Source organism: Stenotrophomonas sp. UBA7606, from assembly GCF_002477705.1.
In the GTDB taxonomy this organism is placed as follows: Bacteria; Pseudomonadota; Gammaproteobacteria; order Xanthomonadales; family Xanthomonadaceae; genus Stenotrophomonas.
Map to the genome: position 1 here is coordinate 1 of NZ_DLJW01000002.1, position 57,671 is coordinate 57,671.

At 65.3% G+C, this 57,671-nt stretch carries 47 protein-coding genes and 1 tRNA gene; 24 read left to right on the forward strand and 24 right to left on the reverse strand.

Annotated elements, in window-relative coordinates:
- The first annotated feature begins 73 nt into the window (after window positions 1-73).
- Window positions 74-820: a C40 family peptidase gene (locus tag B2527_RS00130; RefSeq protein ID WP_293705355.1), complete on the forward strand. Its 747-nt coding sequence runs from the start codon at window positions 74-76 to the stop codon at window positions 818-820.
- Window positions 821-1,009: 189 nt separating this feature from the next.
- On the forward strand, window positions 1,010-2,344 hold the full coding sequence (locus tag B2527_RS00135; RefSeq protein ID WP_293705356.1) for a sigma-54 interaction domain-containing protein: 1,335 nt from the start codon (window positions 1,010-1,012) through the stop codon (window positions 2,342-2,344).
- 30 nt (window positions 2,345-2,374) lie between these two features.
- Here B2527_RS00135 and B2527_RS00140 read toward each other — a convergent pair whose 3' ends face one another.
- The 7 genes from B2527_RS00140 to B2527_RS00170 all read right to left on the reverse strand — a co-directional run bounded on the left by B2527_RS00140 (window position 2,375) and on the right by B2527_RS00170 (window position 9,642).
- Window positions 2,375-3,712: a transporter gene (locus tag B2527_RS00140; RefSeq protein WP_293705357.1), complete on the reverse strand. Its 1,338-nt coding sequence runs from the start codon at window positions 3,710-3,712 to the stop codon at window positions 2,375-2,377.
- A 50-nt stretch (window positions 3,713-3,762) separates the two neighbouring features.
- A complete protein-coding gene (locus B2527_RS00145; RefSeq protein ID WP_293705358.1) occupies window positions 3,763-4,524 on the reverse strand; it encodes a hypothetical protein in 762 nt (253 codons plus the stop codon).
- An 11-nt stretch (window positions 4,525-4,535) separates the two neighbouring features.
- Entirely contained in the window at window positions 4,536-5,237 is a 702-nt protein-coding gene (locus B2527_RS00150) for a C39 family peptidase (protein WP_293705359.1), read from the reverse strand.
- Between the two features lie 143 nt (window positions 5,238-5,380).
- The gene (locus B2527_RS00155) at window positions 5,381-6,820 is read right to left on the reverse strand and encodes an adhesin (RefSeq protein WP_293705360.1); all 1,440 of its coding nucleotides are present in this window, start codon (window positions 6,818-6,820) and stop codon (window positions 5,381-5,383) included.
- 48 nt (window positions 6,821-6,868) lie between these two features.
- On the reverse strand, window positions 6,869-7,504 hold the full coding sequence (locus tag B2527_RS00160) for a hypothetical protein (protein ID WP_414716942.1): 636 nt from the start codon (window positions 7,502-7,504) through the stop codon (window positions 6,869-6,871).
- Window positions 7,501-8,028: a hypothetical protein gene (locus B2527_RS00165; RefSeq protein ID WP_293705361.1), complete on the reverse strand. Its 528-nt coding sequence runs from the start codon at window positions 8,026-8,028 to the stop codon at window positions 7,501-7,503. The genes B2527_RS00160 and B2527_RS00165 overlap by 4 nt, the downstream gene beginning before the upstream one ends.
- 291 nt (window positions 8,029-8,319) lie before the next feature.
- Entirely contained in the window at window positions 8,320-9,642 is a 1,323-nt protein-coding gene (locus tag B2527_RS00170) for a dicarboxylate/amino acid:cation symporter (RefSeq protein WP_293705362.1), read from the reverse strand.
- Window positions 9,643-9,793: 151 nt separating this feature from the next.
- Here B2527_RS00170 and B2527_RS00175 point away from each other — a divergent pair, with 151 nt between their 5' ends.
- The 5 genes from B2527_RS00175 to B2527_RS00195 all read left to right on the forward strand — a co-directional run bounded on the left by B2527_RS00175 (window position 9,794) and on the right by B2527_RS00195 (window position 14,638).
- Complete coding sequence (locus B2527_RS00175; RefSeq protein WP_293705363.1) at window positions 9,794-11,494, forward strand: alkaline phosphatase; 1,701 nt, start codon at window positions 9,794-9,796, stop codon at window positions 11,492-11,494.
- On the forward strand, window positions 11,491-12,030 hold the full coding sequence (locus B2527_RS00180; RefSeq protein WP_293705364.1) for a WG repeat-containing protein: 540 nt from the start codon (window positions 11,491-11,493) through the stop codon (window positions 12,028-12,030). Before B2527_RS00175 ends, B2527_RS00180 begins: the two co-directional genes overlap by 4 nt.
- Window positions 12,031-12,179: 149 nt before the next feature.
- Window positions 12,180-13,478 (forward strand): tRNA lysidine(34) synthetase TilS, encoded by a 1,299-nt coding sequence (gene tilS, locus B2527_RS00185; RefSeq protein WP_293705365.1) that lies wholly within the window; start codon window positions 12,180-12,182, stop codon window positions 13,476-13,478.
- A 31-nt stretch (window positions 13,479-13,509) separates the two neighbouring features.
- Window positions 13,510-13,770, forward strand: a complete 261-nt coding sequence (locus B2527_RS00190; protein ID WP_293705366.1) for an exodeoxyribonuclease VII small subunit — start codon at window positions 13,510-13,512, stop codon at window positions 13,768-13,770.
- Entirely contained in the window at window positions 13,760-14,638 is an 879-nt protein-coding gene (locus tag B2527_RS00195) for a polyprenyl synthetase family protein (RefSeq protein ID WP_293705367.1), read from the forward strand. Before B2527_RS00190 ends, B2527_RS00195 begins: the two co-directional genes overlap by 11 nt.
- Before the next feature lie 125 nt (window positions 14,639-14,763).
- Here the strand turns inward: B2527_RS00195 and B2527_RS00200 are convergent, their stop codons facing one another.
- Both B2527_RS00200 and pmbA read right to left on the reverse strand, forming a co-directional pair.
- Window positions 14,764-15,138 carry a DUF4870 domain-containing protein gene (locus tag B2527_RS00200; RefSeq protein WP_293705368.1) on the reverse strand — a complete coding sequence of 125 codons (375 nt, stop codon included), beginning with the start codon at window positions 15,136-15,138 and terminating at the stop codon, window positions 14,764-14,766.
- 108 nt (window positions 15,139-15,246) lie between these two features.
- Window positions 15,247-16,614 (reverse strand): metalloprotease PmbA, encoded by a 1,368-nt coding sequence (gene pmbA / locus B2527_RS00205; RefSeq protein WP_293705369.1) that lies wholly within the window; start codon window positions 16,612-16,614, stop codon window positions 15,247-15,249.
- A gap of 138 nt (window positions 16,615-16,752) precedes the next feature.
- Between pmbA and yjgA the strand changes: the two genes are divergently transcribed.
- Window positions 16,753-17,349 (forward strand): ribosome biogenesis factor YjgA, encoded by a 597-nt coding sequence (gene yjgA, locus B2527_RS00210; protein ID WP_293705370.1) that lies wholly within the window; start codon window positions 16,753-16,755, stop codon window positions 17,347-17,349.
- Between the two features lie 325 nt (window positions 17,350-17,674).
- On the opposite strand, the gene tldD is transcribed toward yjgA, so the two are convergent.
- Genes tldD through B2527_RS00230 form a run of 4 tightly spaced genes read right to left on the reverse strand, consistent with a single transcriptional unit; the run spans window position 17,675 to window position 25,122 of the window.
- Window positions 17,675-19,120, reverse strand: coding sequence for a metalloprotease TldD (tldD, locus tag B2527_RS00215; RefSeq protein WP_293705371.1), 1,446 nt, complete (start codon window positions 19,118-19,120; stop codon window positions 17,675-17,677).
- 48 nt (window positions 19,121-19,168) lie between these two features.
- Window positions 19,169-22,990 carry a YhdP family protein gene (locus tag B2527_RS00220; protein WP_293705372.1) on the reverse strand — a complete coding sequence of 1,274 codons (3,822 nt, stop codon included), beginning with the start codon at window positions 22,988-22,990 and terminating at the stop codon, window positions 19,169-19,171.
- 39 nt (window positions 22,991-23,029) lie between these two features.
- Window positions 23,030-24,520, reverse strand: a complete 1,491-nt coding sequence (gene rng / locus B2527_RS00225) for a ribonuclease G (protein ID WP_293705373.1) — start codon at window positions 24,518-24,520, stop codon at window positions 23,030-23,032.
- A gap of 5 nt (window positions 24,521-24,525) precedes the next feature.
- On the reverse strand, window positions 24,526-25,122 hold the full coding sequence (locus B2527_RS00230; protein ID WP_293705374.1) for a Maf family nucleotide pyrophosphatase: 597 nt from the start codon (window positions 25,120-25,122) through the stop codon (window positions 24,526-24,528).
- 131 nt (window positions 25,123-25,253) lie between these two features.
- On the opposite strand from B2527_RS00230, the gene B2527_RS00235 reads away from it, so the two are divergent.
- The 4 genes from B2527_RS00235 to B2527_RS00250 all read left to right on the forward strand — a co-directional run bounded on the left by B2527_RS00235 (window position 25,254) and on the right by B2527_RS00250 (window position 31,044).
- On the forward strand, window positions 25,254-25,991 hold the full coding sequence (locus B2527_RS00235; protein ID WP_293705375.1) for an SIMPL domain-containing protein: 738 nt from the start codon (window positions 25,254-25,256) through the stop codon (window positions 25,989-25,991).
- Between the two features lie 225 nt (window positions 25,992-26,216).
- Entirely contained in the window at window positions 26,217-26,888 is a 672-nt protein-coding gene (locus B2527_RS00240) for an energy transducer TonB (RefSeq protein WP_293705376.1), read from the forward strand.
- A gap of 187 nt (window positions 26,889-27,075) precedes the next feature.
- Window positions 27,076-29,850 (forward strand): TonB-dependent receptor, encoded by a 2,775-nt coding sequence (locus B2527_RS00245; RefSeq protein ID WP_293705377.1) that lies wholly within the window; start codon window positions 27,076-27,078, stop codon window positions 29,848-29,850.
- A gap of 174 nt (window positions 29,851-30,024) precedes the next feature.
- The gene (locus B2527_RS00250) at window positions 30,025-31,044 is read left to right on the forward strand and encodes a hypothetical protein (RefSeq protein ID WP_293705378.1); all 1,020 of its coding nucleotides are present in this window, start codon (window positions 30,025-30,027) and stop codon (window positions 31,042-31,044) included.
- Between the two features lie 59 nt (window positions 31,045-31,103).
- Here the strand turns inward: B2527_RS00250 and B2527_RS00255 are convergent.
- The 11 genes from B2527_RS00255 to B2527_RS00305 all read right to left on the reverse strand — a co-directional run bounded on the left by B2527_RS00255 (window position 31,104) and on the right by B2527_RS00305 (window position 45,609).
- Window positions 31,104-31,180: transfer RNA gene (locus tag B2527_RS00255), tRNA-Asn, on the reverse strand.
- 24 nt (window positions 31,181-31,204) lie between these two features.
- Window positions 31,205-31,675 carry a 23S rRNA (pseudouridine(1915)-N(3))-methyltransferase RlmH gene (gene rlmH, locus B2527_RS00260; protein WP_293705379.1) on the reverse strand — a complete coding sequence of 157 codons (471 nt, stop codon included), beginning with the start codon at window positions 31,673-31,675 and terminating at the stop codon, window positions 31,205-31,207.
- 73 nt (window positions 31,676-31,748) lie between these two features.
- Window positions 31,749-32,162 (reverse strand): ribosome silencing factor, encoded by a 414-nt coding sequence (gene rsfS / locus B2527_RS00265; RefSeq protein WP_293705380.1) that lies wholly within the window; start codon window positions 32,160-32,162, stop codon window positions 31,749-31,751.
- A gap of 58 nt (window positions 32,163-32,220) precedes the next feature.
- A complete protein-coding gene (gene nadD, locus B2527_RS00270) occupies window positions 32,221-32,913 on the reverse strand; it encodes a nicotinate-nucleotide adenylyltransferase (protein WP_293705381.1) in 693 nt (230 codons plus the stop codon).
- Window positions 32,903-33,946 (reverse strand): DNA polymerase III subunit delta, encoded by a 1,044-nt coding sequence (holA, locus tag B2527_RS00275; protein WP_293705382.1) that lies wholly within the window; start codon window positions 33,944-33,946, stop codon window positions 32,903-32,905. Before holA ends, nadD begins: the two co-directional genes overlap by 11 nt.
- A 36-nt stretch (window positions 33,947-33,982) precedes the next feature.
- On the reverse strand, window positions 33,983-34,546 hold the full coding sequence (lptE, locus tag B2527_RS00280) for an LPS assembly lipoprotein LptE (RefSeq protein ID WP_312368313.1): 564 nt from the start codon (window positions 34,544-34,546) through the stop codon (window positions 33,983-33,985).
- Between the two features lie 212 nt (window positions 34,547-34,758).
- Window positions 34,759-37,401 (reverse strand): leucine--tRNA ligase, encoded by a 2,643-nt coding sequence (gene leuS / locus B2527_RS00285; RefSeq protein ID WP_293705383.1) that lies wholly within the window; start codon window positions 37,399-37,401, stop codon window positions 34,759-34,761.
- 180 nt (window positions 37,402-37,581) lie between these two features.
- Entirely contained in the window at window positions 37,582-38,181 is a 600-nt protein-coding gene (locus B2527_RS00290; protein WP_293705384.1) for a DUF998 domain-containing protein, read from the reverse strand.
- A 123-nt stretch (window positions 38,182-38,304) separates the two neighbouring features.
- Window positions 38,305-39,078 carry an OmpA family protein gene (locus B2527_RS00295; RefSeq protein ID WP_293705385.1) on the reverse strand — a complete coding sequence of 258 codons (774 nt, stop codon included), beginning with the start codon at window positions 39,076-39,078 and terminating at the stop codon, window positions 38,305-38,307.
- A gap of 50 nt (window positions 39,079-39,128) precedes the next feature.
- A complete protein-coding gene (locus B2527_RS00300; RefSeq protein WP_293705386.1) occupies window positions 39,129-44,450 on the reverse strand; it encodes an ESPR-type extended signal peptide-containing protein in 5,322 nt (1,773 codons plus the stop codon).
- 205 nt (window positions 44,451-44,655) lie between these two features.
- A complete protein-coding gene (locus tag B2527_RS00305; protein WP_293705387.1) occupies window positions 44,656-45,609 on the reverse strand; it encodes an AraC family transcriptional regulator in 954 nt (317 codons plus the stop codon).
- A gap of 484 nt (window positions 45,610-46,093) precedes the next feature.
- Here B2527_RS00305 and B2527_RS00310 point away from each other — a divergent pair, with 484 nt between their 5' ends.
- Genes B2527_RS00310 through B2527_RS00365 form a run of 12 tightly spaced genes read left to right on the forward strand, consistent with a single transcriptional unit; the run spans window position 46,094 to window position 57,646 of the window.
- Complete coding sequence (locus B2527_RS00310) at window positions 46,094-46,285, forward strand: Flp family type IVb pilin (protein ID WP_293705388.1); 192 nt, start codon at window positions 46,094-46,096, stop codon at window positions 46,283-46,285.
- Between the two features lie 24 nt (window positions 46,286-46,309).
- Window positions 46,310-46,843, forward strand: a complete 534-nt coding sequence (locus B2527_RS00315; protein ID WP_293705389.1) for an A24 family peptidase — start codon at window positions 46,310-46,312, stop codon at window positions 46,841-46,843.
- Complete coding sequence (locus B2527_RS00320) at window positions 46,836-47,318, forward strand: TadE/TadG family type IV pilus assembly protein (protein ID WP_293705390.1); 483 nt, start codon at window positions 46,836-46,838, stop codon at window positions 47,316-47,318. Before B2527_RS00315 ends, B2527_RS00320 begins: the two co-directional genes overlap by 8 nt.
- A gap of 50 nt (window positions 47,319-47,368) precedes the next feature.
- Window positions 47,369-48,412, forward strand: a complete 1,044-nt coding sequence (gene cpaB / locus B2527_RS00325) for a Flp pilus assembly protein CpaB (protein WP_293705391.1) — start codon at window positions 47,369-47,371, stop codon at window positions 48,410-48,412.
- A 44-nt stretch (window positions 48,413-48,456) separates the two neighbouring features.
- Window positions 48,457-49,746: a type II and III secretion system protein family protein gene (locus B2527_RS00330; RefSeq protein WP_293705472.1), complete on the forward strand. Its 1,290-nt coding sequence runs from the start codon at window positions 48,457-48,459 to the stop codon at window positions 49,744-49,746.
- A 27-nt stretch (window positions 49,747-49,773) separates the two neighbouring features.
- Entirely contained in the window at window positions 49,774-51,018 is a 1,245-nt protein-coding gene (locus tag B2527_RS00335; protein ID WP_293705392.1) for an AAA family ATPase, read from the forward strand.
- Window positions 51,019-51,020: 2 nt separating this feature from the next.
- Complete coding sequence (locus tag B2527_RS00340; protein WP_293705393.1) at window positions 51,021-52,373, forward strand: CpaF family protein; 1,353 nt, start codon at window positions 51,021-51,023, stop codon at window positions 52,371-52,373.
- A complete protein-coding gene (locus tag B2527_RS00345) occupies window positions 52,370-53,281 on the forward strand; it encodes a type II secretion system F family protein (protein ID WP_293705394.1) in 912 nt (303 codons plus the stop codon). Before B2527_RS00340 ends, B2527_RS00345 begins: the two co-directional genes overlap by 4 nt.
- 25 nt (window positions 53,282-53,306) lie before the next feature.
- Window positions 53,307-54,239, forward strand: a complete 933-nt coding sequence (locus B2527_RS00350) for a type II secretion system F family protein (RefSeq protein ID WP_293705395.1) — start codon at window positions 53,307-53,309, stop codon at window positions 54,237-54,239.
- A gap of 1 nt (window position 54,240) precedes the next feature.
- Window positions 54,241-55,077, forward strand: coding sequence for a tetratricopeptide repeat protein (locus B2527_RS00355; RefSeq protein WP_293705396.1), 837 nt, complete (start codon window positions 54,241-54,243; stop codon window positions 55,075-55,077).
- Entirely contained in the window at window positions 55,074-55,475 is a 402-nt protein-coding gene (locus B2527_RS00360; RefSeq protein ID WP_293705397.1) for a DUF3613 domain-containing protein, read from the forward strand. The genes B2527_RS00355 and B2527_RS00360 overlap by 4 nt, the downstream gene beginning before the upstream one ends.
- An 8-nt stretch (window positions 55,476-55,483) precedes the next feature.
- On the forward strand, window positions 55,484-57,646 hold the full coding sequence (locus B2527_RS00365; protein WP_293705398.1) for a TadG family pilus assembly protein: 2,163 nt from the start codon (window positions 55,484-55,486) through the stop codon (window positions 57,644-57,646).
- Window positions 57,647-57,671 lie beyond the last annotated feature (25 nt).

Genomic DNA, 57,671 nt, shown 5'->3' on the forward strand with positions numbered 1-57,671 from the left:
TTTAACGAAATTTGTACCTACTCACACGTTTCACAAGGCATGATCGCCCATCGAATTTTTTCGTGACTGCCGCGTGACGACTGAAAACACGTCCCAACCGGGCCAGCCCAAGCTCAACAACCTGCCGTTCCGTCGTCTCCTGTGCGCCGCTGCACTAGCTGTTGCCAGTCTGCCGGCCTTTGCCCAGAGCGCAGCCGACGCCGAACCCGCCGCCCGTCAGGCCGTTGCCAAGGTCGAACCGACACGCAGCAAGACCGACGCCGCCGCAACCGCCACGCTGGCCGCCCTGCTGCCGCACCTGGCCGCAAGCGACACCATTCCACTGATGGACCGCTCGGCGATGTTTGCCGGCGACCTGGGCCGCCTGATTTCCGCATATGACGCCTCCAAGGGCGTGTCTGCTGCCACCGAGGCGGCACTGGCCAATGATTCCGATGGCAAGGTGCAGTCCATCCTGCGCCGTGCGATGACCCTGCTGGGCACCCCGTACCGCTGGGGTGGCAGTTCGCCGGATGCAGGCTTCGACTGCAGCGGCCTGGTGGGTTACGTCTTCCGTACCGCGCTGGGCGTGGAACTGCCGCGTGTCTCGCGAGAGATGGCCAACCAGGCCAACGCCGAACTGATCCGTGACCGCTCGGCGCTTGCCGCTGGCGACCTGGTGTTCTTTGGCCGCCGCGGCCGCGTTGACCATGTCGGCATCTATGTCGGTGAGGGTCGCTTCCTGCACGCACCCAGCACCGGCAAGGATGTCCGCACCGATACCCTGCTTACCGGGTACTGGGGCGACAAGTTCATGCAGGCACGGCGCATGGCGCTGTAAGCGCTGAGCCACCCCGCAAGCTGAAAGGCCGCGATCACTGATCGCGGCCTTTTTCATTCCCGGAACTTACGCGGATTGCACAAATGTTAATTGGCGGCAATGACTTGAGCCGCCAATTCAGGAGCTTATCGCGATTGCACCTTTCCGAACGGGGGGTATATGGTGGCGCCGGATGGAGAGGTGACCAGCATGGCAGCCGTATCCGAGTCAAGCCGACGATGTGTGATCTGGTTTGGAAAACCGGGGGAAAGAGAGAAAGTGATGCTGGCTGCGGATGGCTGGCAGATACGCGCGGTGTTGCCCCAGCAGTCCGCCGACATTGGCATGCGCGGCGGCGACACGGTGGTTGGCCTGATCGACTTCCGCACCAGTTCGGAGAGCGAACTGGAGCGTATCGGCAGGTTCACCGCCGAGCACCAGCATATGCCGCTGTTTGCCATCACCCCGGCGATCTCGACCGCCCCCCTGCCCTGCCATCCTCTGCTGGCCGCCTGCCGCCAACAGTTCCCGCACCCACCTGACCTCAACGGCCTGCTACGCGAGCTGCAGGCGCTGGATGCCGTCCCTTCACCGGCCGCCAGCGAGGTGCTGCAGACCCTGCTGGGGCAAAGCGACGTGATGCTGAACATGCGCGCGACGCTGCGCAAGTACGCCCCGGTGGACCTGCCGGTGTTGATCACCGGCGAGACCGGCACCGGCAAGGAGGTTGCCGCGCACGCCCTGCACCAGCTTTCGACCCGCGCGGACAGGCCCTTCCAGGCCATCAACTGCGGCGCGATTCCTTCCACCCTTGTGCAATCGGAGCTGTTTGGCCACGAGCGTGGGGCTTTCACCGGTGCCACCAGCCGCCGCCAGGGCCTGTTTGAAACCGCACACACCGGCACGGTCTTTCTCGATGAAGTGGGCGACCTGCCGCTGGATGCACAGACCAGCCTGCTGCGGGTACTGCAGGAAGGCACCATCGAACGCGTGGGCAGCAACCAGGCATTGCGGGTGAACGTGCGCATCCTGGCGGCCACCCACGTGGACCTGGAACAGGCGGTGGAACAAGGCCGCTTCCGTCGCGACCTGTATTACCGCCTCAACGTGCTGCGCCTGTCGATGCCGCCACTGCGCAAGCGCGGTGGTGATGTCGATCTGCTGGCACATCACTTCCTGCGCAGTTTCCGCGGGCACCACCAGATCCGCGCACGCGGCTACAGCAGTGCCGCCAGGCAGGCCATGGAACGCTTCAACTGGCCCGGCAACGTGCGCGAACTGCTCAACCGGGTGCAACGCGCTGCCATCACAGCCGAAGGCGAGCTGATCAGCTGCGCCGATCTTGAGCTGAGCCCCGCCGGCACAGCCCTGGAGGGTAGCCAGCTGGACAGCGCACGCATCCACGCCGAGCGCGAAACCCTGCTGTCCTGCCTGCAGCAGAGCCAATTCAACGTCAGCGCCTGTGCCCGACTGATGCGGGTATCACGGGTGACCATCTACCGGCTTTGCCGCAAGCACCAGCTGACCCTGGACAGCCTGCGCTGAAGCCATTGCATACCAGCGTGCTGCTGCACGTCACAGCATGTACGGCACCTTGAACGCCAGGCTGAAGTCTGGCGCATCAGGAGTAAGCCCGACGCCCAGCATGCTGACGAAGGTCGCCTTGGATGTCAGCGCGTAGGTAACCCCCAGGTTCAAGGTGCCCGCGTTGGCATCACTGCCGATCATCTTCACCCACTTCCCCCCCTTGTAGCGGGTGGAAGCGCGCGCGCTGAGTTTGTCGCTGAAGGAAATGCTCAGGCTGGTGCGTTCGTTGAAGGCAAAGGCAATGCCTGCGCCAAAGTAGAACGACTTGCCCAACCTGACGTCCCCCGGATTGACCGTATCGGGATTGGAATCAAGGTCGTCAAAGCTGCGCGCGAAGGAATGGATGTAGCCGACATTGGCGAACAGGATGGCCGGGTCTGCAGTCTTGACCGCCGACAAGCCAACGTTGGCCTGCCATACCCCGTTGCCGGTGGGCTGTTCCGCGGGCACCGCGAAACGGATGAAATCATCATCGTCGCGCTCGATGATCTTCCAATCCATGCCATAGGGCTCGCGCCCGGTTGGCGCGGTGATGCCACCGGTCAACACCGTCTCCGGGCGCCAGCCGCGTTCGCCGAACAACTTGTAGTTGGCACTGACGGTGACATCGCCAATGCCGGTACCGTTGGTTTCTTCCTGTGCGATGGCTGCCGCCGAACCACCGGCGCCGCCTTTCTGGTAGATCGTCTTGCGCGCGATGTAAGGTACGTCCAGATTCAGGGTCAACCGTGGATTGACGCCCCAGCGCGCGGCAAAGTTGTAAGTCAGCGAATCGGATTCGACGTTCTCGATGGCGATGTTGCCCAGGAAGATCGCATCCAGCGCCAGGAAGCCGTTGAGGGTGAGTTGCTTGCGGTCGTAGCGCGCGTAGGTGAGGCTGTTTTCCAACGTCAAACGGCGATTGAACAAGGCCGATTGCTGCTGTTTGGCATCATCCACGCTGCGCCGGACGGCCTCCTTGGCCTGCTGGGCCTCGGCTGCGGAGCTGGCATAACCTTCACCACCAGAAGCCGCCGTTTGTTGCGCCGGTGGTGCGGGCACTTCCGCTGCGGCATTTGCCGCTGCCGCCTGTGCCTGTGCCTGTGCTGTCGCTGGCAAGGGCTGCGCCGTCTTGCCACTGACCCGTGCCTGGATTGCCTGCACCTGCATGTCCAGCTCGCGCAGGCGCCTGACTTCCTGCGCATAGCTGGCCTTCAATGCCTCCAACTGCGCCACCAACGCCTTTACGTCTTCATCGCTGGGCGTGCCGCCCGCCGCGTCCTGTGCCGCAACCGCAGGCGAAACCACAGCCAGCCCCACCAGCGCCGCCATCGCCAGTCTGTTCATTGTCTCGATCCTCTGCATGATGTTCACCACCGGCACTGACCGGCCCGGCCTCATTGCCAGCCAATCCCGCCAATCCCCCGATTGAGCGTGATGGCCTGTGCCACGTTCTGCGACAACGGCAGGTTGCCGACCAGCGACTGCTTCACCAGGTCGATCTGCACCAGGTTCTGCGCCACCTGGCCGTCGCCCAGCAGTTGGATGCTCTGCCCCATGGCGCCATTGCGCAGCCACTGCTGCACCGCACCCTGGCCTTGGACCTGCAGTTGCAACCGCGCCGAGCTGCCGTCGAAGCTTGCGACCGCACTGGCTGCCCCCTGCTGCGCACTGCTGTTGCCGGCCACCCCGCCCTGCGATGGCACCACGCCATCATTGCGGACATTCAGTTGCAGCACGTTGCTGGCGCGATTGCCATCACCTGCGATCTGCACGCTCTGGCTGAGCCCGGCCACATTGTCCAGGCCCGCGCCATTGATGCTGCGCCCACTGACATCGGGCAGCGGCGCATTGGCGGCGGTTACGGTGACGCTGGGGGTAAAACTCACCTTGGGTGAGCCGCCGTTGCGGAAATCCATGCCAATCTGCAGCGCACCCTGCAGGCTCTGGCCATTGGCCGCCTGCCAGGTGGAAATCATGGTCACGCCGAACCAGGCCACTTCATTGCCACCCACGGTGTAACGACCCCGCATCTGACCCAGCTCTTCGTCAGGGATCTCGTGCAGGCCATTGCCCGGTGACGTTGCGGCGTCTTCAGCATGGGCGGGCAGCGCAAGCGCCATTGCCATGGCCAATACTGCGGGGGGGACGTAGTTCATTGCTGACTCCTTCAGAACAGGTCGGCATGGGTGAAGCCGAAGTCGACCAGCTCCGCATCTGTAATGGGCCCGTTGCCCTGGCGTGCTGCCAGGGCGCGAGCGCTGATTTGTTCACTGGGTTGCAGCAGCACGGTGTTGCGGTCGAAGTCGCTGCCTATCACCACGAATACCGCGCGCGAGGGCCAGGCATCGAGGAAATCACGCAACGGGATCACGCGATTGCCGAGGATGGGATCACCCAGCTCAACCCGGCCGTCACGCACCTGCTTGAGCACCACGAAGTGACGGAAACCGCGCACATCCATCAGCACCAGCCCCGGCACGCGCAGGCCCTTCAATCTGTCCTCGTCAATGCGGTAGCCGCGCCCGCGCATGCCCAGCGACTCGACGTAGCGTTTGATGTCCAACAGCGAGAAACCGCGCTGGCGGACCAGCTCGGGATCGGCGACGCCCATCATTCCTTCAATCACCGTCGCCTCGTCGGTGTTCAGGTGATAGGCGTGCTTGAGAATGGTGGCCAATGCGGCCGCGCCACAGCTGTAGTCGGTCTGCTGCCGCACCAGGTTGCGGAAACGACGTTCCTTGATGCTCTCCACCTGCCCGCTGTACAACGCGCCATTGGGCAGCACGCTGCTGAATGCCACGTCACCGGCCGTTGCCTTGACCGGCAGCAATGCGAGTACACAGGTGATCAGTAGCAGGCGGCATAGCATTGGGCGCGTACTCCGGTGAATCCGCAGGTGGGAGCCCCGGCTCCACGGGGGAGGGGAACCGGGACTCCCGGAACACCCGGCCATTGGCGGATGGCCGGGTCTTGCTCAGCACGATGTTGCTTCCTCAGGCAGCAACAACTGCCTTACGGAGTGGGCTCACCACCGCCACCACCACCGCCGGTGGACGGCTGCGCAACCGCCAATGCCAGGCTGTTGGCCTGCAGGTTGCCGGTGCCCGAGGACACGTTGACACCGATGTTGCCGGAGGCGTTGGAGAACGCACTGCCCGACAGGCTGGCGGTATTGGTCGCATCAACCGCGATCCAGTCCACACTGACCACGGTGCCGCTCAGGCTGGCGGTCAGATCGGCAGTACCCATTTCCGAGAAGCTCAGGTTGCCCTTCTCGTCGGTATCCCATGCCATGCCACCCACGCCCGGACGGTTGGGGTTGGCCACCGCCCCCTGGGTCTGGTTGTCCCAGTCGGTGTGGCCGGTCTGGTTGCCACCGGTATGTGTGTTGCCGGTCCAGTTGTCCGGATAGAAGTTGGTCTTCTGGTAGGAGTTGCCGGTACCCGCGTACTGGCCCGTGCCGCTACCCTGCGTCGTGCCAGTCACCTTGCCGCCCAGGTTCACGTTGATGCTGCTGACCATGCGGTCGTAGTAGCCGTTGTTGCTGACCTTGTTGCCTGAAGACACCTGGTTGGAGCTGATGCTCGAGGTGGCATAGGCACTGGTCGCCACCGAGGCCGCCAACGCGTTCTTCTGCTCGTTGTTGTTGCCCGAGGTAACGTTGACACCGATATTGCCTGACGCACCGGAGAACGCGTTGCCACCGATGGCGGCAGCGTTGGTCACGCCGTGGTTCATCGTGGTGTTGTTCATGCCGCTCTGGTTGACGAACACTTCCGCATCGGCCATGCCGAAGCTGAAGGATGCATCCGCCGCCGACAGTGCCGCGGCATTGTCCTGGGCGTTGTTGTCACCGGCTGCCACGTTGAAGCCCAGGTTGCCCGATGCATTGGAACCGACGTCATCAGCGATCGATGCATCGTTGCTGAGCAGACCGTTGTGGGCGGTATTACCCGAAACGGACTGGCGGTTGTCGATAATGGCAATCGCCGCCGAGTCCAGGTCGATGTTGCCGGTGATGGTCGGGTCGCCGGAGAAGTTGACGTCCGAAGACAGGTTCATCGCCTTCTTGAAGCTCACGTCGACAGCGTGATTGTTCTTTTCCTTGCGCTCATCCGAGCTGACATTCGAGGTCTTCTGGATGTTTTCATACACCTCGTTGGACGAGCTGCGGGTCGTCTCGGTGTTGCTGCGCGTATCGCTGTAGCGCAACGTGGCCGCTGCATCCAACTTCAGGTCAACATCGGTATCGATATTGGTGTTGACGTTGGTGTTGGTGTTGGTCGTCGTATTGGTGTTCGTGTTGGTATTGGTATTGGTGCGCGTCTCGTTCACGTTGTGCTGGTGATCGATGTTCGCACTCTTGTTCTGGTTATCCGCCGCATTGGCCGCCGCGCTGAGGGTCAGCGCGGAAACCGCCATGGCGAGTACAGTCCATTTGATCGCTTTCATGGTGCCCCTCATTCAGTCTGCTGGTGCATCGGGTGGATGGAACAGTTGTCACGGGTTGCCCTGTACGGAGATGCTCAACCTGTTCTCCGTTGCATTGCCTGATCCCGCGATTTGATTGAGTTGCAGCACGCCATCGAAACCGCGCAATGCGGATGCTTCCACGCCCACTCGTCGTGTGCCGCGTGGACCACTGATGGCAGGCTGCTCCCCCGCCGACGCAAGCGCTGCCGCCGAAGCCATGGCCTCGTCGTTTGCCTCGCGTATGCCCTGTGCGGCCAATGCCGCGGTAACGGAGTTCAGCTCCGTGTTGCCGCCACCACTGGCCTGATTGATTGATGCGATGCCGCTGGCACCGGCCAGCGCATTGCCGCCGATCGTGGCCGTGGCCAGGGTCGGGATATTGAAGAGGTCGCCTTGCTGCCGTTGTGCGGCGCTTACCTGCGCGCTGGCCCCGCTGCCACTGGCCATGCTGTGCAGATTGGCCTGCAGGTTCATGTCACCGGCAGCCTGGTTGAGCTTGATCGAGCCATTGCTGCCCGCCAATGCACCGCCATCCAAGCGGCTGTCGGCCGACAGGTAGGACAGCATTCCGGCATAGCCTTCAGCAGCCGACTGCGCATGCGCGGCGAACATGCAAAGACCAGACGACAGCAACAGGCCGGCGGCGGCTTGGAAGCGGCTCATTTGCCACCTGCCCCGGCTGGCTGCGACAACGGGAACTGGGCCAGCGCACCGCGCACCTGGTCACCGATACCCCGTGTGGCCCCACCCACCGCGCCCATCGGGCCACCTATGGCGCGAGAGAGTTGTGCGCCTGACAGTGCACCACCATCCCCGGTCACCCGCCCCATGGTGCCGCCCACGACACCTTGGGTAACCCGTTCCACGGTGGTCTGGCCGTGGCCGGAACCGGCCAGCCCGCCCAGACCGGAATCCATGCCGGCGTAGTCGTCGTCACTCAGCTCATCCATGCCAACCCCAAGGGCGGCACCGAGTTCCTTGCGCGGCGAAGGGTCGGCAATCAAGGCCATGCCTGGCGGTTGCATCCGATAGGCCGGCCGCGCGGAGACATCGCGCAGCAGAACGATTTCACCCGGCTGGGGTTTTACCCCCTGCCGCGCCCCCGAAGCCTGCACCTGGCCAGCCAGTGTGCAGGTAATCAGCAGCCCCGCCAGGGCGTAGATCCGATGAAGAGTCCAGCTGTCCATTGCTCCGTCCACTCGTGCCAACGCGTGATACAGGAGCAGCAACCGTGCCAGCTATATTTTTCACGTAAAAACAAATAGATAGCAATAAACCCAAGATGAGCCAGTTGTATCCATGTAACAACTGAACACGTAGCCCCTGCCATTACCGCTTCGCCATACGCCTGCGACACGGCGCATCCGGGCTGCATCTTCGCCGGGTGTAGCAGGGGTGATACAGGGGCCTGTTACAGCCTGCTACAGGCAAGAAAAAGGCCGGCTTGAGCCGGCCTTTCAACGTCGCGACCAGGGCACTCAGCCCAATCGGTCACCGCCTCCCATGGCCGGTGTACCGGCTGCGTCGTAGACCTGCTGGTCAAGCAGGCCGGTCTCCTTGGCCACGATCACCGGCACCACCATCTGCCCGGTGACATTGGTCATGGTGCGCATCATGTCGAGGATGCGGTCGATGGCGTACAGGTAGCCGATTGCCTCCAGCGGCAGGTTGGCGGCGCTCAGCACCACCGTGGCCATCACCACGGCCGTGCCCGGCACGCCCGCCGTGCCGAAGCTGCCCAGCACCGAAGCGATCAACACGATCACGTACTGTTCCGGCGTCAACGGCACGCCGGTGTATTGGGCGATGAACACCGCGCACAGCGCCGGGTAGATCGCACCGCAACCGTCCATCTTGATGCTGGCGCCCAGCGGCACCGCGAACGAGGCGTAGTCCTTGTTGACGCCGAGGTTGTCGCTGATCGAACGCATCGCCACCGGCATCGCCGCGAAACTCGACGAGGCCACGAACGCCACCTGCATGCCCGGCGCCGCACCACGGAAGAACTTCCACGGGTTCAGGCCATGGGCCAGCAACAGGCCGCTGTAGACGATGACGATGTGCAGCGCACAGGCCACGTACAGCGCCAGCACGAAGTTGCCCAGCGGCAGCAGCTTGTCGAACCCGTAGCTGCCGACCAGGCCGGCGATCAGGCCGAAGGTACCCAGCGGGGTCATCTCCAGCACGAAGCGGGTGACCTGGATCATGATCTCGCTCATCTGCCCGACCAGCTTGCGCGCCTCGTTGACCTTCTCGCCCAGCTTGACCATCGCAAAGCCAAGCAGGCCGGCAAAGAAGATCACCGGCAGGATCGAGCCACGTCCGGCCGCCAGCACCTGCTCACCGGCCGCATTGGCCTTGGTGCCGATACCGGCCAGCGCGTAGAACACATTGGACGGCACCACATCCATCAGCACCTTGGCGATGGAAGGCACATCGCGCGGCGTGTAGGTCGAATCCACCGCCAACTTCAGGCCACCGGTACCGGGTTGCATCACCGTACCCACCAGCAGACCGATGCCCACCGCGAATGCGGCAGTGATGACGAACCACAGGAAGGTGCGGCCACTGAGCGCTGCCACCGACTTCTGCCCATGCAGCGAGCCGATGGCGTTGATCACCGCGAAGAACACCAGCGGCACCGCGATCATCTTGATCAGGGTGACGTAGAGCTCGCCCAGCGGGCCAAAGAAGGTCTCAGCCGCCGGTCCCAGCGCCCAGCCGGCCAGCGCGCCGAGCACGAAGCCGCCGACCACCCGCTGCCAGAAGGGGATCCGCAGCCAGGCAGAAACCACATTCATATCGTCAATCCGGAGAACAAATCGAAGGTTGCCACGATAACGCAAGGCCCCCGCCAGCACGATGCCCACACAGAAAAGCTGCGTGTCATATGCATGCCTTCCACGCTTGACCATAATGGCGGCCTGCCTTCATCCAGCGGTAACAACCACGATGCACAAAGCCAGTTTCCTGTCCGCCGCCCTGTCCACCCTGTTGCTGGGCGCCTGTGCCAGCACCGGCACCCAGTCCGGCCCGGCCAACGCGGTCAGCGTTGACGTCCCCCAGATCACCCGTCCGGACGGTGAAACCCCGCAGTGGTGGTACCGCGATGGCGCCGCCCGTGCCGCCGGCAATGGCGCCATGGCCGGCAAGGCCAAGAACGTGATCCTGTTCCTGGGCGATGGCATGAGCCTGACCACCGTGGCCGCCGCGCGCATCCTGGAAGGCCAGCGCAAGGGCCAGCCGGGTGAAGAGAACCTGCTGTCCTGGGAGCGCTTCCCGGCCACTGCGTTCAGCAAGACCTATAACACCGACTCGCAGACCCCCGACTCGGCCGGCACCATGACCGCCATCACCACCGGCGTGAAGAGCCACATGGGCGCAATCGGGGTCAGCGCCGGCAGCCGCAGCAACTGTGCCGACAGCCTGCCCAAGGGCCTGCTGACCTGGCTGCAGCTGGCCGACAGCGCCGGGATGGCCACCGGCATCGTCTCCACCGCGCGCCTGACCCATGCCACCCCGGCGGCAACCTACGCACACTCGCCCGAGCGCAACTGGGAGAACGACACCGACCTGCCGGAAGCCGCCAAGGCCGCCGGCTGCGTGGACATCGCCCAGCAGCTGATCTCCACCTCGCGTTACGGCCAAGGCCCGTTGGTCGCGCTGGGCGGCGGCCGCGGCCAGTTCACCACCATCAACGAGCAGGACCCCGAGTACGCCGACAAGGTTGGCCTGCGCCTGGATGGCCGCAACCTGGTCGCAGAGTGGCAGGCCAAGCACCCGCAGGGCGCCTATGTCTGGAACGCCGACCAGCTCAAGGCCGCCGCCAACGCCCCGGCCCTGCTCGGCCTGTTCGAACCGGACCACATGCAGTACGAGCAGGACCGTGCCAAGGACCCGGCTGGCGAGCCGTCGCTGGCCGAGCTGACCCGCGCCGCCATCGCCAACCTGTCCAAGCACCAGGAAGGCTTTGTGCTGATGGTCGAAGGCGCCCGCATCGACCATGCCAACCACAGCGGCAATGCGGCCCGCGCACTGGGCGACACCATCGCCATGTCGGATGCGGTCAAGGCCGCCGTGGACGCGACCTCGGCCGAAGACACCTTGATCATCGTCACCGCCGACCACTCGCACACCCTCAACTTCGTCGGCTACCCGGCGCGCGGCAATGCCATCCTCGGCAAGGTCAAGGACAAGGGTGGCGAAGACGGCATGGGCGCACTGGACCTGGCCCGCGATGGCATGGGCATGCCCTACACCACCCTGAGCTACGCCAATGGCCCGGGCTATACCGGCGCCAGCAACCAGCAGCCAGCCGGCCCGAAGCGCTTCCCGCACGCGCCGAGCAGCTTCGAGGCCGCCAACGGCCGTCCCGACCTGACCCATGTCGACACCGAGCACCCGGACTACATGCAGGAGGCGCTGGTGCCGTCCAAGAGCGAATCGCATGGCGGCGAAGACGTCGGCATCTGGGCACGCGGCCCGGGCAGCAAGGCAGTGCGTGGCACGATGGAACAGAACACCATCTACCACCTGATCGTGCAGTCCACCCCGCGCCTGCGTGAGCGCCTGTGTGCGCTGGGCACCTGCGATGCACACGGCGTACCGGTCGAACTGCCGCAACCGGTCAAGTTCGAGCGCAGGGCGCAGTGAGCCGAGCACGGCAGCTTGCCCGCGGCCCAGTGACAGCCCTGCTGTCATTGGGCCTGCTGCCGGCAGTGGGCTACGCCGCCGAGCCGTGTTACCGGCTGGACACCTCGGTATTCGAGGTACTGCGGGGCTGCCAACAGGACGATGCCGGCAGGCTGGAGATTTCCGCCAGCGCACTCGCCAGCCTGCACTACGACGCCGATGGGCTGGCCGCCCTGCTGGCCGGCAAACAGCATTACTACCTGCGTGCCGATGGCCGCCAGTTGGCGGTGATCACCTATGACAACGGCCCGGACTACTTCGAACAGGGCCTGACCCGCGCCCGTGTCGACGGCCAGATCGGCTACTACGACACGCAACTGCAGCCGGCATTCGCCTCCCGTTTCGACTGGGGCTGGCCGTTCCAGGACGGCGTCGCCGAGGTCTGCCAGGGTTGCCGCCCCGGCAAGCCCGATGCCGATGGGCATACCTCGATCGTCGGCGGCAAGCATTACCGCATCGATCGCCAGGGCAACCGCCTACCCAAGCCAACCCCGTAAGGGCGGCGTAAGCCGCGAGGCTGACAACAACACAGCGCCCAGCCCGCCATCTATCCGAAGATGCGCCGGCTTCGCGGCTTACACCGCTCGCACTGATCGCGAACCGGCAATTGCAGCATTGCCCCTCGCCCCCGATACTCGGCGCGGCCATGACCGCGCTTTCCCCAACCCTGCTGCAAGCCGCAACCGATCACCCGGTGATGGTGGGCTTCAGCGGTGGGCTGGACTCCAGCGTGCTGCTGCACCTGCTTGCCAATGCCCCCGGCCGCCAACAGGGCAGCGTGCGCGCACTCCATGTGCACCATGGCCTGCAAAGCGCTGCCGATCACTGGCAACAGCACTGCGCCGCCGTGTGCGCGCAATGGAACATCCCGCTGCAGATCGTCCCTGTCCAGGTTGCCCGCGATGCTGGCCACGGACTGGAAGCGGCCGCGCGCGATGCCCGCCATGCCGCCTTCAAGGCCAACCTGCGGCAAGGCGAATGGCTGGCCCTGGCCCACCATCAGGACGACCAGGCCGAGACCTTCCTGCTGCGTGCGCTGCGAGGCGCCGGTGTCGAGGGGCTGGCGGCCATGCAGGAACTGCGCGCGTTCGAACCCGGCATGCTCTGGCGCCCACTGCTGCATCTGCCACGTGTCGCCCTGGAACAATACGCAGCGCAGCAGCAACTGCGCTGGATCGACGACCCCAGCAACGACAGCGCCGATTTTGATCGCAATTTCCTGCGCCTGCAGGTGCTGCCACTGCTGCGCCAGCGCTGGCCGCATGCCAGTGCCGCGATGGCGCGCAGCGCAGGGTTGGCGGCCCAGGCGGCAGGACTGCTGGGCGATGCCGATGACACCCTGCTGCACGAGTGCAGCAGTGCCGACGGCGCGCTGCAGGTGCTGGCACTCAAGCAACTTGCGCCCGCCCAGCAGGCACGCGTACTGCGCCGTTGGGCCCAACACCAGCAACTACCGCCACTACCCGGCAACGGCGTACAGGCCATCGCGCAACAACTGCTGACGGCCGGGCACGACCAGCAGGCCGAATTCCGCTGGCAACAGGCGCGCATCGTGCGCTGGCGCGGGCAACTGCATGCAGTGCCGCCGACAACGCCCTGGCCCCCTGGCTGGCAGCGCGCATGGGATGGCAAGGCGCCGGTAACCCTGCCCGATGGCGGGCGGCTGTGGCTGCAAGGTGCCGACGGCTTCGACCGGCCACTACAGCTACGCCAGCGCCAGGGCGGTGAACGCATCCAGTTGCCAGGGCGCAGCCATCACCACCAGCTCAAACATTGCCTGCAGCAATCGGACATCGCGCCGTGGCTGCGTCCGCAGCTGCCGCTGCTGTGCGACGGCGAGCGCGTGCTTGCCGCCGCTGACCGCATCCTCTCCGCCGCCCTGCAGCAGTGGCTGCAGGCACACGCTGCCAGCCTGCATTGGCAACCGCCACCACCGGTGAATTGACCCTTGCCCGCTGGCCGCTCACACTTGCGCCATGGCAAAGAAGTCCCCCAATGAAGCCTCGCCGGTGGGCCAGTTCGAGCAGTCGCTCGAGGAGCTGGAACAACTGGTCGAGAAGATGGAAGCCGGCGACCTGAGTCTGGAACAGTCGCTGACCGCATACGAACGTGGCGTTGGCCTTTACCGCCAGTGCCAGCAGGCGCTCGAGCAGGCCCAGCTGCGCGTGCGTCTGGTCAGTGATCCGGCCCAGCCGGAGAAGTCCGAGCCGTTTGAAAGCACCAGCAATGACGACTGAAACCCTGCTCACCCGTTGGTTGCAACGTACCGAAGAACAGCTGCAGCATGCCCTGCCCGACCCGGAGCTGGCCCCACAGCGCCTGCACCAGGCCATGCGCTACGCGGCGCTGGGCGGTGGCAAACGCATGCGGCCGATGCTGGTTTACGCCACCGGCTATCTGTTTGGCGCCGAGGAAGCCCGCCTGGATGCGGCTGCGGTAGCGGTCGAGTTCATCCACGCCTATTCGCTGGTGCACGACGACCTGCCGGCGATGGATGACGACGACCTGCGTCGCGGCCGCCCGACCACCCACATCGCCTTTGACGAAGCCACCGCGATCCTGGCCGGTGACGCCCTGCAGACCCTGGCCTTCGAGATCCTGGCCGGCGCCTGGATGCCACCGGCATTGGCCTTGAACTGCGTGCAGACGCTGACGGGTGCCTCCGGCGCGGCCGGCATGTGCGGCGGCCAGGCGTTTGACATCGACGCCACCGGCCAGCAGCAGGCCCTGGACGAGCTCAAGCGCATGCACGCGCTGAAGACCGGTGCGTTGATCCGCGCGGCGGTCCGCATGGGTGCGCTGTGCGGCGACGCCAGCGATGCCCAGCTTGCGCAGCTGGACAGCTTTGCCGATACCCTCGGCCTGGCCTTCCAGGTGCGCGACGACATCCTGGATGTGGAAGCCAGCTCCGAGCAGCTGGGCAAGACCGCCGGCAAGGACCAGGCGCAGCACAAGTCCACTTTCCCCTCGCTGTTGGGCATGGACGGCGCCAAGGCCACGCTGGCCGAGCTGGCAACGTCGATGCAGGCGGCCCTGGTGCCGTTCGGCCAGCGCGCCGCTGCCCTGGCCGCCCTGGCCGAGCTGACGGTGCGACGCTCGCATTGATCCTGCCTACCGCAGGCGTGGCATCTGGCGGGATGCCACGGCAGCAATGCCTCCAACCACCGCTTCAGTGGACAACAAAAAAGCCCGGGAATTCCCGGGCTTTTTGTTGACAACCTGCGCGCTGATTACTTGATCAGGCGGATGGTCATCGGATAGCGGTAGGTCTCACCCTTGTTGGCGGCCAGGCCGGCAATGATGCTGAACACGATGCAGGCGATCCACGCGGCAAAGTTGATCAGCGCACCGATCAGGATGATCGTCAGGATGGTGCCGATGATGTAGACACCCAGCAGGGTCAGCTGGAAGTTCAGCGCTTCCTTGGAGTTCTCGGTCAGGAAGGCCTTTTCCGGCTTGTCCTTGTTCACCAGCCACATGATCAGCGGCACGATGAAGCCCAGGATGATGCCCGACAGGTGCACCAGCATGGCGATGGTGTTGTCGTCCGATGCCGGGGCATTGGCCGGCGGCGGCGGAGGCGTGGTGTTCTGATAGTCGCTCATTGTTTCCCCAAGTTCCTTGTAGTGGGCGTAGTAAAGCTTCGCAGCGTCCTGCCATCAGCGCAAAACAGCTGCTGCGCTAAGAATAGTCCGCTGTTTACCAAGACCACGTCAATCGTTGCCTGCCACTGTCATTGATCCGAGCAGGATGGAACCCACCGAAACATGCGAACGCGGATCCACATCCGTGCCCACTGCCTGGATCCCCGCGAACATCTGTTTCAGATTTCCTGCGATGGTGATGCCGTCCACCGGATAGGCAATCTCACCGTTCTCCACCCAGAAGCCAGCGGCACCGCGGGAATAGTCGCCGGTAACGCCATTGACCCCCTGCCCCATCAGCTCGGTGACCAGCAGCCCGGTGCCCATACCTGACAGCATGGAAGCGCGATCACCGGCATTTGCGCGCACCTGCAGGTTGTGGACGCCACCGGCATTGGCAGTGGTCTTCAAGCCCAGGCGGCGCGCCGAGTAGCTGCCCAGCACGTAGCGCTGCAGCACGCCATCGGCCACCAGCGCCGAATTGCGGGTAGCCACACCTTCGCCGTCGTAGGCACTGGAACGCAGGCCACGCTTGAGCAGCGGCAGCTCGTCGATGGCAAACCATTCCGGGAACAGCGGCGTGCCCACACTGTCCAGCAGGAAGCTGGCGCGTCGGTACAGGGCACCCCCGGATACCGCGCTGAGCAGATGACCGATCAACGAACGCGCGGTTTCGGCGGCAAACAACACCGGCACCTGGCCGGTAGGCAGCGAACGCGGCTGCAGCCGTGCCAGGGTGCGCTCGGCTGCCAGACGGCCCACGGCCTGCGGGCTGTCCAGGTCCTCACGGGCAATGGCGCTGGTATACCAGCCGTCACGCTGCATGCCGTCGCCCTGCCCGGCGATCAGCGCACAACCGATGGAATGGTGGCTGCTGCGGTCGCGGCCAATGAAGCCATGCGAGTTGGCATATACCGACAGGCTGCACGCGGTGGCTGCTGACGCACCGTCGGAGTTGCTGATGCGTGCGTCGCTTTCACGCCCGGCCGCTTCGCAGGCCAGTGCCAGGTCCAGCGCCTGCTCGGCGCTCAGCTCCCACGGGTGCCAACCGTCCAGGTCTGGAAACTGCGTGGCCATCAGCTCGGCATCGGCCAGGCCGGCGGCGGCATCGTCCTCGGTATGGCGGGCGATGGCGCAGGCCTGGGCGACGGTGGCGTCCAGGCTGGCGTCCTGCAGGTCGGCAGTGCTGGCGCTGCCCTTGCGCTGGCCGAAATACACGGTGACCGCAATACCTCGGTCATGGGTGGATTCCACCGTCTCCACCTCGCCCAGGCGCACGTTCACATCCAGCCCGCGGTCCTCGCTGCAGCTGACCTCGGCCTGGCTGGCGCCCATGGCGCGTGCCTTCTCCAGCAGCCGCTGGGAGATGTCGGCGAGCTGCTCAAGCCGCTGCAGGCTGTCGTCGCTGCCGGCTGTATGGGTGGTAATGGCGTTCAATGCTTTATCCTTGTTGGCCGAACCCCTGCACTGCTGGCCGGCCAAGCTTGGCTGGGGCCAGCGTGTGAGGAGGGATTCCTCGTGAAGCCCGGCGACTGCCCGGCTTTCCTGTCATGAAGTTTAGTAGGTAGCAGCACGATGCGCGGACGCGATCAAGAAACCGGCGAATATTTGGGCGAAAGCCGCAGCCAGAACCGGCGCGATGCGCTGGAAGTACTGGCATTGGGTGAAAAGCTGGTGGAACTGACCCCGGCCCAGCTGGCCCGCCTGCCTATCCCGGAAGGCCTGCTGGAGCACATCGAGTACACCAAGCGCATCACCTCGCACGGCGCCCGCAAGCGCCAGCTGGCCTTCCTGGCCAAGCAGATGCGCCGCGAGGAAGACGAGACGCTGGAGGCCATCCGTGATGCCCTGGATGCCAACAGCGAGACCTCGCGCCGCGAGGTGGCGATCATGCACCGCATGGAGCGCTGGCGTGAGCGCCTGCTGGCCGAGGGCGACGTCGCCCTGGGCGAGCTGCTGGACGAATACCCGCAGGCCGACCGCCAGGCGCTGCGTACGCTGGTGCGCAATGCCCTGGCCGAAAAGGCCAAGAACAAGCCACCGCGCGCCTTCCGCGAGATCTACCAGGTACTGCGCGAGCTGATGCTGGTACCGGTGTTGAATGCCACCGCACAGGTTGCCGGTGAAGACGACGACGCCGATGACGAGGAAGGCGACGACGCGCAGGATTGATCCGGGCTGAGGGGTTTTCCGCCGGTTCGGCGAAAAACGTGCCCTCATCCGCCCCCGCCCTCGCGGGGGCAGGCTCTCCGGGCACCTTCTCCCGTATACGGGAGAAGGCATTGGGTCAGTGCTGTTTGAGCGAAGTCCGGGCCAGCCCCCAATGCACGCGTTCCCTTCTCCCGTTTACAAGGTCAAGAACAGGCGTTCGCCAGCCAAAGGCTTGTAACTGTTCGTACGCCCTGCGTGCTACGCAGGGCCGGGGCGCGAAGCGAGGTGCCCGAAGGACCTGCCCCCGCCAAGGCGGGAGGCGGCTGAGGGCAGCGCTCAAAGCCCCTCAAGCCTGGGTACCACCCACCGTCAGCCCATCAATCAGCAGCGACGGCTGGCCGACGCCTACCGGCACACTCTGCCCGTCCTTGCCGCAGATGCCCACGCCCTCGTCCAGGGCCAGATCGTTGCCGATCATGCGCACCTTCTGCATGGTTTCCGGGCCATTGCCGATCAGGGTCGCGCCCTTCACCGGCGCGGTGATTTTTCCGTCCTCGATCAGGTAGGCCTCGGTCGCCGAGAACACATACTTGCCGCTGGTGATATCCACCTGGCCGCCGCCGAAGTTGACCGCATACAGGCCCTTCTTGACCGAGCGGATCATTTCCTGCGGGTCATGCCCGCCCGCACGCATGTAGGTATTGGTCATGCGCGGCATGGTCATGTGCGCGAAGGACTCGCGGCGACCATTGCCGGTCGGCTTGACCCCCATCAGGCGGGCGTTGAGCGTGTCCTGCATATAGCCGACCAGGATGCCGTCCTCGATCAGCGTGGTGCACTGGGTCGGGGTGCCTTCATCATCGATGTTCAACGAGCCACGACGGCCATCCAGGGTGCCGTCATCGACAATCGTCACCCCTGGCGAGGCCACCCGCTCACCGATGCGGCCGGTATAGACGCTGGTGCCCTTGCGGTTGAAGTCGCCTTCCAGGCCATGGCCCACCGCTTCGTGCAGCAGCACGCCGGGCCAGCCCGGCCCCAGCACCACCGGCATCACCCCGGCCGGGGCCGGAATCGCCTCCAGGTTCACCAGTGCCTGCCGCAAGGCCTCGCGGGCAAAGGCTTCCGGGCGCTCGCCGGCGAACAGCTCTTCATAGCTGTAACGGCCGCCACCGCCGGCATAACCGGATTCACGGCGGCCGTTCTGCTCGACGATGACCTGCACGTTCAGCCGTACCAGCGGCCGCACATCGACCGCCAGCACGCCATCACTGCGCGCGATCAGCACGGTATCGACGCCACCGGACAGGCTCACCATCACCTGCTGCACGCGCGGATCGGCCGCTCGCAGGTAGCGGTCCACACGCTTGAGGACCTCCACCTTGGTTTCGTTGCCCAGGCTGTCCACCGGGTCCAGCGCCGGGTACAGCGCGCGGCCACCGCCGCGTACCAGCGAGCGCACGTTCTGCGCCCCGCCCTCGCGGGAAATGGCACGCGCCGACTGCGCGGCAGCCAGCAGCGCAGCGGGCTGGATATCGTCGGAATAGGCGAAACCGGTTTTTTCACCGGCAATGGCGCGCACGCCCACGCCCTGCTCGATGGAATGGGCGCCGTCCTTGACGATACCGTCCTCCACGCTCCAGCTTTCGCGCCGCGAATGCTGGAAATACAGGTCGCCAAAGTCGATACCCGGCCCCAGCAGGGTGCCGAAGGTGCGTTCAAGGCGGTTGGCGTCCAGCCCGGCCGGCAGCAGTAGGCGGGACTCGGCAAGGGTGAGTGCGTTGTCGGTCATGACATTCCAGATGGGGGCTGGGCGGCCAGAGGCAAGCCAGCGGGCAGTTCAGGGGCTGTTGGCGGCGGCCGGGGTGACGGCAGGTGGCGGCGTGCGCGGTGTGTCGCGGTCAATCACCTCCACCTTGGGCTCCTTCCAGGGCCCAGTCACCTTATAGGTTTTGGAGCCGATTTCGCCCAGCGGCTTGCTCAATACCGCGTTGGCGGCTGCGCCCACCGCTGCGCCCACCGGGCCACCGGCCACAGCGCCCACCACCGCAAGCAGATTGCCGGAACGCGGGTTCACGTCGATGGTCTGGTCAAACTGCTGGCTGCGCATGTCGGCCTGGCCACGGATACTGATGTCCGCTGCAGGTGCCTCGATGGCGATCTTGTCAGTGCTCGCCAAACCACCGGCGAAGCGCACCGAGCCCTCCACCTGGTTGAACGCCAGGCCCTTGGAGAACAGGTCGCGGAAATCGAACAGCAGGCGGCGCGGCAGCTGCGCCACACTGAGCAGGCCCAATACCCGGCCCGCGCCCGGCTCCACTTCCAGCAGTTGGCCATTGCGCAGTTTCATGTCCAGGCCACCTTCCAGGTTGGCCAGCTTGAAGGCCATCGGCCCGCCATCCCAACCCGCCTGCAACTGCAGTTGGCCTTCGCCCCCACGTACCTGGCCACCATAGGCCAGGCGCTGCAGCAGGTCACCGAGGTCCTCGCTCTTCACATCGGCGGTCATGTGGGTGCTGGCTGCATCGCCCAGGCCGCGCCACTGGCCGTGTACGTCGATGCTCTGCCTGGGTGCGCGCACCTGCAACTGCTGTACCTGCAGGCCGTCGGCCAGCGGCTGGGTACGCAGCCGCGCCTGCCCCAGCCGCACGCTGGCGAAGGCCAGGTCTTCGACATCCAGGGCCAGCGGCGGGATGTTGGCCGGATTGATCGGTGTGGCCGGGGTGTCCGACGACTCCGCCGTCGCCGCCTTGGCGGCCTGCCAATGCAGGCGATCCAGGCTGGCAGTTACCGTGCCGCCATCGGTATTGGGCACGCGCAGGGTGCCGGCCAGCGCCGGCCCCTCCAACTGCACCGCGATGGCATCGGCGCCGGGCCGCAACTGCAGCCGCGTCTGCGGGAAGTGGCCACCGATCAACAGCAGCTCATCGGCCAGTACATCGATCTGCTTCAATGCCAGCCCACCTTCGCCCCCGCTGTCACCACCGCGGGCAAGGCCGATCCATTCCAGTGCATCCAGCGACGGCGTGCGGCCGTTGACCAGCAGGCCGTCGACAGGGGGCTCCTGGGTGACCTTGTCACTGCCCATGGTGACCTGCACGCCGGTCCTGCCAGCGCTGCTGCGTGCGGCCAACGCCATCAGTTTGCCGAACGCCACGTCGATACGGCCCGCGCCCATCGGCAACGCCGCCTGCACCGTGGTCGGCAGGCCATCGGCCGCCGGCTTGTCCAACGGTGCCGGCAACTGCAGGCGGGTACCGCGAAGGTCCGAATGCAGGGTCAACATCGTCGGCGCCGATGCCTTCACTCCCGCCGCCTCCCTGGGAAGGGTCACCCCCACCGTCCATTGCGAGCTGCCATGGATATAGGGCTTGAGCCAATCCAGCTCCGGTGCGCGATCCAGCAACTTGCCGGCATCGAGCATCGCGCCCAGCTCGGCCTCGAAAGCATTGCCGGGCTGCTGGGTGAAACCACCGGCACGCAGGGCCAGTACGCCATCGCGGTCCTGGTGACGCACCTGCAGGGCCGCTGCGTCGAAGCCATCGTCGCTGTAAACCACCTTGCCGTGTACATTGTCGAACTGCAGGTCCCAGCGTTTGTCGGCCAAATGTGCACCACGCAGCTCCACGTCGCCGCGCAGCTGGCTTGCCCCGTCTTCGTGGTGCAACGGCAACATCAGGTCGAAGTTGACCGCAGCGGGGCCGGCAACGCTGAGGTTGTCCAGGGTTTCGCCATAGCTGGCCTGCAGCGGACTCTGCCGCAGCATCGCCAGCAGATGGGCACTGTCATCAACGGTACTGGCCTGCACATGCAGTTTGGACTCGCCGAAATCAGCGATGCCTGCCTGCATGCTGGCGACCTTGACGCCCCCCAGTTCGCCGCGCCCCTTGAGCTCGAAACCATTGGCGATGAAGTCGATATCGGCGTCCACCTGGCGCATCACCGGCCAATGCGCGTTGAAGCCGATGCTGCCATTGTCAATATGGCCGCCAGCTTCAAAGCGCCCGTTGTGGCCCGTGAAAGGCCAGTCATCCAGATCGCCCACCGCCAGGCCCACACCGTTGCGCAGATGGCCATCGACCAGTGCCGCATCCAGCCAGTCCACTGCCGCCTGGCTCATGTGCGAGCGCACCCAGAAGCCCTTGGCTGCCGTCATCGGCACATCATCCAGCGCCGCGGCCAGGTTGATCCACGGGCGCGTGCCATCGCCCTGGAACCACATGCCGCCACGGACGTTGGCCGCATAGTCCTTGCCCTGCACCCGCAGTGCCGGGGTGCCTATCTGCCAACCCGCACCCTCGCGCCAGCCCACCAGTTGCCCGGACAGGTGCAGCTCGTGCAGCACGCCAAACCCGGTAGGCCAATCGAAGCGCACCAGGTGTTCAGGGGTCAGTGCCAGCGAAAACGCATCGGCATCCCCCTCGAAGTGCCCACGCAGACCACTGATACCCGGGCTGCCACCGACGGCGGCAAAACTGGCGTCCAGCAGTTCGCCGCTGGCGCGCACCGGGCCGTCACGGCTGCCGGCGATGCTGACATCGGCAAACCGCAGCGACGGCTGCGACTTGTACAGCCAGCCGCGCAGGCTGGGCTCGAGCGCGTCGCTGAGCGCCACTACCTGCAACAACGGGCCCACATCGACCTGCTTGCCCTGCAGCGCGAAGTGCTCGCCGTTGGCCAGCAGCAGGCCATCGAGCACCTGCTCGCCGCGCGGGCCGGCGATGCGCAGCCGCGGCGCGTCCAGCCGCCAGCCACCGGCAATGGCGCTCCAACGCGCGCGCAGTTCCAGCTTGTCAAAACTCGCCTGCGCGATGGTCTTGCTGCCGGCCAGCGCGGCACCGCTCAATACGACCTTGTCCAGCTCACCCTCGGCGGTGACCGCCACCACCCGCTTGTCCTGCAAGCGCACCCAGGCATGCAGCTCCCCCTGCCCTTGGCTGGCCTGCACCCCGGCCACCCGCAGCAACGGCGACCAGGCCAGCAGATCGGCCGGCTCGGCTGACAACCACGCTTGGCCATCACCGTGCCTGCGATCGAAATCGACAACGGCGGTCAACGGCGGCGCAGCGGTATCGATCCATCCCTTGGCCCCGACACGCAGACGTTCACCCTGCACACGCAGGCGCAGGTCGATGCGCGGTATGCGGGTCTGCAGGCCAATCGAAGGCGCCTGCACCTGCAACTGGCCGCCAATGACCTGCAGTTCACCCAGCCGCCGCAGGCTGTCCAGCGGGTCGCCGCCGGTCGTGGTGCTGGGCAGGCCCTGCACCGACCAGCGGCCGTCTTCACCACGCTGCAGGGTCAGCGCAAGCCCGCGCAGGCGCAGCTCGGTCAATGGCGCACCCGGCAACAGGCCCGAGTACACCGCCACCAGCACTTCAGCCTGACCGATACGCACGCCCTGGCCCTGGCCGATGCGCAGGCCATCGAGCTGCAGCAGCGGCCCACGCCGGGTCCAGCGCGCCTGCAGATGGTCGAACGCCACCGGTTGCCCGGCGCGTTCGCTCAGCCAGGCCGCCACCTTGTCCGGATGCGACTGCACCGCCGGCAACAACTGGCTCAGGGTGCCCACCAGCAAGGCCACGGCCACCAGCATGATCGCCAACGCAATCAATGCGTAGCGACGTACACGGCGCAGGCGGTGGCGCAACAGCGGAGTCATCAGCGCTGGCCGCAGGCTCCGCGGGCAGCGTGGATGCGCTTACAGAAGTACGACATCGAACTGCTCTTGCAGGTACTGGTCATCGGCCTGGAAGCGGATGCTCTTGCCAAGGAACTCTTCCAGCTCCGCCACCGCTGCCGATTCCTCATCGGTGATGCGCGCGACCACCTTGCTGGAGGCGATCACCAACAGGCGCGCGGCCTCGAACTGGCGCACGGCGCGGGTGATCTCGCGGAATATCTCGTAGGTCACCGTTTCGGCGGTCTTGATGCTGCCGCGGCCGCTGCACTGCGGGCAGGTTTCCGACAGCTGGCGCTCCAGGCTTTCCACCGTGCGCTTGCGGGTCATTTCCACCAGCCCCAGCGGCGAGAAGTCGTAGACCGTGGTCTTGGCGTGGTCGCGGGCCAGCGCCTTCTCCAGCGTGCGCAGCACCTGGCGGCGGTGCTCGGCATCGTCCATGTCGATGAAGTCGATGATGATGATGCCGCCCAGGTTGCGCAGCCGCAGCTGGCGGGCAACCGTCTGCGCCGCTTCCAGGTTGGTGCGGAACACGGTTTCTTCCAGGTTGCGCTGGCCGACGAAGGACCCGGTATTGACGTCGATGGTGGTCATCGCCTCGGTCTGGTCGATGACCAGATAGCCACCGGACTTGAGCGGCACCTGCTTGTTCAAGGCACGGACGATCTCGTCCTCGACCCCGAACATGTCGAAGATCGGGCGGTCACCGGTATACAGCTCCAGCTTCTCGCCCAGCACCGGCATGTACTTGGCCACGAAGGCCTGCAGTTGGCTGAAGGTTTCCTTGGAGTCGACCTTGACCTTGTCCACGTCCTTGCGGATCAGGTCGCGCACCGAGCGCAAGGGCAGGCTCAGGTCCTCGTAAATGATGCTGCACGGCGGTGCCTCGCGGCCGCGCCGCTCCACCACCGCCCAGACCCGCGACAGGTAGGAGATGTCTTCTGCCAGGGCCTCGGCCGGCTGGCCTTCGGCATTGGTGCGCACGATGTAGCCGTAGCCACCATGCTGGGCCGAGATCTCGGTGACCAGCGACTTCAGCCGGGCACGCTCGGTCTCGTCCTCGATACGCGCCGACACGCCCACCATCTTCGACTGCGGCAGCAGCACCAGGTAACGCGACGGGATGCTGATCTGGGTGGTCAGGCGCGCGCCCTTGGTGCTGATCGGGTCCTTGACCACCTGCACCACCACGTCCTGGCCATCGCGCAGCAACTCCACGATCGGCACCGACGATGGCAGTGGCAGGCTGGGTGCGGTTTCCTCGGTGTCGGCGGCCACCGGGGCCGGACGCACCACGTCATTGGCGTGCAGGAACGCCGCACGGTCCAGGCCCACCTCGACAAAGGCCGCCTGCATGCCCGGCATTACCCGCTGCACCTTGCCCTTGTAGATGTTGCCGACCACGCCACGGCGCCAACCGCGCTCGATGTGCAGTTCCTGCAGCATGCCGTTCTCGATCACCGCCACGCGGGTTTCGCGCGGGGTGACGTTCACCAGGATTTCTTCGGACACGTCCCTCATTCCCCCTTGTCCATGGAATCGTCGGCCGCGCCTGCGGCAAAGGCCGCCAGCAGCGCAGCGGTCTGTTGCAGCGGCAACCCCATCACCCCGGAGTAGCTGCCCGCCAAATGGCTGATGAAACGTTCCGCGCCGCCCTGGATGGCGTAGGCGCCGGCTTTGCCCATCGGCTCACCGGTGGCCACATAGGCCTGGATCTGCGCTGGGCTCATCGGCGCGAATGTCACCTCCGACACCACCGTTTCCAGCGCATGGCGCCCATGGGCCGCCAGTGCCACCGCGGTGATCACCCGGTGGCTGCGCCCGGCCAGCGAGGCCAGCATGGCCTCGGCGTCGGCGGCATCCACCGGTTTGCCATAGACGCGGTCATCCAGCACCACCTCGGTGTCCGAGCCCAGCACCACCGCCTGCGGGTCGTCACCCACAAGGGCCAGGCCTGCCTGTGCCTTGTCCAGCGCCACCCGGCGCACATAGGCTTCGGCGGCCTCCCCCGGGGCACGCTGCTCCGGCACCTCGAGATCGAGTGCGCAGAAAGGCATACCAAGGCGGGACAGCAGTTCGTTTCGGCGGGGGGAGCGGGAGGCGAGATAAAGCATCGGGAAAGCATAACCCGGGCCAGCAACCTGAATGATCGGCATTGCCGGCAAAGTGACGCCGACCCCATCATGGCTCACCACCCGTTCATCGCCCTATGTTCATTTTCACGATCCAGACAAGGAGGATCACCATGCGCCGTACCACCCTCGCCCCGCTGCTGCTGTCCCTGTCACTCGCCCTGGGAGCCTCGATGACCGCCAATGCCCAAACCGTACCCGCCGTGGTGGCCAGTGATGCCACCTTGCTGAACATTTCTGCCCAGGCCGAAGCCAAGCGGGTGCCTGACGTGGCCACTCTGTCGGCCGGCGTGGTCACCCAGGCCGTCGACGGCAACACCGCCATGCGCGAGAACGCCGTGCAGATGGACAAGGTGATGGCTGCGATCAAGGCCGCCGGCATTGCCGAGCGCGACATCCAGACCAGCGGCATCAACCTCAGCCCGCAGTACCGCTATGCCGACAACGAAGCGCCGAAGATCACCGGCTACCAGGCCAACAACACGGTCAGCCTGAAGGTGCGCGACATCACCAAGCTCGGCAAGGTGCTGGACAGCCTGGCCGCACAGGGTGCCAACCAGATCAACGGCCCCAGCTTCGAGATCGACCAGCCCGAGCCGGTCTATGACGAAGCCCGCCTGGCCGCGCTGAAGAAGGCCCAGGCCCGTGCCGAAACCTATGCCAAGTCGCTGGGCTTGCGCGTGCGTCGCATCGTCAGCATCTCCGAGGGCAACCAGGGGGGCTTCCGGCCGATGCCGATGATGGCGATGGCCGCTGGCCGCAGCGCCAAGGCGGAAATGGACACCGCCGTCTCGCCGGGCGAAAGCAGCGTCTCGGTCAGCCTGGACGTGGTGTTCGAACTGGGCCGCTGAGCAAACCAGCAACAACCACCGGAACGGCGCCTGCGGGCGCCGTTCCTGTTTCCTGCGGCGCAACGCGCGGCCGCCAAACTGTCCGCCAGCTGACCAGGAACAACGCTACGGCTTGTCGAAACCGTGAATAACAGGCGCACTGCAGCTACGGGACGCAAACCAGCAACCCCGTCCCGTGTCATCGCGCGTTGTTCTCTGTCACACGCCCACGCATGGAGGTGCAAGATGGTCCGTACACAGCACGGCAGCACGTCTTTCCATTTCGAACCGGCACGCATCCTGGCCTATAGCGCCGCCATCGCCCTGCACCTGCTGGCGGCGGCCCTGTTGTTGATACCACTGGCACAGGCACCGATACGCAGCGAACCGGCGCGCGAGGCACGCTGGCAGGTCCCCGAGCCCAAGCCGTTCATCCCCACCCCGCCCACCCCCATCCCGCAGGTACCGGTCACGACCAAGACGCCGCCACCGGCACGCCAACCCGTGCTGCAGGCCCCGGTGGACACCGCACCGCTGCCGATCTTCGCCACCGACGCGGTCATCACCCTGCCAACCGATGTGGCCCCTGCCGACCCCCAACCCTCGAGCGAGGTGGGCCCTGCTGGAACCTCTGCCCCGTTGGAGGGCGTGCAACTGCGCTATCTGAGCGCCCCACCACCGAGCTACCCGCGTGATGCCCTGCGCGCTGGCGCCGAAGGCACGGTGATCCTGCGGGTATTGGTAGGCGAAGACGGCGTGCCCGTGCAGGTGACGGTGGAACGTGGCAGCGGCAACCGCAGCCTGGATACCGCCGCCCGCACCCAGGTGTTGCGTCACTGGAAGTTCCAGCCCGCCACCGACGGCGGCCGTGCGGTTCAGGCTTATGGCCTGATCCCGGTGGATTTCAAGCTGAATTGAGGGCCGGATCACAGAGCGGGGGAGGATTTCTAAACCGCAACGAAAGAGCGGTCGGAAATCAGCCCGCCATTAATTGATTTTTCACAAGATCCTCACTCCTGAAAAACATAGATTCGCGGCCGTCGATGTTCGTCGGCCGCGTTTTTTTGCGGCCTTTATCACTGCAGTTCCTTTTGGAGAGAAGACTGTGAAACATCCGACCCGCATCCGCAGCAACCGACTTAGTAGCGCAATCTGCCTGACGATAACGCCCGCGCTTCTAGCCGCGGCAGCTTCCTCGGCCATCGCTCAGGAATCCGAGAAGCCCACCACGCTTGATCGCGTCACCGTCACCGGCTCCAATATTCCACGTACTGATACCGAGACGCCTTCCCCAGTGCAGGTTATTACCCGCCAGGAGATCGATCGAACCGGCAAGGGCAATGTGGCCGAGTACCTGCAGACCCTGACCGCCGACGGTGCCGGCTCCATCCCGAAGACCTTCGGCAATGGCTTTGCTGGCGGCGGTGCAGGCATTTCCCTGCGCGGACTGGGCGCAGGATCAACACTTGTTCTGTTGAACGGCCGTCGCATGGCTACCTATGGACTGGCGGACGATGGCCAGAAAGTTTTCACCGACCTGAGCACCATCCCACTGGATGCCGTTGAGCGCATAGATGTGCTCAAGGATGGTGCTTCAGCCATCTATGGCTCCGACGCCATAGCCGGTGTGGTCAATATCATCCTGCGCTCGGATTTCACCGGTGCAATACTGCGTGGTTCCTACGGCTTATCCGGGGACAGTGATGGCGACCAACGCAAAGCGACACTGACGGCAGGTACCGGCAGCTTGGCCGAAGACGGCTGGAACGCATTCTTCAGCCTGGACGTGGGCAAATCCGACGCCATCCGCACCTCGGACCGACGCGACCGGAAGTGGATCGGCACCGGCGATCTTCGGCGTTGGGGTTATGACATCGATGGAAGTCAGTTCCTGGGCGGCGCCTTCAACGGCACAGCCGGCCAAGGCTCCTCGCCCACCGGCAGCATTTACGCCCCGGATGGAACCATCGAAAGCCTGCCAGGCTGCGCCGCCCTTTCGAGTGTTACGCCACAGGATTCACGCGGGGGCTGCGTGTGGGACCAGACCCAATTCCGTGACCTGGCGCCCGAAGAAAAGTACGTCAATCTATTTACCCGCGCCACCTTCGCCTTTGGGGACAGCTCCGAAGCCTATGTTGAAATGGGCTACTCGAAGAAGCAGACTCGTTTCCAGAACACCCCGTCAAACATCTCCGGCAGCTGGGGCTACCCAGGCGGCCCCGTCAATGCCAACAGCGGCCCCGGCGCGGTGATGCTGGGCCCGGATCATCCCGACAATCCGTACGATGAAGCCGTGCGCGTTCGCTACTCCGCTTTTGATGTCGGCCCACGCGTAACCAACAACACCAACGAGTTCTTCCGCTTCCTCGCCGGCGTCAAAGGCACTTGGGGAGACTGGGACTATGACACCGCCTACCTGCATTCGAGCACCAATCTGGTGAACAAGCGTGATGGGTTCCTTCGCTACAGTGCAGTGCGCTGCGTGCTGGAAGACCCCAACTGCGCCGCGGGCGTGTGGAACATCGGACAGGGGTCCGAAAGCAATCCACAGAGCCTGTACGACTACATCTCCCCCACCATCAGCGCTCGCGCCAAGAGCGAGTTGGACATGTTCGACTTCAAGGTTTCGCGCTCCCTGGCTGACCTTGCCGGCGGCCCCCTGGGATTGGCGCTGGGCACGGAGTGGCGCAAGACCAGCAACTCACTGACCCCCCAGACCTACACCGACCAAGGCGACATCATAGGCTTGGGCTATTCAGCCTATGACGGCACCCAGAATGTATACGCAGCTTATGCCGAACTGTCGGCGCCGGTATTGCAGCAACTTGAGCTCAATGCAGCCATCCGCTACGACAAGTATGAAAGCGGCGATGGGGCGGTGAAGCCAAAGGTGGGCTTCAAGTGGAATCCAAGCGAATGGTTCGCTCTTCGCGGGACATACGCGGAAGGTTTCCGCGCCCCCAACCCGGCGGAGAACGGCGACGGCGGCCTGGCAGCATTCTCGCGCGCCAATGACCCTGTCCGTTGCCCCAACGGCACCCCAGCCCCTGGCGCCACCCAGGCGGATTGCGGCCTGCAGCCGGTGGCGATCATCACTCGCCCTAACAAAGACCTGAAACCCGAAGAGTCAAAGAGCTACTCACTGGGTATCGTTCTGCAACCCACCAGAACAACCTCGGTCACGATTGATGCATGGCGAATCAAGCGCACCGACGAAATCGCCCAAGGCGATACCTCTGCGGCAATCCTGGCCGGCAACGTGCTGCGCGACACCAACCTGCTGAATGGCGTGCCGGGCACCGGGTCGATCCTCGCGGTCAACACCTCCTACGTCAACGCTGCCCAATCCGAAGTCGAGGGTGTTGACTTGGATATCCGCCAGGACATCCCGCTGGGCAATGCCGGCGATCTACGCCTGGATGCGCAGTGGAGCCACACCAGCAAGTTCGAGCGCACTGATGGTGGTGACACCAGCGACTACGCAGGTACGCACGGCAACTGTGACGTTACCAACTGCATCGGCACGCCAAAGGACCGCGGCAACTTCGGCGTTACATGGAATTACGACGCCTGGTCGGTCAGCGGCATCGTCAACTACATCGCAAAAATGGAGAACAAGGACAAGCGCGGCGGCGACTACTTGTCGTTCTACGCCAACGGCGATCCGGTGAAGGAAATTCCATCGTTCACCACCTTCGACCTGTCCGGTCGCTGGAATGTCACCGAAGCCTTCGAACTCAGTGCATCGGTGCAGAACGTATTTGATCGCATCGCCCCGCTCGACCCAGCCACCTACGGTGCTATCAACTATAACCCGCTGCACTACAGCGGCGCAGTGGGCCGTTATTTCACACTCGGCGCCAAGTACACGTTCAAGTAACCGTTCAAGTAACCGTTCAGGGGCACTGTGCCAGCCGCCCCTGCCCCCCCCCTGAAACGCCGCGAGCAATCGCGGCGTTTCGTTTCTGCCACCCCGTTCTTGCATTCCATGTCCGCAATGGATGGAAACGGCACACACTGATGCCTGCCAACCAAAGGGTGACCACGACAGTTCATGGATGCGAACACGCCCGCCACGGATCTGCTCCGCACCTTGATTCGCCGCTTTCTGGCGCAGCCTGCATCAATGCAGCAAGCCACGGATGCCTTTGCCGGCCTCACCGCAGCCAGCAACATGCTGCAGCCCTTTGCGCTGGAGCGGATGGAACGGCAGATTCGCGAAGAGATCATGGCCAACAACGCCGCAGCCTGCCCACCGCGCTGGGGGCGGCAAGCGCCGCCCCGCCCACTTACGTGGCTGGATCTTTGCAACGCGGACGGCTATGTGCGGGAACGCTGCCTCCGCTGCTTGGGCCCGGCACCAAGCGCCTTTTTCATGAGCCTGGCGATACGACGCCTCAATGATTGGGTTCCCGAAGTCCGCGCATCGGCAAGGGAGAACCTTTTCCGCATTGCCTCCATCTCGGAGCCTTCTCATGTTGCTGGAGCCCTGGGTCAACTGCTTGCCACCATGAACACCTGGGGCCGGATGCAAGCCGATGAGTCGCGGGTAGTTGGACACCTCATGGCTATCGAAGCGGTAGCCGGCACTCTCATCCGCCAGATCATCCAGACTACGAACGGTCCGCAGGCAGCGATACTTGTGCAAGCTGCACGCACACAGGCACTGGATCACAGCCTGCTCGATCTGGCCACCCAGGCAGCACAACCGGCCGTACGCGCAACCGCATATCGCTTCCTGCTGGAAGATCGTGCCACTTGGGCCAGCGGTCGGGCGTGGGTCTGGACGGATCTGACATGGTGCAAGGGCAGGTTTGAACCCGTGTTCGCCCGGCGCCAGCTGACGTCAAACTGGCCCGCACAAACTGTCCTGAAGTCCGCACTGGAAGATCGCTCCCCTCATGTAAGGCGCGTCGGCGGACAATTTCTGGCCAAACATCTGGACATGCCTGACGCCGGTGCGTGCGCAGCGCGTTTGGCCGCAGACCGCTCGTCACAGGTAGCCGTGTGGGGACGCCATGCGCTGACCCGGCTGACGGAAGATCCCCGGTCGTCCGCTGCTACGACACCCTGATCAGCATCTTCCAGGCGAAAAAAAACCTGCATCCATGGATGCAGGTTTTTTTCAAATCCTGGCGCCCGAAGTTGGACTCGAACCAACGACCCCCTGATTAACAGTCAAGTGCTCTAACCGGCTGAGCTATTCGGGCGGGGAGGCGCATTCTATACGTTAATCACGCGCGATGGTAGGGGTGATTGGCCAACATTGCCGCTGCGCGATACAGCTGTTCGGCCACGACCAGCCGCACCAGCATGTGCGGCAAGGTCAGCGGGCCGATCGACCACTTCTCGTCGGCCACCGCCGATACCTCTGCCGCGTGTCCTTCTGGCCCGCCGATCAGGAAGGCCAGGTCCCTGCCCTGCGTCCGCCAGTGTTCCAGGCGCTGCGCCAACTGCTCGGAGCTGAGCTGCCGACCTGGCACGTCCAGCGCCACCACATAGGGATTTTTCGGCAACGCCGCCAGCACCCGCTTGCCCTCGTCCTCGATCGCCCGGCGCGGATCACGGCCCTTGCCGCGCAGACCGGGCTCGATCTCCACCAACTCCAACGGCAGCCAATGCGACAGGCGCTTCTGGTACTCGGCAAAGCCCTGCGCCACCCAGGCCGGGGCCCGTTCTCCGGTGGCGATCAACCTGGCTTTCATGGCGCGGCTCCTGTTGGGGATCAAATGAAAACGGCGCCCTGCGGCGCCGTCGGGGGCACTACGGCAAGGCCACTCAGGCCTGCGCGTCGTCCTCGTCATCGGCGACCGGCGGCTGGTCACCCACGGTCCACAGGCGCTCCAGCGCATAGAACTCACGCACGCGCGGCAGCATGACGTGGACGATCACATCGCCCAGGTCGACCAGTACCCACTCGGCCTCGCGCTCGCCTTCCACACCCAGCGGCATGACGCCCAGCTGCTTGGCAAAACGCACCACCTCATCGCCAATCGACTTGACGTGGCGGGTCGAGGTGCCGGAGGCGATCACCAGATAGTCGGCGACGCTGGACTTGCCGCGGACATCGATCTCCACGGTGTCCTTGGCCTTGATCTCTTCCAGGCCGGCATGGACGGCAGCCAGCAGTGCCGGGACGGAGGGTGCCGGGTTGGGCAATTGGGTCTTGATGACTTGGGCTTCGGTGGTCAAAGCGGGAGAACTCGATGAATAAGGGGGCGATTATAGAGAACCCGGCCGCAGCCGGCATTCACGACGGTTGGCAAGCGTACAGGCCCTGCGCCTGGATGTAGTCTGCCACTGTCGGCGGCAGCAGTGGCCGCCAGTCGCCGCTCGCGGCGATCAGCGCGCGCACGGCGGTGGCCGATTCGGCGTGCAGCGGCTGGCGCATGCGCCATACCTTGCCTGCCGGCGCCTGCGCCAGGGCGGACGCAGACGCTACCCAGGCCCGTTCCAGATGTGTGGCCAGCAATGCCGGCAGTTCCCCGTCCAGGGCACTGCCCGGGCGTTCGGCCACCACGATATGCGCCAACGCCAGCAGGTGCTCCCATTCATGCCAGGTGGGCAGGCCCAGCAGGCTGTCGGCCCCCATCAGCAGGACGATGGGCTGTTGCCGGCCCAGTCCCGAACGCAGTTCACGCAGGGTGTCCACGGTCCAGGACGGCACGCCCGGGTGCCGCTGGGCACGCTCAAGCTCGCGCAGATCCACCTGCAGCTGCGGGTGGCCAGCAACGGCCAGCTGCAGCATGTGCGCCCGCTGGGTGGCATCGGCGCCCGGTGGCGGGCGGTGCGGCGGATCCGCCGCCGGCATCAGCCGGACTGGACCGTGCAGCGCCCGGGCGGCCCCCAGGGCAATGGCCAGATGACCGTTATGCACCGGATCGAAGGTGCCGCCATACAGCACCAGCAGCCCAGCGGCAGACGCTGCCGCCTCAGCGGGCATTGCGCACCAGCAGCCTGACCGCGCGCGCCTCGGCCAGCGCCAGCAGCAAACGCTCCAGTGCCAGCCATGCATCGCCGTCGGCACGCCCTTTGGCGATGCGGTCGATCTGCGAGGCTTCGGCGACAAAGCGCTCCCAGCGACGTGGATCGGGGTGCCGTTGCAGCGCGCGCTTGAACGGCGCCTGGCGCGACTCCCAGATGCCCTTGGACTTCATCTCACCGGCAAGATTGCCACCGGCGGCCTGCACCCGCGCCAGCCCGGCGGTGAGTAGCAGTTCGCGGATCAGGATGGGCATCAGCGCGGCCACTGCCTCGCCTTCGGCACGCAAGCCGGCCAGCATCCGCGTCACCGCGGTGGCCTGCCCCGAGAACGCCGCCTCGCTGAGCCGGAACACGTCATAGCGCGCGGCATCGGCCACCAGCGCGTCCATCTTCGCCACGTCCAAGGGCTGGCCATCGGCCAGCAGGGCCAGCTTGTCGATCTCCTGCGCAGCCGCCAGCAGGTTGCCTTCCACCCGCTCGCTCAGCCGCTGTACCGCCGCCGGCTCGGCGCGCAGGCCCTTGGCCCGAAGGCGCCGCTCGATCCAATCACCCAGCTCATGGGGTTTGATGGCCCAGGCCACCGACAACACGCCAACCTTGTTGACCGCCTCGGTCCATTTGCCCTGGTGTGCCTTGCTCCACTCACCGGCGGTGATCAGCAGCACCACATCCGCGGGTGGCCGTGCACAGAAGTCGCTGATGACCTCGGCGCCCTCCTTGCCCGGCTTGCCATTGGGCAGGCGCACCTCGACCAGGCGGCGGGCGCTGAACAGACTGGGCGCATTGAAGCTGGAGGACAGCTGCCCCCAGTCGAAATCACGCCCGTCGGCATCAAACACCTCGCGCTCGCCGATACCCTCGGCGCGCGCCTTGGCACGCACCGCATCGGCGGCCTCGATGACACGCAGCAGTTCAGGCCCGGCGATCAGATAGACCGGCGCCAGCGCCTGCCCGGCCGCCTGGCTGGAAAGTTGTTCGGGGCGTAGTTCCATCAGCAACGCCCCCCATCAGGCCAAGGCAGCAACAACTCAGCCCTGACCATCCTTGCTCCCGGCAGCCGGTTGTTGCTTGGCCTTTTCCAGGTCCGCGCGCACCACGCTGTCGATGCGGCGCAGGATCGAGGCGGACATCTCGCGGCGCAGTTCATCGGCCAGGATCTCGCGCTCGGTGGTGGTGCCGGTGTCGTCATCGGGCTGCGACACGTAGTCACGCGACAACTCGATCACCTGCTCCGGTACGACCGGGGTGCCATCGGGATGGTTGAACTGGAAGATCACCGCATACCGCAGGCTGTATTCCTGCGAGCGGCCGCGCTCATCGATGGCGATGGGGCGATCACCCCAGCGCTCGGAACGGACCAGCAGGCGGGCAACGCCGGTACTGGCCTGGGCAGCGGGCGTCTCATCGTCGACCACTGCCGCACCCGAGGCGCGCAGCCCGCGTGACAACAGCTTCACCAGCTCGCTGTAACGCGTGGTGGACTCCACCTTCACCGCCGGCATGTCAGCGGGCAGCACCAGCTTGTTGCGCAGATGGAAACCACAGCCGGTGAGGCCGGCAGCGAGGAACAGTGCGATCAGGTATCGGGTCATGGACACAGTCTGGATGAGCAGGCCGGGAGCGGCAATAGCAGGGCCGCATCTTCGCGCATCGGGGGTGAACGCGGATGAATCCGCGTTGACGCCAAAGGACACAGCGGCTGCGCCGCAGGGGCGCGCTGCCGCCGCCAACGCAGCCTGTCACCGCGCAGCCCGGCTGGGCAGACGTGGTGACAGGCCTGGCGCCGGCTGCAACCGGCAATGGCTCAGCCGGCGACGATATTGACGATCTTGCCCGGCACGATGATGACCTTGCGGATGCTCAGCCCGTCGAGGAACTTGGCCGTGTTCGGCTCTTCCTTGGCGAGGGCTTCGATCTGCTCGCGCGCGGCATCGGCAGCGACTTCGATGGTGCCACGCAGCTTGCCGTTGACCTGCACCGCCAGGGTCAGCGAATCCTTGACCAGGGCAGCACTGTCCACCTGCGGGAACGGCTGGTCTTCCAGCAGCGTCTCGGCATGGCCCAGCAGCTGCCACATGGCGTGGCAGGCATGTGGGGTGATCGGGTTCAGCAGCAGCACCGCAGCCTGCAGGGCCTCCTGGCGCACTGCACGGCCCTGCGCACTGGCGTCGTCGAACTTGGCCAGGGCGTTGAGCAGCTCCATCACCGCGGCAATGGCGGTATTGAAGGCGTGGCGGCGGCCGTAGTCGTCACTGACCTTGCCGATGGTCTCGTGGGTCTTGCGGCGCATGGCCTTCTGCCCCGCATCCAGTGCCGCGGCATCCAGCGCCGGTGCCGCCCCGTCAGCGACGTGCTTGTGCACCATCGCCCACAGACGGCGCAGGAAGCGCGCCATGCCGTCCACACCGGCCTCGTTCCACTCCAGCGACTGTTCCGGCGGCGCCGCGAACATCGAGAACAGGCGCACGGTGTCGGCACCGTACTTGGCGACCATGGTCTGCGGGTCGACGCCGTTGTTCTTGGACTTGGACATCTTCTCGGTGCCGCCGATCACCACCGGCTGGCCGTCCGTGCGCAGGGTCGCGCCGGTGATGCGGCCGCGCTCGTCGCGCACCGTGTCCACGTCGGCCGGGTTGAACCAATCCTTGGAGCCGTCGCTGTTCTGGCGGTAGAAGGTCTCGGCGATGACCATGCCCTGGCACAGCAGGTTCTGCGCCGGCTCGTTGCTGTCCACCATGCGTGCATCACGCAGCAGCTTGTGGAAGAAACGGAAATACATCAGGTGCAGGATGGCGTGCTCGATGCCACCGATGTACTGGTCCACCGGCAGCCAGTAGTTGCCGCGCTTGTCCACGGCTTCGCGGGCACCCGGCGAGGTGTAGCGGGCGTAGTACCAGCTCGACTCCATGAAGGTGTCGAAGGTGTCGGTTTCGCGCTCGGCCGCGCCGCCGCAATCCGGGCAGGTGGTCTTGCGCCATTCCGGGTCGGCCTTGATCGGCGAGCCGGTACCGTTGAGTGTCACGTCTTCCGGCAGGATCACCGGCAGCTGGTCTTCCGGCACCGGCACCGCGCCACACTTGTCGCAGTAGATCACCGGGATCGGGCAACCCCAGTAACGCTGGCGGCTGACGCCCCAGTCGCGCAGGCGGTAATTGATGCGGCGCTGGCCCTGGCCCTTGCGCTCGAAACGCTCGGCCAGTGCCTCGAACGCGCCCTGGAAATCCAGGCCATCGAACTCGGCCGAATTGACCAGTTCGGTCTCGCGGGTCTTGTCGCCGTACCAGTCCTGCCAGCGGCTGGCGTCATAGCTGCGCTCGTCGTCGTTCTTCGGCGACTTCAGCGCGATGACCTGCTTCTTCGGCAGGCCGTACTTGCTGGCGAATTCGAAATCACGCTGGTCATGGCCGGGCACGGCCATCACCGCGCCGGTGCCGTAGCCCATCAACACGAAATTGGCGACCCAGATCGGCACCTGCTCGCCACTGACCGGATGGATGGCCTTCAGGCCGGTGTCCATGCCGCGCTTTTCCTGGGTTTCCAGTTCCGCCTCGGAGACACCCCCCTGCTTCAGCTCGGCCAGCATGGCGGCCAGCTGCGGGTTGTTCTTTGCGGCATGCACGGCCAGCGGGTGTTCACCGGCGATGGAGACGAAGCTCACGCCCATCACCGTGTCCGGGCGAGTGGTGAACACGCGCAGCGGGTCCAGTGCGGCACCGTCCACGTCACGCACGTCGAACTGGATTTCCAGGCCTTCGGAACGGCCGATCCAGTTGCGCTGCATGGTCTTGACCGAGTCCGGCCAACCCGGCAGTTCGTCCAGGCCGTCCAGCAACTCCTGGGCGTAATCGGTGATGCGCAGGAACCACTGCGGGATCTCCCGCTTTTCCACAAGCGCACCGGAACGCCAGCCGCGGCCGTCGATGACCTGCTCGTTGGCCAGCACGGTGTTGTCGACCGGGTCCCAGTTCACCACCGAGTTGCGGCGGTAGGCCAGGCCCTTGCGCATCAGGCGGGTGAACATGCGCTGCTCGTGGACGTAATAGTCCGGTGTGCAGGTGGCGAATTCGCGCGACCAGTCGATGGCATAGCCCAGCGACTTGAGCTGGCTGCGCATGTGGCCGATGTTGGCATAGGTCCACTTGGCCGGCGCGGTCTTGTTCTTGATCGCGGCGTTCTCGGCCGGCAGGCCGAAGGCGTCCCAGCCCATCGGCTGCAGCACGTTGTGGCCGGTCATGCGCTTGTAGCGGCTGATGACGTCGCCAATGGTGTAGTTGCGCACATGGCCCATGTGCAGCGCACCGGACGGGTACGGAAGCATCGACAGGCAGTAGTACTTGGGCTTGTCCGAGGTTTCGTTCACCTCGTATGCCTTCTCGGCCTCCCAGAACTTCTGGGCGGCGGCTTCAACCTGCTGGGGATCGTAGATATTCGGTTCGACGCTGGACATGTCAACGCTGGGCAACGGCAAAGCGGCAAAGGGTACCGCAGTGCATCATTGCACTCCAATCGGCCCAGGTAGCCCCACCCGCAAAAAAACGCAGGTCATTGAAATACTGAAGGTTTACCGACATCGCCCGACAGGCCGGCAAACGCCGGCAACGCCTGCCTGGCGACTATCGCGCCAACCTCATGCCCGCGCAGGCAGCACCCTGGCCGCACCCAGCAGCCATATCAGCCATCCCAGGAAGGCCAGCCGCTGCGCCATGGCCACCGGCATCACGACCTCGAACAGGAAGGCGCTGCATGCCATCCAGGCCGCGCATGCCAGGCTGAGGGTTGCCAATGGCCGCCACGCGCTGGCGCGGGCCGCCCCCAACCGCAACGCGATGGCGGCAGTACAGAACGCCAGCAGCCACAGCAACCAGGCACTGGCATGGAACTGGCTAGCACGGTTGCCGATATCGTCCACATCCAGCGGAAACAGGCCCATCGCGACAAAGGCCAGCGCTGCAAGCAACAGCATCTGCCCGCCCACGCGCAGCGGCCTGGGCGCACTGGCTGGCATGCGCAGTACCGCATCCAGCGCCACCAACCCGGCCAGCAGGCCCGGCAGCACGAAGCCCAGCCAGCTGAACAGGTTGCCGTCCGGCACCCCATGCGCCCCCAGCAGCGATACCGGGTGGCGCATCTGGTCATAGCCCTGCAGGCGCACACCGAACCCAATGACCGCCAACAGCCATACCAATACCGCCGCCGGCCCCGCCCACTGCCACCCCTTGCGCGTCATCACCACTCATCCTCGGCAACTGCCGCAGCAGGCCTGCCACGGTTTCATGGCTCCCATTGTGACCGCAGCGGCCGGTGATGGCACCGGCCGCTGCGTCCCAACCCCCTGTCCGTCGCTGCCTGCTCAGCCGCTGATGCCGGCAATCTCCACACGCCGATTGGGGGCCAGGCAGGCCACCAACTGGCCACGCGCGCTATCGGCGCAGTCCACCAGCGGCTCACTGCTGCCGCGCCCTTCGGCCCGGATCGCACCGGCCGGGACGCCCTGGCTAACCAGATAGGCACGCACACTCTCGGCCCGTCGTTGCGACAGCCCCTGGTTGTAGCTGTCGCTGCCGATGCGATCGGTGTAACCGACCACCACAAGGTTCGCCTGCGCCGCGTTGCTGCCCAGGCTGCGCACCACCTCGTCCAGACGGGTCCTGCCCGCCGCCGACAGTTCGGCACTGTCGAAGGCGAACAAGGCGTCGGCGGAAATCCGCAACGGCGCCTGCACCGCCGGCAGAGGGGGTGCGGGAGGGGGAGGTGCGGGAGCCGGTTCAAGCAACGCGGCGCAACTGGCAGGTTTCCAGGCCTGCCCGGTGGCGATTCCGTTACCGTCGAATTGGACCTGGAACTGGCATTGCACCGGCGCGGCCCCCACCGAACGCCGGAAGTTGAATACATAGTTCCACTCCCGCACTCCCCACAGACCTTCATTGAACTGCGGGGTACCAAGCAACTGCTGGATCTGCCGCTTGTTCATGCCTGGCGCGTACTGGCGCAGGTTGTCCAGGTTCACGTAGGTGCCGCCGGCCGGATAGGCCTTGGCCGGGTCGGGAAACGCGTCACGCACCTGCCCCGCCCCACACCCCGTCAGCAGGGCCAGCACCGCCAGCCCGGTCCATTTGATATTCATCTCGTTCTCCGCGTCGATGTCATGGTCGCCCTGGCCTCAGCCTGCGGGGCTCACCACTGGAAACCGGCGCCGACGGTCACACCGCCATCGCCGCGGGTATTGGCCGAACCACTGAGCTTGTAGATCCAGCGACCACCATCGCTGACGCCCGACACACCCACCGCCATGCTGGACTCACCATGGAAGGTGCTGGCCGCAAACGAAGCCATCCGCCGGCCCGCTTCCGAGGGCTGGGGCAGACCGGCCATGGCCATCGCCGAGGCGATACCGGCCGAAGCCCGGTCGTCGACCCGCTTGATGTCGCGGGTGATGTCGTTGAAGCGTTGATCCGTGTAGTTCTTCGACCAATCCATGACTTCCCCCAGGCCCTTGTTGAGTTGTGCCACGTTCACTGCGTCGGTGGGTGCGGTACCGGTGCCAACGTTGTGGATGACCGTACTGGTCCCCGCCTTGCCCATGGTCACGCTGCCGTAGTTGGTGCTGCCGTCGGTGTTCTGGTCATAGCGCACCGTGCCCTGCTGCGACGCCTCCAGCTGGCGGACATTGACGGCGTCGGTTGCGGCCGTACCGTCGGCGACGTTGGTGATCTGCCGCTCCTTGCCGGCAGCGCCCACCGACACGGCGTTGTCGCGATCAGCCACCGAGCCGGCACCCAGGGCGACACTACCGGCCGCACTGGCACTGGCACCGTTGCCGATGGCAACCGCTTCACTGCCGCTTGCACTGGCCTGCGGGCCGGCAGCCAACGCATCCTGGCCCGTGGCCGATGCCGCCGGCTTGGTCGAGTTGACCGCGAAGTACGCACTGCCTGCGCCGCCGTTCTGGATGTTGTCAATGCGGTTGTTGACGTTGACGATGGAACTGTCCATCGCTGCCAACGCATCGGTGACGTTGTCGAGCACAACCTGGTTGGTGCCGCCGCTGGTGGACACCGAGGTCACCGCGAAGCTGGGCGCGGTCCACAGGCCGGTACCTGGATCGAAGCCCATGGTGCCGCCGATTGCCTGCGTCACCGCCTGGTTGGTCGCAGCCAGCTGGCCGCCGTTGACTGCATCAAGGCTGCCACTGACAACCTGTCCATTGGCCACGTTCGTCACCGCCACGGCCTGTCCATCCCCTGCCCCGGTCAGTGCCACCTGGTTGGTCGGATTGCCATTGGCATCTGCTACGTACTGCACGTTCAATGCGCTGCCAACACCACCGCCGGTGGTGATCATGTTGCGCAGATTCACCAGCGAGTCACTGATCGAGTCAAAGGCGAACCCGATGTTGCCGAAGTTGCCCAGCGCAGTGACCCCATCGGCCTGGATGCCAAAGATCTGATAGTTGGGGGCAAGCAGGGTGCCGGTGGCAGACAGGCTGGCGCCGCCGCCAAGATAACTGGCGATACTCTGTCCAAGACCGAACAGCTGCCCACCATTGACCGCATCCGCCCCGCCCGCGACGACTGCGCCAGCGGCGACGTTGCGCAGCGCCACTGCAGCGCCACTGCCATCACCAATCAGCTCGACCTCATTGAGCGGATTGCCGGCAGCATCGGCGCTGTACAACACCGCCAGCGGATCGCTGCCGCCGCTGCCGTCCGGCAACAGCGAGGACAGGTTCAACAGCGAATCACTGATCGAGCTGAAGGCGCTGTCGAAGTTGAGATAGTCCTGCAACGTCGCCTGTCCGCCCACCGCAATGCTGTTGATCTTGAAGGTGGGTGCGCTGAAGGTGCCATCGGCCAGGAAAGCGGCGCCACCTCCGATGTAACCGGCCAGCGACTGGCCCATGCCATACAGCTGACCGCCATTGACCGCATCGGCGCTGCCCAGCGACAGACTGCCGGCGGCGATGTTGCGCAACGCAACGCTGGCGCCGCTGCCGTCACCGACCAGGCTGACTTCGTTGGTGGGGTTGCCATCCGTGTCCGCGGTGTACAGGACCGCCAGCGGATCACTGCCATCGGGCAGCAGGGTCTGCAGGTTCAACAGCGAATCACTGATGGAGGTGAACGCCGTATCGATGCTGAGGTAATCCTGCAGCGAGGCATCGCCACTGGCAGCGATGCTGTTGATGGCATAGGTCGGCGCACTGAAGGTGCCATCGGCCAGGAAGGCGGCGCCGCCACCGATGTAACCAGCCAGCGACTGGCCCATGCCATACAGCTGACTGCCATTGACCGCCTCCATGCTTCCCGCCGACAACGCGCCCCCGGCCAGATTGGCCAAGGTTGTGCCGGTGGTCGCACTGCTGCCGCCCAGGGTGACCCGGGTGTAGTCCACGTTGCCACCTGCATCCTGGTCATACAGCACCGCCGACAGGCTGACGTCGTTGATCTGGGACAGCGCGCCCTGCAGCTGCGCCACGTTGACCGCGTCGGTTGCCTGTGAGCCTGCAGCCACATGGGTGATCTGCCGCTCGCGTCCGGCTGAGCCCACCGCCACTTCACCAATGGAGGATTGCGCCGCGGTCAGGCCGAACGCACTGTAGTTGTCCATGCCACCGCGTGCGGCATTGGATTTGTAGCCCAGCGCCACGCTGTTGGCCTTGTCCGATGTCGCCCCGGCACCCAGCAGTGTCTGCCCATTGGCGGTACCGATGGCACTGTCACCGATCACCACCGAATGGCCCAGACGCGCATCGTAGTCGGCAGTCGGCACACCGGTGGGGTTGTTCGGGTCATTGACGCCATTGCCGGCAAACACCTCATTGGCATCCTGCATCGCCAAACGATGCTGAGCGTTGGTGCCGATGACCACTTCCTTGGAACCATTGGCAAAGGCGCCGTCACCGATCAGCACCTGATAGTCCTGCGCGGCATTGATGCCCCAGCAATCCACCTGCACCAGGCCGAGTACATTGGCGCACTTGGCGGCCCAGGCCGGCGCCTGGTCCGGCAGCAACAGGCCCAGCAGGCCGTTGGGGTCACCGTTGTTGATGTTGTAGATGTAGCTGTCGGACGTAACCCCGCCCAACAGGGTCATGTGCGAGTTGCCGCCCGTCGCCAGTCCACCGACACCGTCCAGCAACTGTCCGACAGGGCTGAGGTTGACCACGGGCACTCCCAGCACCGACACCGAGGTATAGCCCTGTGCGATGTTGGCGCTGTTGATGGTCAGGCTGCCGTTCTGCACATAACCATTGCCACCAAGCACCGACGACAGAGTGGGCGCCAGCACACTGCCAACCGTGCCGACCGCGCCGCCATTGCCGACAATCAGGCTGCCGCCTGCTGCCGGCGGCGGTGGCACCGGGGCAGCTGGCGGGGCCGCCGGCGTGGTACCGGTCACCTGGCCCACGATATTGGACAAGCCATTTGTCACACCACTCAGCACGCCGCCCACGGCACCGGTGAGCCCACCCACCCCGGATGCCGAGCCGGTCAGACCGCCCAGCGTGCTGCCCACCGCGCCCAGCGCGGCATTGCCGGTACTGTCGACTGCACCGAGCAGATCCTGCACCGCACCCACCACATCGCCACCCGCGAGGCTTCCACTGGTCTGCTGCAAGCCATCGGTCAAGGTGTCGACCGTTGCGCCAAGGCCACTGCCCAGGGTGCCGGACCCGGTCACTTCGGTAACCAGCTGCCCTACTCCCTGGCCCAACTGGTCCACTGCCGGGGAGGTATTGTCCACCACGCCGTCCACCAGGCCGCCGACGCCCGTCTCAGCCACGACGCCCCCCACCACCGTATCCGTCACGGCGCCGACCACACCCGTGACCGCGCCGGCCAACGGGTTGTCACCCTGTCCATTGGGCGTCAATGCACCGCCCAATGCAGTCGTGGCCTGATCCACCCCCGCCCCGACAACGCCAACGGTATTGCTCACCGTCCCGCCCAGCGAGGTTGAACCGGTGACGTCGGCCAGCACACCGCCAACCGCTTCGCCCGCACCGTCGATGACACCACCCAGCGTTGCACCGGCATCGTTACCGCCCTGCAATGCGCCGGTCAGACCACCAACCAGCTGCTGCACGCCGCCCAGCAGCGGCGCATCGGAATTCTGCCCCGGCGCGGGAACACCGCCCAGCAGGCCAGCCACCTGTGTGACCCCATCGGCGACACCGGCGACCGCACCGGTCACCGTACCGCCAAGCTGCGCCGACCCGGTCAGCGCACCCAACGCCTCACCGCCGGCCTGGCCAACACCGTCCAGGACACCGCCGAGCGCAGCACCGGCATCGGTGTCGCCCTGCAATGCGCCGGTCAGACCGCCAACCAGCTGCTGCACACCGCCCAGCAGCGCCGCATCGGAACCCTGCCCCGGCGCGGCAACACCGCCCAGCAGGCCGGTCACCTGTGTGACCCCGTCGGCGACACCGGCGACCACACCGGTCACCGTACCGCCAAGCTGCGCCGACCCGGTCAGCGCACCCACCGCCTCACCGCCGACCTGGCCAACACCGTCCAGGACACCGCCGAGCGCAGCACCGGTAACGGTGTCGCCCTGCAATGCGCCGGTCAGACCACCAACCAGCTGCTGCACGCCCCCCACCAGCGGCAGATTTTCCTCCTTGCCCGGGGAAAGCACCGTGGCAACCGCCTGGGTGGTGGAGTGCACCACGCCAGCAACATGATCGACACCCGAAGCCAGCACGGTACCCGCAGCCGCAGAGCCGGTGGCTCCGCCTACCACCGCGCCAAGGTTTGTACCTGCACCACGCAGCACCGGTGCGATGGCGTTGCCCGCAGTGCTCACCAGACCTGCAAGCGGATCGACACCCTGCGCCGTTCCGCCAAGACCAGTTACCGTGCCAACCACGCCGGCAAGCGTATCGCGCAGCGGCGCACCGCCTTCTTCCTTGCCGGGCGACAGCAGGTTGGTCAGACCGTTGACCAGGCCCGCGGTACCGCCCGCATTGGGTGCCCCCGGCGCAGCACCGGACAACAGTTGCACTACGGGTGCGGCCGCACTGGCCACTTCGCCGATCACCCTGCCCGCTACCGGCACCGCTACATTGGCGCGCAGTTTTGCGGCTGCCTGCAGGCGCGCCTGCGGCGGTGCAGTGCCGGCCTGCGCCTGGACCTTTACCGCGGCACCCAGATCCGCCCGGATGAGCGAGGGCACGGCAATGTTCAGCGCTGTGCCGACACCGACGCCGGCCTGCACATTGGCTGCCGGCAGCTGCTGCAGCACCTGTTGGGTTTGATCATTGCTGTATTTGGCAACCAGCGCCTGCAGGTCATCCAGGCGTGCATCGCTTGCGTGCGCAGGCAAGGCCATCACCAAGGCCAACATGCCGGCCGCTCCAGACCATGCCAAGGCCGAGGCCGGTGCATGCAGCTTCGTTGCTCCACTGGCCTTGCCGTGTGCACTCGCCAACTCCGAGCCAACCACGAAGGCGTTGAGGGTGCGGTTCCATACCAGACGATAGATGCGGTTCATGAAGGGGGGCCTCCAAGCCAGGCGCCCGGGATGGGCGGCTGTGTGTGGCACCAGTACACCGCTTCCAACAGGTGCTACTTGCCCGCATCCGGCACACCCATAGCGTGATTTGGCAAAGCGTTGCGCGTTACCGGCACGCCAATGCACCTATTCGGCAATCTGCCCGAATGCTTGAACGCCATCACATGCCGCAACAGCACCGCGATCATGCATGGCTGTAGTTGCCACGCATCAGGGTTTCGCTGGGCAACTCACCGAACACCCGGCGATAGTTGTCGGCAAAGCGCGACAGATCCCAAAGCCCGCAACTCAGCGCGATGGACTTCACCGATTTGCGACCAGCATCTGCGCTGGCCAGACTGCGACAGGCCTCGCACAGACGCAGCATGGACAGGTAGCGCACCGGCGATATGCCCACCAGCTCCTCGAACGCATAGCGCAGGGCGCGCTCGCTCACGCCGGCGGCATCACACAATTCCTGCATGTAGATATGACGCCGAAGGTTGGCATACATCATGTCTTCGGCCCGCCTGAAAATCAGATAGCGCGCACGGCGGCTACGGCTGCACACGGTGCGTTCCGGCGGGCCATTGGCAATGATTTCCTTCACATGCGCATCGAGCATGGCCTCGATCTCGGCGGCATCCACCTCGCCCTGCTGGATGCGCTCATGCAGGCCCTGGTAGTACGCCTGCAATGGCACATGATCGGCGCCGCTGACCAGCGGCACGCCCGGCGTGTCCGCCACCAGCCCGCCCAACCGCTGCGCCGCGGCGCGTTCCTGGAAGCGCTTGAGTGGCACCAGTACGAAGGTGACCCGGCTGCCTGCGCCCAGCGCGAACTCGGTGACGCCATCGGGCATGACCGAGACGATATTGCCCGAGCTCAACGGCACGCCATGGCACCAGCTGGCCTCGGCATCCACCGCCTGCAGGCAACCCAGCAGACACCAGTCCAATGGCAGCACGAAGCGTCCGCGCGCCCGCGCACCAATCTCGAAGGTGCACAGCAGTGCCTGGTCGTGGACGAAGGAGGTGATCCTGGCAGTAGGCGGCTGGTCATCCAGCAGAACCAGTTCGACGTGACAGACCCGCAAGGTCCCACCCAGCGAAGCCAGATCGAACGAACGCAGACCATTGCCACCCGCAACCGCATCCATGTGAACGCCCCTTGTTGATGCCAGACGGCATCCGTTCCCGCAGCCGATCCTCTGCCACGGACATTCCCGGCCGTCCGTGATCCCAAGACGCAAACCAAGAAACCTATAAGAGCACTGCCTTTACCCCTACGGCGCCTGAAGGCGTTCCGTATGGGCCGATACTGCAGCAAAAAACGCGTCTTCACGGCCGCCAGAACGTATGAGATGGCGATGCCCATCACACATATGAAAAACAATTCCTTCTTGCCGAATATGCGTATGCGCCGCGCAAGCGCGTTGCAATGATGCTGCCGGGCATGCACGCATGCCGACAGGGGAAAACGGAAGCGGCAATTACAGATCCCTGCATCCAACAGGGCTGCTGCGCGAACGCCAACCCCACGCCGGCATCTGGCATTCCCATGACTCTCAACGGGCAGCAATGCCCCTCTTTGCCCGGCAAGCGTCGGTGCAACACCGACACCGGGTCATCATGGAGATCGCTATGAATGCTCAGATCCGCAAGTTCTTCAAGGAAGAAGATGGTGTAACGGCGCTGGAATACGGGCTTCTGGCAGCCGTCATCGCCGGTGTCATCATTTTCTTTGCCCAGGACGGCATCAAGTCCGTCTTCGACCTCGTGGTCCTCAAGCTCAAGGCCGCAATCAACGGGGGAGCCGCGTCCACTCCCGCCTGAGCAACCTCACAAAGGCCCCCCGCCATGACCATCGCCACCCTCACCGCGCTGCTGCTGGGCATCCAGGCCTGCACCAGCGACCTGCTGGCACGACGCGTCTGCAACCGCGTCCTGCTGGCCGTGCTGGGTGTGGCATTGGCAACCCAACTGTTCTCTTCAGGCTCCCTGCCTTCACTTTCCCAGTGCCTGCTCGGCGGCCTCGCCGGACTTGCGGTGCTGCTGCCCTTCTACGCGTTCGGCTGGATGGGTGCGGGTGATGTGAAGCTGTTTTCGACCATTGGTTTTCTACTTGGGGCCAAGGCGCTGCTCCCGATCTGGGTGATCGCCAGCCTGGCGGCCGGGGTCCACGCATTGCTGGTCATTGCGTGGCCCTCGGTCGCCCGCTCCACTCCCCTTGCACTGCACCGCGCAGCATCGGCTTGGCAACACTCCACCCTGATCAATGACTGGCGTATGGACCTACGCTCGGCCCGACGGGGACGTAAGGGAATCCCCTACGCCGCCTACTTGGGACTGGCGATGATCGGCTACGTCCTGCATGGAGCCGGCTATGCATAAAAGATCACAACCGGGACGACGCCAATCGCGCGGCGTGGTCACCATCGAGTTTGCCTTGCTGCTGATGTTCGGCGTGCTGCCCTTGCTGATGCTCACCTTCACCGGGGTAATGGTGTTCGCCGCCCAGCAGTCGCTGGCACTGGCGGCAGGTGAAGGTGCACGTGCCTCACTGCGGTATGGCACACCCGCCGAACGCCGCAGCAATGCCTGCATGGCCGCCGCCCGCTCCATGCAATGGCTGCTCAACTATTCCCGCGCATCGGCCACCTGCAGCAGCGCCGATGTGCCCCCCATCGCGGTTTCCCAGCCCTATGCCTGTGGCTCGGACAGCAGCGTGCAGTGCATCCGCGTGACCACCTCGTACGACCACGACGCACATCCCTTCCTGCCTGGCACGGGGGCCTTGCTGACCTGGAGCATGGGGCAATCGCTGAGCAGTACTGCCGTTGTACAGCTGGACCTGGGTAACCGCTGATCCGTTTCCGCAATCCCGTTTTCGTCGTCTTCCAGGGGAAGGAGCTCCAGATGCCAAAGGCAATCCGCATCACCGCCATCATCCTGCTGGCGCTGGGCCTGTTGTTGGGGGTGCTCGCGATCAGCGGCCTGGGCCGCCGCGCGGAGCCCCTGCCGACGGCCAGTCAGGCGCCGGCCGTCACGGGACAGGCCAAGCGCGCGGTGGTGATTGCCACTGCGGCCCTGCCCGCCGGCCAGCCCATCGTTGCCAGCGATCTTTCCAATGCCGACCTGGCCGTCGGGCCAGGCGAGGGATTCAACAACATCTCCGATGTGGTTGGCCGCGTCCCCGCGCATACCATTGCCGCCGGCGCCATGGTGTCGCCAGCCCAGCTGCTGCAGGGCATCGCCGCTGGGCTGCAGCCGGGCGAACGGGCATTGGCAGTGCCAGTAGATGAGCTGGCCGGCGTCAGCAACCGCGTGCAGCCCGGGGACTTTGTCGATGTCTTCATGAGCCTGCAGGACCCGGACAGCGCCAGCAGCGGCCGCGCAAATCCACAGGCCCGTCTGCTGCTGTCGCGGCTGCGTGTGCTGGGTTATGGCGAAAACGACGTCGCCCGCCAAGCCGCCAACAGCAACACCCAAGATACCGAAACCACCGTACAACCGCCCCCCGGCAGTCGCGCCGAGACCATCGCTGCGCGCGACAGCGGCAGCGGTGCCAACGCCAATGGCGTGCAGGCGCGCAGTGCGATCCTGGCCGTACCGGTGCAGGACGCGGGCAGGCTGTTGCTGGCCGCGCACAGCGGCAAGCTGTTCCTTGCCCTGCGCAACCCCGGTGACACCGCTTTGGCGGACAGCGCGCTGTTTGTCGCGCCGGCACCGGTGCTGGCGCTGCGCAGGGGCCTGGACGCGGAGGTCAGCGAAGCTGCCACCCGCCCGGAGAACCAGGCCTATGCCGGCATCAGCCTGAGTGCCCTGGCTGGCGACAACAACGCCAGGCCGACCGCCAGCAGCCCAACACCTACGCGCAGCCGCGCGGTACGCCCGGTCACCCGCCAGGGCATAGAGATCATCCGCGGCAACACACCGTCCAACCGCTTGTCTTCACCTTGATCAGGGGGCCTGTCTTGTTCCAGCGTCCATGCAAAGCCGTCCCGCTGTTCACCGCGATCGTTCTGGCAGCCGCCACCCCGCTGTTGCTGCTGCCTGCATCGTCCGCCCATGCCGAGGCACCGGCCAATACGGTGTTGCTTGAGCTCAACGAGCAGCGCCCGTGGAACCTGCCCAGTGGTGTTGAGCGCATTGCCATCGCCGACCCCTCGGTCGCCGACATCACCCGCGTTGGCCACAACAACGAGGCCCTGCTGGTAGGCAGATCCGCCGGCAGCACCACCCTGCTGCTGTGGCTGCGCAACCAATCCACGCCCACCCGGGTACGGGTCGAAGTACGCAACGCCATCCAGGGCGGGCTGCTCGGCGGCGGTGGCAGCCAGGTCACCATACAGGGCGGCCAGGCACTGCTGTCGGGCAGTTCGGGCTCGCTGCTGGAACATGAGGCAAGCCGCAAGGCTGCCGCCTCGGCCATAGGGGCACAAGGTGCCATCAACGATGCCTCCACCATCGCCAGCGCCGGCGTGGTGCAGGTAGAGGTCAAGATCGTCGAGTTCAACAAGACCGTGCTGCGCCAGGTCGGCATCAGCTTCCAGAACACCAATGGCGGCTTCACCTACGGCATTACCTCGCCGACCGGCAGCAGCAGCACCGGCGGAGCGTTGTCGTCCGCATTCAAACTGCTTGCCCAGTCCGGCCCCGGCAAATGGCTGGCCAATGTCGACCTGCTGCAGGCCAACGGCATGGCACGGGTACTGGCCGAGCCGACCCTGGTTGCACTGTCCGGGCAGAGTGCGAGCTTCCTGGCCGGCGGCGAGTTGCCCATCCTGGAACCACAGGGCCTGGGCACCACCACCGTCACCTTCAAACCGTTCGGCATCGGCCTGACCGTGACCCCCACCGTCCTTGCCGATGACCGCATCGCGTTGAAGGTGGCGCCGGAAGCCAGCGACCTGGACTACAGCCGCGGTATCGCCCTGGATGGCACCCAGATCCCGGCCATTTCCACCCGTCGCGCCGACACCACCATCGAGCTGGGTGATGGCGAGAGCTTCGTGATTGGCGGACTGGTCAGCAGCCAGCTCTCGTCCAACGTCAACAAGATCCCGCTGCTGGGCGATATCCCGGTACTGGGTTCGTTCTTCCGCAACCTCAGCTACAAGCGCGAGGACAAGGAGCTGGTGATCGTGGTCACGCCGCGGCTGGTGCGCCCGCTGGCGCGCGGCACCGACATCCCCCTGCCTGGCCAACGCGAGGCGCAACCCCACCTGCCGGTCTGGGGATCGTGGCTGCTGCAACCTGCCAGCCCCGACCAGCTGCCCGGCTTTTCCCGCTGACTTCCTCCCATGCCCCCGGTGATGCCGTTGCCCCTGAACCAAAGCGCCAGTGAGCTGCAACTGCTGCTGTATTCGCCGGACAACCGGCATATGGCGCGGCTGGGTAGCGTGCTGTCCGCGCAGGCCAACCTGCGCTGGGTGGACGCACGCGAAACCAGCGCGCGGCAGCTGCTGGAACTGGCCGGCAGCAACGCCATCGTGCTGCTGGACTACTGCGGCGGCAATGCCAGTTACTCCACCGATATCGCCCGCCAACTGTCTGCACTGCAGGCCGCCATGCCGGTCGTCGGCATCGGCACCTCCGGTCCGGAACAAGCCAACCATCTATTGGCGGCGATGCGGGCCGGCGTGCGCGATTTCATCGACATCGACAACAACGCGCCGCAGATGCTGGAGGTGTTCGAACGTGCCAACGCCCCGGCCTTGCCGCGTGCCGCCCCCGCCGCCGCTGCCGCGCCGGTATCGCTGGGTCGCCTGATCGTGCTGCTGGGCGTACGCCCCGGCGTCGGCACCAGCACCCTGGCCACGCACCTGGGCGTGTCGCTGGCCGAACAGCAGTCCGCAGAGCTCGACCGCAGCCAGATGCAGAGCTTGTTGCTGCTGCTCGACCTTGGCCAACCCTCGGCCGACGCTGCGCTCTACCTGGGTGTGGAAAGCCAGTTCAGCTACGACGAGGCCTTGCGCAATGTCGAACGCCTGGACCGCACCTTCGCCGCCACCGCGTTTGCCCACCACCCCAGCGGTCTGGCGCTGCTGGGCAACAACAGCGGAACCCTGCTCAAGAAGCACGAACCCCATGCCTTGCTTGAGCGACTGCGCGGTGTGTTCGCCCTCACGTTCTGCGACAGCGGTGGATTACCGATCCAGTTGATGCCGACCTCACTGCTGCAGAACGCCGCCGAGGTCTGGTTGGTCACCGATCAGGCCATCGGTTCGCTGGTATCGCTGGACCAGACCATGCGTGAACTGGAGCAGCGCGGCCTGCGCGATGAGCGCCTGCAGTTGATCGTCAACCGCTACGACCCGAACGGCGGCCTGGCTGACGTGCAGATCGCACAACGCTTCCAGCTGCCGTTGCTGGCCACCCTGCCCGACCGCGCGCGGGTGCTACGCTCCAACGCCGGGCTTGGCCGGCTGCTGACTGATGCCGCACCGCGCGACCCCTATGTGCGGGCATTGCTGCCGCTGCTGCAGCGTGTGGATCGACGTCGCCCCACTCCCCCCGCCCCGGTGTCGCCGCTCGCGCGCCTTGCCAACCTGCTGGGTAAATAACGATGGAAGACAAAGTCACGCCCTTGTCACCCCGCCTGGCCGCAGCGGCATTGGCACAGGAACCTGCGCCGAACACGCCGTTCGAGCAGACCGAACAGTTCCAGAGTGTGCTGTCGGCCGCGCACGAATACCTGCTCAACCATGTCGAGGACCAGCGCGTCGACATCGACTCGTGGTCACCGGAAACCATCGGCAAGTATGTGCAGGCGCAGACCGCGGCGTTCGTCAAGGAATGGAAGATCCCGGTCAACGCGCAGGAGATGGAATCGGTCGCCAATGCCCTGCAGAAGGAACTCACCGGCTTCGGCCCGCTCGATGACCTGCTGCACGATGCCGAGATCGAAGACATCCTGATCAACGGGTACAAGGATGTGCATGTGTCCAGCGGCGGCATCCTGCGCCGGGCGACCCAGCGTTTCAGCGACGACCGCCACCTGCTGCGCATCCTGCGCCGGATCATTGCCCCGCTGGGCCGGCGGCTGGACGACTCCAACCCGATGGTCGACGCGCGCCTGCCCAACGGCGGGCGCTTGAATGCAATCATCTCGCCACTGGCCGTGGACGGCCCGATGGTGTCCATCCGCAAGTTCCGCAAGGATCCGTTCACCCCCGATGAACTGATGGGCCGCGGCGCCTTCGACAAGCCCATGTACGCCCTGCTCAATGCCATGGTGCGGGGCCGCTGCAACATCCTCATTTCCGGCGGCACCAGTTCCGGCAAGACCTCGCTGCTCAACGCCCTGGCCACCTTCATCCCGCACAATGAACGTGTCATCACGGTCGAGGACACCGCCGAGCTGGCCTTGAACCACCCGCACGTGGTGCGCCTGGAAAGCCGCATGGGCGGCTTTGACGGTGCCGGAGCGGTCAGCATCCGCGATCTGGTGCGCAACAGCCTGCGCATGCGCCCGGACCGCATTGTGGTTGGCGAGGTGCGTGGCGCCGAAGTACTGGAAATGCTGCAGGCGATGAACACCGGCCATGACGGTTCGATGGCCACCGTGCATGCCAACAATGCCCGCGACTGCCTGTACCGGCTGGAGATGCTGGCCGGGTTTGCCGGCTTCCAGGGCAGCGAGGACAGCCTGCGCCGGCAGATTGCCAGTGCCATCGACTTCATCGTGCAGATCTCGCGCCTGGGCAACGGCCGCCGGGTGATCCTGTCCATCACCGAAATCACCGGGGTCAGCGACAACATCATCACCAGCCAGGAGCTGTTCAAGCATGAAGGCTGGGTGGACCCGGACAGCCGCGAGCGCGACCGCTGGGTCGGGCTTGGCTTCCATCCGCATTGCCACAAGCTCGAACCCTTCCGGCAGGAACTGCGTGAGGCCAATCTGGGGGGCTTTGCATGACGCCTTTGCTGCTCGGTAGCACCGCGCTGTTACTGGTCGCCGCTGCGATGGCGCTGTGGTGGGGCTTGGCCACGCGCTTGCAACAGCGTGCCGCCGCTGACCATGCGGCCACCCGCTTGACCCAACCGGAAACGCGCGTCAGCGCCGACGAGCTGCGCAACCAGCGCCCGCCGAGCAAACGTTGGCAGGACCTGTTGCGGCGCGCGGGGCTGACACCGTCGGCGCGCACCGTGGTGCTGCTGGTGGTGCCGGGCATCATTGCCGGGGTCGGTGCCGGGCTGCGGCTTGGCGTGGCCGGTTTCGGGCTGTTCGTGCTGCTGCTGTACTTCCTCGGCATTGGCCTGTGGTTGTACCGGCGCATGGAGAAAATGCAGCAGCGGCTGGTCGCGCAGATGCCGGACTTCCTCGAAAACATGGTGCGCATGGCCGGCATCGGCAACAGTCTGTCGATGGCCTTCCAGAGCGCCACCCAGAACGTGGAGCCGCCACTTCGGCCTATCCTGGACAACGCCCTGACCTATACCCGCGCCGGCATGGATCTGGACCGCGCCCTGCAGCATGCAGCCCAGTCCTACCACCTGAGGCCGCTGGAAATGCTCGCCGTGATCCTGGGCACCAGCATCCGCATTGGCGGGCGCAGCGACCAGATCCTGCAACGCATGAGCGATTTCATGCGCGACCTGGAGGAAGTGCAGCGCGAGCTGCAGGCGACCACCTCCGAGACGCGCATGTCCGCCTGGGTGCTGGGACTGCTGCCCATCGTCGCCGGCTTGTTCATGGCACTGGCCAGCCCGGACTTTTTCCAACCCATGTTCCATGACCCGCTCGGCAAGAAGATCCTGCTGGTGGCGGCACTGATGGAGCTGGGTGGCGGCTTCCTGCTCTATCGCCTGGCCAAATCGCTATGACTCCTCCCCCGCCCTGGAGCCGGCCATGAATCCCCTGCTCATCATCGCACTGCTGCTGGTGATGGTGGCCCTGCTGCTGGCAGGCGGCGGCCTGCTGTACCACGGCCGCCGTAACCAACAGGCCAGCAGCGCACTGCAGAGCGCGCTGGATGCCACCCACCACACCACACCGGACAACACCCCCAAAGGCAGTTGGTGGCAACGCCGGTTGGCGGACCTTAGCGCCATCGGCCAGCAGTTCGACGGCAGCCGCGTCCAGAAAGCGCTGCTGGCCCCCGAGGACAAACTGCTGCTGGAGCAGGTGGGCTGGAACCACAGCGCCGGCACCGCTGCGTTCCTCGCCCTGCGACTACTGTTGGCCATGGTGCTGCCGCTGCTCGGCCTGCTGTTGCTGCGCCCACAGGGCGGCAAGTTCTTCCTGGTGCTGATGGTTGGGTTTGCGCTGGGCGTGCTGCTGCCCAAACTGGTGTTGCGCAGCTGGGCAGGCCGCCTGCGCAAGAAAGTGGACGATGAGCTGCCCCTGCTGATCGACCTGCTGCGCCTGTTGCAGGGCGTGGGTTTCAGCATCGACCAGAGCCTGCAGATGATCGGCGACAAACTGCATGTGGCAGTGCCGGTACTGGGCAGGGAGCTGCAGGTGGCCAACGCCAACTACAGCCGCGGCCGCAGCCGCGCGCAATCCTTGCGACGGCTGTCCGAGTCCTTCGACAACGATGACCTGCGCAGCCTGGTACAGATGGTCCTGCAGGTGCACCAGCATGGTGGCGCGGTGCAGGAACCGCTCAAGCAGTTTGGCATGCGCTTGCGGGAACAACGGAGGATGAAGATGAAGGAGAAGGTCGGGAAGCTCTCGGTCAAGATGACCGTGGTGATGATGCTGACACTGCTGCCCGCACTGATGCTGGTATTGGCCGGTCCGGCGATCATCTCGCTGTCCAACGCCTTGAAGGGGATGTGAGATGCGCAATGCCGCCCGTCTGCTGCTGATTCCGCTGAGCGTGCTGCTGCTGGCTGCCTGCGGCAAGAACATCGCCTACAAGCAGCCCCCGGTGGAACCCAGCCTTGCCGAAACGCCGCAGGATGATCGCGGCATGTACCTGGACCTGCTGCGGCAGATGCAGGCACAGGGCGCCTACTTCGCCTCGCTGGCGCACATCGATGCCTTCCGCCAGCGTTTTGGCGACAGCCCCGAGCTGCGCATCCTGCTGGCCGATGCCCTGCGCGAGACCGGTGACGGCAACGGCGCGGCCAGTGTCTATCGTGGCCTGCTCAAGGGTGGGCAGGCAGGCCCCGCCTGGCACGGCCTGGGACTGGTCGCAGCGAGCAGCAAGGACATGGAGGGCGCGCGACAGGCCCTGCAAAACGCGGTACGGGCCGATCCGCTCAACACCGTGTACCTGGGTGACCTTGGCTTTGCCCTGTTGCAGGCAGGGCAATTGCCGGAGGCACGTGCACCACTGGCCAAAGCCGCCGAGCTGGCCCCGGACAATGCGCGCGCCATTTCCAACCTTGCGTTGTGGGCATTGCTGTCCGGCCAGCCCGGCGTGGCCGAGGGCATGATCGAGCGCGCCGGCCTGCCGCAGGCCACCCGCCTTGAAATCTATCGGCTGGCGCAATCGCTACGCCGTCCCACGGTCGCCACTGCGGCGGCCGCTGCCAGCGCCCCGCCCACTGCCGGCGCGCTGGCAGCACACGAAGCAACCGACACCGCAACCGCCCTGCGTCCGCTACCACCGGGCTCGATGCTGGAGCGCTTCAGCCCACCACCCGCCAAGCCGCAGGAGATCGTGCAATGAACAAGCTACTGCCCTACACCGTCGTGCTGTTGGCTGCACTGCTGGCCTGCGCAGCTGCACAGGCCCAGCATGCGCCGCTGATCGAGCGCATGGCCGATGGCTCCGGCCCGGCCGCACCGGTGGCGCAGACCACGGCTGCACCCTCGCCAGGGTTCGCGCCGGCGCCCTCGTATCCGGCACCCAGCCATGACGCCAGCGCGCGTTCTGAAATCGGCGACACCACCCGCGCACTGCTGCGACTGCAGGCCGATGGCAGCCAGGCGGGCGCGGCATTGCCGATGCTCGGCGAAGCTGCCAGCCGCAGCTATCAACGCTACCTGGGCAGCTTCGACCATCCCATCCCCGAGTTCTTCGAAGCCGCACTTCCCGACTCCCAGCAAGGCGGCAGCAGCCGCTGAGGTGCGCCATGAAGCATTCGCCCGACGTCCTCACTGCACGGCACGGCCCGGCAACACTGCCGTCACGCCCGCAAGGCAGTGCAGCCGTGACCATGATGCTGGTGTTGTTGGGGCTGGTGGTGGTGCTGGGGCTGGTGGAGATTGGCTACCTGTACTGGAGCAAGCGCGATGTGCAGAAAACCGCCGACCTGGCTGCGCTTGCCGGTGCACAACGGTTGGAACTCTGCACCACCGACTACAAGGACAACCTGGCTGCCCGCCGCAACGCCACCACCGACAACAGTTTCCAGGGGCAGTTGGCAATCAGCTGCGGCTACTGGGGCAGCGAACTCCCCAGCGGCGCACGCTTCACCAGCGTCAACAGCGGGCGGCCACTGAACGCCGTGCAGGTGACCGCCTCGCGTGATTCGCTGCCGTTCTTCGGCCAGATCGGCGACATGCCACGCATCAGCGCTACCGCCGTTGCCCGCCGCACCGCGCCGCAGGCGGCCTTCAGCGTCGGGTCGCGGCTGCTCAACATCAACAACAACGCCCCGTTGCAGGGCCTGCTGCGGCTGGTCGGCATCGATCTCAACCAGACCCAGGTAGCCAGCTACCAGGGCCTTGCCCAGGTCAAGATCACCCCGCGTGGGTTGCTTGATGCGCTCGGCATCCCTGTTGCTACCGACATCAGCGTGGGCGAGCTCAACAATCTGTTGGCAGCCAAGCAAGTCTCCGTAGCCAGGCTGCTCGACATCATGGCCGACCTCGGTGCACGACAGGAAGTGGCAGGGCTCAGATTGGGCGTCCTGCAGAATGAGCTGGCCCGGGTCGGACTGGACAAAGTGCTTGTGCAGTTGGGCTCCACTGCTACCAGCAGTGGTCTGTTCGCACAGATTGCCGGTGGCAGTGAAGCCGCCGCGGGCGCCCTTGACGTTGATCTCAATGCACTGGAGGTCCTGGGCACCGGCATTTCCATCGCCAATGCCAGCCACGCTGTCGCTATTCCCCGGCTGGACCTGCTCGGGCTTCTGAAAGCAAAGGCCAGCATCGTAGAGCCAGCATCGCTGGGCATCGGCCCCGTCGGCACCACTGCCTACAACAGTCAGGTACGCGTGTTTCTGGATATCGACACCAACAATCTCAACGTACTTGGACTGCACCTGGGCTCCCTGCTGGACAGCCTGGGGACCCGCATCAGGCTGCCAACCTATATCGACGTCATCGACGGCTACGGCACTCTCACCGCGATCAACTGCAGCGCGCAGCCTGCTACCGCGACGGTGAGCGTGGACAGTTCGATCGCCAATGTCTGCATCGGCAAGGCGAGCACGGCCTGGGATTCCACCGCCGAACTATGCAGTACCAGACTGCAGGAAGAGCAACTCATCACCCTGTTCAACAACAACGTGCTTACCCAGAAGATTCCGCTGCGCGGTCTTTCCACACGCGATACGCTCACCCTGTCCGCAGGGCAGGTCGGAACGGTGAAGCCCAATGAAGCGGCGCTGGGTACGCTGGTCTCCAATTTGACGAACGCGCTGTTCAATGTCCTGCAGTCCCTGTTCAAGCCGGCAGGCAGCAACAATGATGTCGCCAGGAACCTTGCGATCCAGTACCTGGATGCCACCAAGGTCAACGGCATCTACGACCCGGCAAAGGTGGTGGACGCACTGCGTGCCGGTTACAAGGACCCGCATCGGAACATCGACCTCCCGCCGTTGGGTTCATGGACCACGAAAATCCCCGTCTGCGAGGGAAATATCCTGATATGCATCCCGCAGAACAAGGACGGGGATGTCTGGCAGGGATTCCTCAATGAGACGACCCTGTCCAAGCCCAACCTGCTGGGGGGATTGTTCGACATCCTTGGGATCACCTCCTGCAGCGGCATAGTGAAGGGATTGGCCTTCAACGAGTGCGTGCGCAACTCGCTGACCAAATACCTGCAGACCAAGCAGGATGGCTTCTCCGGCAACACCGGCTACGATCCAACGACCGCAACCGGGACCTGTTCCAGCGTGCTGTGCATCCTGCTCAAGCCGGTGGTGGACGGCGTCCTGCAACCTGTCCTCGACGGCATCGGCAAACTGCTCTCCGTTACCTTGTCGGAGGTTCTGGGGCTGCAGCTGGGGCGTACCGACGTGCACATGCAGTCGATCCAGTGCGGCCGCAGCCAGTTGGTGGAGTAGTAACGATGGAAACCGGCAAAACGCC

Bases quoted from the DNA above. Each gene is read 5' to 3' on its own strand.
- B2527_RS00135 (WP_293705356.1), top strand. From the start codon at position 1,010: ATGGCAGCCGTATCCGAGTCAAGCCGACGATGTGTGATCTGGTTTGGA.
- B2527_RS00140 (WP_293705357.1), bottom strand. From the start codon at position 3,712: ATGAACAGACTGGCGATGGCGGCGCTGGTGGGGCTGGCTGTGGTTTCG.
- B2527_RS00145 (WP_293705358.1), bottom strand. From the start codon at position 4,524: ATGAACTACGTCCCCCCCGCAGTATTGGCCATGGCAATGGCGCTTGCG.
- B2527_RS00150 (WP_293705359.1), bottom strand. From the start codon at position 5,237: ATGCTATGCCGCCTGCTACTGATCACCTGTGTACTCGCATTGCTGCCG.
- B2527_RS00155 (WP_293705360.1), bottom strand. From the start codon at position 6,820: ATGAAAGCGATCAAATGGACTGTACTCGCCATGGCGGTTTCCGCGCTG.
- B2527_RS00160 (WP_414716942.1), bottom strand. From the start codon at position 7,504: ATGAGCCGCTTCCAAGCCGCCGCCGGCCTGTTGCTGTCGTCTGGTCTT.
- B2527_RS00165 (WP_293705361.1), bottom strand. From the start codon at position 8,028: ATGGACAGCTGGACTCTTCATCGGATCTACGCCCTGGCGGGGCTGCTG.
- B2527_RS00170 (WP_293705362.1), bottom strand. From the start codon at position 9,642: ATGAATGTGGTTTCTGCCTGGCTGCGGATCCCCTTCTGGCAGCGGGTG.
- B2527_RS00175 (WP_293705363.1), top strand. From the start codon at position 9,794: ATGCACAAAGCCAGTTTCCTGTCCGCCGCCCTGTCCACCCTGTTGCTG.
- tilS (WP_293705365.1), top strand. From the start codon at position 12,180: ATGACCGCGCTTTCCCCAACCCTGCTGCAAGCCGCAACCGATCACCCG.
- B2527_RS00190 (WP_293705366.1), top strand. From the start codon at position 13,510: ATGGCAAAGAAGTCCCCCAATGAAGCCTCGCCGGTGGGCCAGTTCGAG.
- B2527_RS00195 (WP_293705367.1), top strand. From the start codon at position 13,760: ATGACGACTGAAACCCTGCTCACCCGTTGGTTGCAACGTACCGAAGAA.
- B2527_RS00200 (WP_293705368.1), bottom strand. From the start codon at position 15,138: ATGAGCGACTATCAGAACACCACGCCTCCGCCGCCGCCGGCCAATGCC.
- yjgA (WP_293705370.1), top strand. From the start codon at position 16,753: ATGCGCGGACGCGATCAAGAAACCGGCGAATATTTGGGCGAAAGCCGC.
- tldD (WP_293705371.1), bottom strand. From the start codon at position 19,120: ATGACCGACAACGCACTCACCCTTGCCGAGTCCCGCCTACTGCTGCCG.
- B2527_RS00220 (WP_293705372.1), bottom strand. From the start codon at position 22,990: ATGACTCCGCTGTTGCGCCACCGCCTGCGCCGTGTACGTCGCTACGCA.
- B2527_RS00230 (WP_293705374.1), bottom strand. From the start codon at position 25,122: ATGCTTTATCTCGCCTCCCGCTCCCCCCGCCGAAACGAACTGCTGTCC.
- B2527_RS00235 (WP_293705375.1), top strand. From the start codon at position 25,254: ATGCGCCGTACCACCCTCGCCCCGCTGCTGCTGTCCCTGTCACTCGCC.
- B2527_RS00240 (WP_293705376.1), top strand. From the start codon at position 26,217: ATGGTCCGTACACAGCACGGCAGCACGTCTTTCCATTTCGAACCGGCA.
- B2527_RS00250 (WP_293705378.1), top strand. From the start codon at position 30,025: ATGGATGCGAACACGCCCGCCACGGATCTGCTCCGCACCTTGATTCGC.
- rlmH (WP_293705379.1), bottom strand. From the start codon at position 31,675: ATGAAAGCCAGGTTGATCGCCACCGGAGAACGGGCCCCGGCCTGGGTG.
- nadD (WP_293705381.1), bottom strand. From the start codon at position 32,913: ATGCCCGCTGAGGCGGCAGCGTCTGCCGCTGGGCTGCTGGTGCTGTAT.
- holA (WP_293705382.1), bottom strand. From the start codon at position 33,946: ATGGAACTACGCCCCGAACAACTTTCCAGCCAGGCGGCCGGGCAGGCG.
- lptE (WP_312368313.1), bottom strand. From the start codon at position 34,546: ATGACCCGATACCTGATCGCACTGTTCCTCGCTGCCGGCCTCACCGGC.
- leuS (WP_293705383.1), bottom strand. From the start codon at position 37,401: ATGTCCAGCGTCGAACCGAATATCTACGATCCCCAGCAGGTTGAAGCC.
- B2527_RS00290 (WP_293705384.1), bottom strand. From the start codon at position 38,181: ATGACGCGCAAGGGGTGGCAGTGGGCGGGGCCGGCGGCGGTATTGGTA.
- B2527_RS00295 (WP_293705385.1), bottom strand. From the start codon at position 39,078: ATGAATATCAAATGGACCGGGCTGGCGGTGCTGGCCCTGCTGACGGGG.
- B2527_RS00300 (WP_293705386.1), bottom strand. From the start codon at position 44,450: ATGAACCGCATCTATCGTCTGGTATGGAACCGCACCCTCAACGCCTTC.
- B2527_RS00305 (WP_293705387.1), bottom strand. From the start codon at position 45,609: ATGGATGCGGTTGCGGGTGGCAATGGTCTGCGTTCGTTCGATCTGGCT.
- B2527_RS00310 (WP_293705388.1), top strand. From the start codon at position 46,094: ATGAATGCTCAGATCCGCAAGTTCTTCAAGGAAGAAGATGGTGTAACG.
- B2527_RS00315 (WP_293705389.1), top strand. From the start codon at position 46,310: ATGACCATCGCCACCCTCACCGCGCTGCTGCTGGGCATCCAGGCCTGC.
- B2527_RS00320 (WP_293705390.1), top strand. From the start codon at position 46,836: ATGCATAAAAGATCACAACCGGGACGACGCCAATCGCGCGGCGTGGTC.
- cpaB (WP_293705391.1), top strand. From the start codon at position 47,369: ATGCCAAAGGCAATCCGCATCACCGCCATCATCCTGCTGGCGCTGGGC.
- B2527_RS00340 (WP_293705393.1), top strand. From the start codon at position 51,021: ATGGAAGACAAAGTCACGCCCTTGTCACCCCGCCTGGCCGCAGCGGCA.
- B2527_RS00345 (WP_293705394.1), top strand. From the start codon at position 52,370: ATGACGCCTTTGCTGCTCGGTAGCACCGCGCTGTTACTGGTCGCCGCT.
- B2527_RS00350 (WP_293705395.1), top strand. From the start codon at position 53,307: ATGAATCCCCTGCTCATCATCGCACTGCTGCTGGTGATGGTGGCCCTG.
- B2527_RS00355 (WP_293705396.1), top strand. From the start codon at position 54,241: ATGCGCAATGCCGCCCGTCTGCTGCTGATTCCGCTGAGCGTGCTGCTG.
- B2527_RS00360 (WP_293705397.1), top strand. From the start codon at position 55,074: ATGAACAAGCTACTGCCCTACACCGTCGTGCTGTTGGCTGCACTGCTG.
- B2527_RS00365 (WP_293705398.1), top strand. From the start codon at position 55,484: ATGAAGCATTCGCCCGACGTCCTCACTGCACGGCACGGCCCGGCAACA.